The sequence below is a fragment of the Phenylobacterium sp. LjRoot97 genome (assembly GCF_964254345.1).
Classification (GTDB): Bacteria; Pseudomonadota; Alphaproteobacteria; order Caulobacterales; family Caulobacteraceae; genus Phenylobacterium.
Genome location: NZ_CAXUTH020000001.1, coordinates 4,141,054 through 4,195,178, shown reverse-complemented (window position 1 = coordinate 4,195,178; position 54,125 = coordinate 4,141,054). Strand labels below are relative to the sequence as shown.

Genomic DNA, 54,125 nt, shown 5'->3' with positions numbered 1-54,125 from the left:
CCAGGCGGTCGAGGACGTGGTCGATCAGCGGCTTGCCGGCGACGGTGACCAGGGCCTTGGGGCGATCATCGGTCAGCGGCCGCATGCGGGTGCCGAGACCCGCGGCCAGGACCATGGCGGTCTTGATCTGGCTCATCGGCGGGCCTGCGCTGGGACGTGGCGGTCGAACCAGGCCTGGAGGCCGGCCATCGACTGGTCGGTCAGGTTGCGTTCGAGGTAGCGCCAGGTGCGGGGCATGAAGGCCTCGTACTGGCTGCGGCCCAGCAGGGCCTGGCGGGCGAAGACGCGGCCGAGAATGCGGGCGGCGTTGGAGGCGGCCAGGGCGCGGTAGTCGTGGATGAAGGCCTCGCGGTCGAGCGCCGGGCGCGCGGCGAGGAAGCGGTCCAGCATGGCGGCTTCCAGCTCGGGCGAGACGTCGCGGCGGGCGTCCTGCAGCAGGTGGGTCAGGTCCCAGGCCGGGTGGGCGCGCAGGGCGTCCTGGAAGTCGAGCAGGCCGACGCGGGCCGCGCCGCTCCGCTGCGGCAGCCAGAGCAGGTTCTGGGCGTGGTAGTCGCGGTGGGTGAAGACGTTGGCGCCGGCCGCGCCGCGGGCGAACACCGGGGCCCAGAGGGCGTCCCACTCGGCGACCGCCTCGGCCGAGAAGGCCGCGATCTTCGCAAACTGCGGCCACCATTCGAGGAAGGTGTCGGTTCCGACCTTGAGCGCCAGGGCGTCGTAGGTCAGCAGCGGCCAATCGGCCCCGTCGGCGACGAGGACGTCAGGCGGCGTGGTTTCCTGCAGCTGGATCTGGACGTCGACGGCGGCTTCGTAGAGCGGGGTTTCGGGCTGGCCGTCGGCGATCAGGGTGGCGAACAGGCCATCGCCCAGGTCTTCCAGCACGGCCAGGCCGGCCTCGACGTCATGGGCGAGGATCTGCGGGGCCGACAGGCCGTGATCGCGCAGCCAGGCGGCGGTGGTGACGAAGGCGGCGACCGAGCCGGCGGCCAGGCGCGCGGCGGCGTTGTAGCCCATGGCCAGGCGCTCGGCCTCGCTGGCGCCGCGCGGGCAGACGGCGCTTTCGGCGGCCGGCGGCTGGTCCATGAAGATCACGGTCGAGCCGTCGGCGCGGTGTAGGCGCTCATAGGCGCGCGTCGAGGCGTCGCCGGCCAGCAGCTCGCGGCGGGCGTCAGCCAGACCCGCGGCCCTCAGGAACTCGGCCTTGCGGCCGTCACGGTCGGAATTCAAGTCCACGTCCTTCCCAGGCGCCCGCGGGAATCAGCCGCGCGCGCCGCGCCTCCCCGCCGTCCGGCGACTCATCGACGACGATCTCTACATCAAGTCGGTCGGGGGGGAGATGGCCCTCCAGGCGCTCGGGCCACTCGATCACCGCCGCGCCGTCCTCGAGCGCTTCGTCCAGGCCGATTTCATACGCCTCGTCGGCCGAGGTGAGACGGTAGAGATCGAAGTGAGCGACCTTCAGTCGCGCGCCTTCGTAGAACTGCACGATGGTGAAGGTCGGGCTCGGGACGTCCTCGGTCGGTGTGGTCAGGGTGCGGACCAGGGCGCGGGCCAGGGTCGATTTGCCGGCCCCCAGTGGACCGGTCAGGCAGATCGCCTCGCCGGGCTTCAGCTCGGCGGCGATGGCCGCGCCGAGCCGCCCGGTCGCGGCCTCGTCGTCGAGACGGAAGTCGCCTTCGGCCGGGGTGATCATGCGAACGGCCTTTCGGGATGCTGCGGCAGGGTGCGGACATAGGCCTTCAGGGCCTCGGTCGCGGCGACCGCGTCAGGATCGAGCGCCTCGGGCGCCACCGGCGGGGCGAGGATCAGCGAGAATTCCTGCCCACGCTTGTTCAGCAGCTCGTGGAACAGGGTGATGTCGCGCAGCTCGTTGGAGAAGCGGTTGAAGAAGTGGAACAGGGTCGAGGACGGGCCGTCGAGGTGCATAGGGATCACCGGCGCCTGGTACTTGCGGGCCAGCGAGATGGCGCTGGGCATCCATTCCGGATCGCTGAGCACGCCGCCGGGGCCGCGACGGGCCAGGCGCCCGGCCGGGAAAATCATCAGCGCGCGCTCGGCCTCCATCGCCTCGCGGGTCAGCTGCAGGGTCAGGCGGGTGCGCTCGCGCGTGCGCTTTTCCTCGACCCACTCGACCGGGATCAGCACCTCGTCGAAGTGCGGCGCGACGCGATGGGCGTCGGAGTTGGCGTAGAAGCAGATGTCCGGGCGCAGGCCCTTGAGCGCGTCGTACACCGCGACGCCGTCGGCGATGCCGGTCGGGTGGTTGCAGATGAAGATCGCCCGGCCCCTGGGCGGGACGTGCTCCAGGCCGCGGGCCTGAACCTTCACGCTGAGCAGGTCGGAGACGTAGTCGAGCGCGGCGCGGCCGGGCATCGGCGCGATGGCGTCGGCCATGGCCCGGGCCTTGCCGTAGTCGAGGATCCTGTAGAGCGCCGGCCGGAGCAGCGGCCACAGCGGGCCCCCCGACAGCCGCGGCGCCCGTTCGGCGATCAGGGTGTCGACGATATGGTCGTGATAGGCGCTGCGCGCGGGCAGGGCGGTCGCGGTGGGCGAAAGGCTCGTCATCGGACGCGCAGAATGCGACGGCCCGCCGCACCGGAGCAAGCGGAGGGCGAAAAACACCGACCTGCTCACGTTGGGTGACGTCTACCCAGGCCCGTTCGGAGGGCATACAACGCCGGTATGCGTGACATCCAACACTTCATCTCCGGTGCGGCTCAGCCTGGCGTGTCCGGGCGGTTCGGCGAGGTTTTCGACCCCAACACCGGCGAGGTGCAGGCAAAAGTCGCCCTGGCGACCGCCGCCGAGCTCGACGCCGCGGTGCAGGCCGCGCTGAAGGCGCAGCCGGCCTGGGCGGCGACCAATCCGCAGCGCCGCGCGCGGGTGATGTTCGAGTTCAAGCGCCTGGTCGAGGCGCGGATGGACGAGATGGCCGGCCTGCTGTCGTCCGAGCACGGCAAGGTGATCGCCGACTCCAAGGGCGACATCCAGCGGGGGCTGGAGGTGATCGAGTTCGCCTGCGGCATCCCGCATGTGCTGAAGGGCGAGTACACCGAGGGCGCGGGGCCCGGCATCGACGTCTATTCGATGCGCCAGCCGCTGGGCGTAGCGGCGGGGATCACTCCGTTCAACTTCCCGGCCATGATCCCGATGTGGATGTTCGGGATCGCCGTCGCGGTGGGCAACACCTTCATCCTCAAGCCGTCGGAGAAGGACCCGAGCGTGCCGGTGCGGCTGGCCGAGCTGTTCATGGAGGCCGGGGCCAACCTGGGCATGGACCTGGCCGGGGTGTTGAACGTGGTGCACGGCGACAAGGTCGCGGTCGACGCGATCCTGACCCACCCGGCGATCGCCGCGGTCAGCTTCGTCGGCTCGTCGGACATCGCCTCCTACGTCTATTCGACCGGCACCGCGCACGGGAAGCGCGTGCAGGCGATGGGCGGCGCCAAGAACCACGGCATCGTCATGCCCGACGCCGACCTCGATCAGACGGTCAAGGACCTGGTCGGCGCGGCCTATGGCTCGGCCGGCGAGCGCTGCATGGCGCTGCCGGTGGTGGTCCCGGTCGGAGCCAAGACCGCCGATGCGATCCGCGAGCGGGTGCTGGCCGAGCTGGAGACGCTGAAGGTCGGGGTCTCGAGCGACGCGGCGGCCCAGTACGGGCCGGTGGTCAGCGCCGCGCACCGCCAGAAGATCTCCGACTACATCCAGATCGGGGTCGACGAGGGCGCCGAGCTGGTGGTCGACGGCCGTGGGTTCGCGCTGCAGGGCTTCGAGAAGGGCTTCTTCATCGGGCCGAGCCTGTTCGACCAGGTCAAGCCGACCATGAAGACCTATCAGGAGGAGATCTTCGGCCCGGTGCTGCAGATCGTCCGCGCCGAGAGCTTCGAGGAGGCGCTGGCCCTGCCCAGCGCGCACCAGTACGGCAACGGGGTGGCGATCTTCACCCGCAACGGCCGCGCCGCGCGCGAGTTCGCGGCCCGGGTCAACGTCGGGATGGTTGGGATCAACGTGCCGATCCCGGTGCCGGTCGCCTATCACACCTTCGGCGGCTGGAAGCGCAGCGCGTTCGGCGACGTGAACCAGCACGGCGTCGAGGGCGTGAAGTTCTACACCAAGATCAAGACGATCACCGCCCGCTGGCCCGAGGGCATGACCGAGGACAGCGCCTTCGTCATTCCCACCATGCGGTGATGGAACTACTCTGCCGCGAGTGTGCGGTGGAGGTTCGATGAAGCGGTTCCAGCTGTGGGCGATCCTCGTCCTGGTCCTCGCCCTGGCGGGGGCCGGCGGCTTTGCGTGGTGGAACTACGACCTGCGCTGGCGGCCGCACACGATCACCAAGCATCAGGACGAGATCGCCAGGATCCTCGAGACCTCGGGCTGGGTGTCGCCGGGCAAGACCGGGCCGAAGCTCTACATGGTGTCGTTCCGCACCTGCCCCGACTGCGTGCGCTTCAAGGCCGAGGAGTTTCCGCTGCTGCAGGCGGCGGGCGTCGACACCCGGGTGATCGAGATCGCGCGGCGCGACGTCAACGGCGTGGCCAAGTCGACGCCGGCCGAGCGGGCGACGATCGCCGAGCTGTGGCTGAACCGCTCGTGGCCGCTGATGGAGCAGTGGGAGGACGTGCCCGCCGAGGCGTGGACCGCTCAGGGCATCGCGCCGGCCGACGGCGACATGGCGCGCACGGCGGTGGTCGAGGCCGGCCGCAAGCTGGTCGACGACCTGACCCCGCTGCTGCGGGCGAACGGCGTCAAGTTCGCCTATCCGACCCTGGTCTGGTGGACCAAGGACGGCAAGATGCGGGCCTGCGCCTGCGAGCGGCGCGAGACCTACCGCTTCGTGCGCAAGGAACTGGGCCTGGCCAGCTAGCTGGCGTAGGGGCGGCCGCTGACGATCTGCTTGCTGCGCACGCGGGTCTTCATGCCGTGCTCGCGGTCGGCGGGATGGCCGTCGGCGCGCCGTCCGAAGCTCTGGCGGCTGGCCTCTTCCTCCAGCTCGTCGGCGCTGTCGAGCTCGAGCTGCGGATCGGTCTCGCCGTCGATGACGGGGTCGGGCGTGGCGTCGCGGGTCTTTCCGGCCATGGCAGGCTCCTCATCTTGGGTGCGACTAGATCAACCGCTCAGGGGCCGGGCCGTTCCGTGCTTGAGGCGCGGGCTGCGACGGGCTAGGCGAAAGCCATGCCCTCGAAGCTGCAAGCCGCCTACGACGCCCGCCTGGCGCAGGGCGATATCCGTCCCGACGCGGCCCAGGCCGCCGCGCTGGCGGCGCTCGTGCGTCTGGAAGGCGACCTGGCGCGGGCCGAGCCGAGCGGCTTCGCCTCGTTCTTCAAGAAGGCCGAGAGCCAAAAGGGCGTCTACCTGATCGGGCCGGTGGGGCGCGGCAAGTCCATGCTGATGGACCTGTTCTTCGCCAACGCGCCGGTCGAGAAGAAGCGGCGCGTCCACTTCCACGTCTTCATGGGCGAGATCCACCGGCTGATCGACGCCTGGCGCAAGGGCGACCCGGCCGCGCGCAAGGCGAAGTTCGGCCAGCACAAGGGCGATGATCCGATCCCGCCGGTCGCCGACGTCGTGGCCGGCCAGGCGCGGCTGCTGTGCTTCGACGAGTTCCAGGTCACCGACATCGCCGACGCGATGATCCTGGGCCGGCTGTTCGAGGCGCTGTTCGCGCGCGGCGTGACCCTGGTGGCGACCTCCAACCGGCTGCCCGACCAGCTCTACAAGGACGGCATCAACCGCCAGCTGTTCCTGCCGTTCATCGAGCTCCTGAAGAGCAAGGTCGCGGTGGTCAGCGTCGCCGGGCCGCACGACTACCGGCTGGACCGCCTGCGCGCGGCGGGCACCTGGTTCAGCCCCAACGATCCCGACAACGCCCGCAGCTTCGACGCCTTGTGGAAGGACGTGCTGGGCGGCGAGGTTGAGGTCGGTGAGACGCTGGAGGTGCTGGGCCGCAAGGTGCACCTGCCGCACGCCCAGGGCGGCATGGTGCGGGCGACCTTCGCCAGCCTGTGCTCGGTGGCGCTGGGGCCGAACGACTACATCGCCATCGCCGACCGCTTCCACACCCTGTTCCTCGAAGACGTGCCGCAGCTGACGCCGAACCGGCGCGAGGAGGCGCGGCGGTTCGTGATCCTGATCGACGCGCTCTACGAGGCGCACGCCAAGCTGATCGTGTTGGCGCAGAGCGAGCCGACCAAGCTCTATCCCGAGGGCGACGGGGCGTTCGAGTTCGAGCGCACGGCTTCGCGGCTGCAGGAAATGCGTTCGGCCGACTGGCTGGCCGAGGACGCCGGCTAGCCGGACTTCAGGCTCTCGACGAGGTCGCGGGCGTAGGGGGCCAGGCCTTCCAGGCTGCGTACGCAGATGGTCAGCTCGCGCTGGGCCCAGTCGTCGGTCAGGTCGACGATGCCGAGCGACATGGTGCGCGCCGCGCGGCGGGCGGTGGTCTCCGGCACGATGCCGACGCCGACGCCGCATTCGACCAGCCGGCAGACCGCATCGAAGCTGCGCAGCTGCACGCGCAGCCGCAGAGGGCGCCCCTCTCGCGCCGCCTTGGCCGACAGGAACCGCTGCAGCGAGGAGGCGCGGTCGAGTCCGACCAGGTCGCAGCCGAGCACGTCGGCGAAGGTCATCGATTTGCGCTGGGCCAGCGGATGGATGGCGCTGGTCACCACCACGAAACGGTCCGAGCGGAACGGGAAGGTCTCCAGGCTGCCCATGTCGACGGTGCCGGCGACGATGCCGATGTCGCCGACGCCCTCGGCCACCAGCCCGACGATCTCGTCGGAGAGCCGCTCTTCGAGATTGATGCTGACGTGCGGGTGCTCGGCCAGGAAGCGGCTGAGCGCCTCGGGGATGAACTCGGTCAGGGCGTTGGTGTTGGCCAGCAGCCGCACCTCGCCGGACAGGCCGCCGGCATAGGCGCCGAGGTCTTCGCGCAGCCGCGCGGTCTGCCCGAGGATGGTGCGGGCGTGCTTGATCAGGGTGCGGCCGGCCGGCGTCGGGGTGACCCCTTGTCGCGACCGCTCGAGCAGCGGCGCGCCGAGCGCGTCCTCCATGTTGCGGATGCGGGTCGAGGCGGCGGCCAGCGCCAGGGCGCAACGTTCGGCCCCGCGGGTGATAGATCCGGCGTCCGCCACCTCGCAGAACAGCCTCAGATCGACCAGGTCAAACCGCATCCTTCGTCTCCCGCGAAGGATGCATACGGGAAAGACGCATTGCATCAAAAGAAAAAGCTCGGAAACTTCGGCTTTGGCGAAGGGGAGGTCGCTGCTCTGTAGAGAGCGGGACTGCGCCTTCGTTGACACTCGAAGGCTGCGGCTTAAAAGCGGAGCCGCCTCTTCCTATTCAGGAAATACGACCCGTCATGTCCGACGCACCTCGCCCACGCCCGCTCTCACCGCACCTGATGACCGGGGGCCTCGGCTCGCCGCTGCTCTGGCGCTGGCACATCACCATGGCGACCTCGATCTTCCATCGGGTGAGCATCTTCGGGCTGTACCTGTCGGCCCTGCTGCTGGCGGGCTGGCTGCTGGCCCTGGCCGGCGGGCCGCAGAGCTATGACGCCTACACCGGCGCGCTCAGCTCGCCGCTCGGGCTGCTGGTGCTGTTCGGCCTGTCCTTCACGCTGTTCTACAACCTGGCCTACAACGTGCGTCAGGCCTTCTGGGATATGGGCAAGGGCTTCAAGATTGCGGAAGCCAACGCCGGCTCGATCGCGATCATCGCCTTCGCCGTCGCGACCACCCTGGCCTTCTGGGCCGTCCTCTTCATCCTGGGAGTGCTGTGATGAACACGGGTCCGACCCTTCGCACCCCCCGTTCGCGCGCCCTGGGCCTCGGCTCGGCGCACCACGGCGTGGGCCATTTCATCGTCGAACACGTCAGCGCCGTGATGCTGGTGCCGCTCGGTCTCTGGGGCGCCTGGGTGGCGATCCAGCTCGCCGGTCAGGGCTATGACGCGGCCGCCTACTGGATCTCCAAGCCGGTCAACGCCGTGCTGCTGGCGGTGCTGCTGGTCTGCACCCTGGTGCACGTCAAGAACGCCATGCAGGTGGTCATCGAAGACTACATCGGCCGCTTCGTCACCAAGGCGGCCCTGCTGCTGCTCAATTATTCTATCTGCGTCCTCGCCGGCGCCCTGGGCGTCTTCGCGATCCTCAAGGCCGCCTTCTCCGGAGCCTTCTGATGGCCGAGTATAATTTCATCGACCACAAGTTCGACGTCGTCGTCGTCGGCGCCGGCGGCTCGGGCCTGCGCGCCGCGCTCGGCTGCGCCCAAGCTGGTCTGAAGACCGCCTGCATCACCAAGGTGTTCCCGACCCGCTCGCACACCGTGGCGGCGCAGGGCGGCATCTCGGCCAGCCTCGGCAACATGGGCCAGGACGACTGGCGCTGGCACATGTACGACACCGTCAAGGGGTCGGACTGGCTGGGCGACCAGGACGCCATCGAATACCTCTGCCGCAACGCGCCGGCCGCGGTCTATGAGCTGGAGCACTGGGGCGTGCCGTTCTCGCGCACGGCCGAGGGCAAGATCTACCAGCGCGCCTTCGGCGGCATGACCAAGAACTTCGGCGAGGCCCCGATCCAGCGCACCTGCGCGGCGGCCGACCGCACCGGCCACGCCATGCTGCACACGATGTACGGCCAGAGCCTGGCCCACGACACCGAGTTCTTCATCGAGTACTTCGCCCTCGACCTGATCATGGACGAAGGCGTCTGCCGCGGCGTGACCGCGTGGAAGCTCGACGACGGCACCCTGCACCGCTTCCAGGCCCAGCAGGTGATCCTGGCCACCGGCGGCTACGGCCGCGCCTACTTCTCGGCCACCAGCGCCCACACCTGCACCGGCGACGGCGGCGGGATGGCCCTGCGCGCCGGCCTGCCGCTGCAGGACATGGAGTTCGTGCAGTTCCACCCGACCGGCATCTACGGCGCCGGCTGCCTGATCACCGAGGGCGCCCGCGGCGAAGGCGGCTACCTGACCAACTCCGAAGGCGAGCGCTTCATGGAGCGCTATGCGCCGTCCGTGAAGGACCTGGCGCCGCGCGACATGGTCAGCCGCGCCATGACCATCGAGATCCGTGAAGGCCGCGGCGTGGGTCCGAAGAAGGACCACATCTTCCTGCACCTCGATCACCTGGATCCGAAGATGCTGGCCGAACGCCTGCCGGGCATCTCGGAAAGCGCCAAGATCTTCGCCGGCGTCGACGTGACCAAGGAGCCGATCCCGGTTCTGCCGACCGTGCACTACAATATGGGCGGCATCCCCACGAACTTCTTCTCGGAAGTCGTGACCCGCGAGGGCGACAACCCCGACAAGGTGGTTCCGGGCCTGATGGCCGTGGGCGAAGCGGCCTGCGTGTCCGTGCACGGCGCCAACCGCCTGGGCTCCAACTCGCTGATTGACCTGGTGGTGTTCGGCCGCTCGGCCGCGCTGCGCTGCGCCGACACGATCAAGGCCGGGGCGACCCAGCCGGAGCTGAAGGCCTCGATGACCGACGGCCACCTGGCCCGCTTCGACAAGTTCCGTAACGCCAACGGCGGCACCTCGACGGCGCATCTGCGCCTGGAGATGCAGCAGGCGATGCAGGAAGACGCCGCGGTGTTCCGCACCACCGAGGCGCTGTCCTCGGGCGTCAAGCGCCTGGAAGCCGTGCACGCCAAGCGCCCGGACCTGAAGGTCACCGACCGCGGCCTGATCTGGAACACCGACCTGCTTGAGACCCTCGAGCTGGACAACCTGATCGGCCAGGCGACCGTCACCGTGGTCGGCGCGCACAACCGCACCGAAAGCCGCGGCGCCCATGCGCACGAGGACTATCCGGACCGCAACGACCAGGACTGGATGAAGCACACCCTGACCTGGTTTGACGACGTCACCGGCAAGGTGCGCATCGATGACCGGCCGGTGCACAGCTACACCATGACCAACGACATCGCCTACATCCCGCCGAAGGCGCGGGTTTACTAGGCCCTGTCGATGATCGCCCTCCACACTCTGCTCAACGCGTCCGCCGTCAAGGAAAGCGTCTGATGGTTCAGCTCGCCCTGCCCAAGAACTCCCGCGTCCAGAAGGGCCGGCACCATCCGGCCCCGGCCGGCGCCAAGAACGTCAAGACGTTCCGGATCTATCGCTACGACCCGGAAGGCAACGAGAACCCGCGTTGGGACACCTATGACGTCGACGTCGACGCCTGCGGTCCGATGGTCCTCGACGTTCTGATCCACATCAAGAACGAGATCGACCCGACGCTGGCGTTCCGCCGCTCGTGCCGCGAAGGCGTGTGCGGTTCCTGCGCGATGAACATCGGCGGCCGCAACACCCTGGCCTGCACCCATGGCCACGACGAGACGCACGGGTCCTCGTGCCAGATCAGCCCGCTGCCGCACATGCCGGTGGTCAAGGACCTGATCCCGGACCTGACGATGTTCTATGCGCAGTACGCCTCGATCGAGCCGTGGCTGCACACCGAGACGCCGGAGCCGCAGAAGGAATGGCGCCAGACGCCGGAGGACCGTGAGAAGCTCGACGGCCTCTACGAATGCATCCTCTGCGCCTGCTGCTCGACCTCGTGCCCGAGCTACTGGTGGAACGGCGACAAGTATCTCGGCCCGGCCGCGCTGCTGCACGCCTACCGCTGGCTGATCGACAGCCGCGACGAGGCCACCGGCGAGCGCCTGGACGAGCTGGAAGACCCCTTCAAGCTCTACCGCTGCCACACGATCATGAACTGCGCCCAGGTCTGCCCGAAGGGTTTGAACCCCGCCAAGGCGATCGGCGAGATCAAGAAGATGCTGGTGGATCGCGTCGTCTGACGCTTCTCTAGGAAAGGGCGAACGATCCGAACTGTGTTTGGAAAGTTGACGCCGTCGTCACTTTTCTGCATGGGGCTTATATGAGCCAGTCGGACGCGCATGTTGTGATCCTGGGAGCGGGCCACGCCGGTGGCACCGCCGCCGCGTTGCTTCGCCAATATGGGCACGCGGGCCCTATCACCATGGTCGGCGACGAGCCGATTCCGCCCTATCAGCGCCCGCCGTTGAGCAAGGCCTGGCTGAAGGGCGAGGCCGACGCCGATTCCCTGGCGCTCAAGCCGCTCGAGTTCTACGCCGAGCAGAACATCGACTTCCGGCCGAACCTGCAGGCCGTGAAGCTGGCCCGCTCCGACAAGGTCGTGACCCTGTCGGACGGGTCGACGGTTCCCTACGACATCCTGATCATCGCCACCGGCATGCGGGCCATCCGCCTGCCGATCGAGGGCGTCGATCTGGCCGGGGTCCTGACCTTGCGCACGGCGGCCGACGCCGAGGCCATCAAGGCCGCGCTCGGCCCGGGCAAGCGCCTGGCCATCGTCGGCGGCGGTTATATCGGGCTCGAGGTCGCCGCTTCGGCCCGCGCCCTCGGCGCCGAGGCGGTGGTCATCGAGCGCGAGGCCCGCATCCTGGCGCGCAGCGCCTGCGAGCCGCTGTCCAACTTCTTCCACGGCTATCACCTGGCGCGCGGCGTGCAGTTCCTGCTCGGGGCCAGCGTCGCCGGCTTCGTCGGCGAGAACGGCAAGGTCGCCGGCGTGCGGCTGGCCGACGGCCGTGTCGAGCCCTGCGACCTCGTGCTGCTGGGCGTCGGGGCCATCCCGAACGACGAGCTCGCGCGTGACGCCGGCCTGGAGTGCGCCCGCGGCATCGTCGTCGATCTGGAGGCCCGCACGGCCGATCCCAGCGTGTTCGCGATCGGCGACGTCACCCACCGCCCGATGCCGCACTACGGCCGCATGTTCGGTCCCGAGAGCGTGCCCAGCGCCCTGGAGCAGGCCAAGCAGGCCGCCAGCGCCATCACCGGCCGCGCGGCGCCGTCGCCCGAAGTGCCGTGGAACTGGTCCGACCAGTATGACCTGAAGCTGCAGATCGCCGGCCTGCCGTTCGACGCCGACCGCGTGCTGCTGCGCGGCGACCCGGCGAGCGGCAAGTTCGCAGTGTTCCACCTGAAGGGAGATCAGGTGCAGTCCGTGGAGGCGATCAACTCGCCCCCGGAATTCATGATGGGCAAGCAACTCATTGCCAACCGCAAGCCGGTGAACATTGATAAGCTTGCCGATCCAACGGTTTCCATGAAAGAGGTCGCCGCTTAACAGGCGACGAAGGGGAGTAAATGGCCAAGATCACCTACATCGAGCATGACGGCACCGAACACGTCGTCGACGTGAAGAATGGCCTGACGGTCATGGAAGGCGCGGTGAAGAACAACATCCCGGGCATCGACGCCGACTGCGGCGGCGCCTGCGCCTGCGCCACCTGCCACGTCTATGTGGACGAAGCCTGGCAGGACAAGACCGGCTCCACCTCGGCCATGGAAGACTCGATGCTCGACTTCGCCGAGAACGTCGAGCCGAACAGCCGCCTGTCCTGCCAGATCAAGGTCAGCGACGCGCTCGACGGCCTGGTCGTGCGGATGCCGGAAAGCCAGCACTAAGCGCCTACAAAAAGGCGAGCGCGACGGACGCCGACACCGGCGTCCCGCGCCACGCTTCCCCTTCGGGAAGCGATTATGAAACGAGACGAGCGCGACGGACGCCTTCGGCTGTCGCGCTCGGGCGTGCTATAGCCCGGTCCGGATGCGCGGGGGCGCGCCGGACCGGAGGCACTTCCCAGGTGGATGCAGATTTGAACGCGCCTGATCTTTCGTTCGATCGGGTCGATCCCGTCTATCGCGGCTTCATCGACGACTATCTGCGCCTCCACGACCTGGACCCGGCAAGGCTCTGCAAGCCGCTGCCCGGCCAGGACGAGATGTTCTTCAACGCCATCCTGCCCAACTACGAGTTCGACGCCTCGATCTCGGCGTTCAAGTTCGTCGAGTCGACGATCCGGCTGGGCGAAGCCTATCGCCAGCTGGTCGAAGGCGTGTTCGGCGGCTTCGACAAGGTCGGGCCGGTGCTCGATTTCGCGTCCGGCTGGGGGCGGCTGACCCGCTACCTGGAGCAGCGGCTGCCGACGAGCCAGATCAGCGTCGCCGACATCTACCACCAGGCCATCGACTGGCAGGTTGCGACCTTCGGGGTTGCAGGAATCCACTCGGAAAAGGACCCGGCGCGGCTGACCTACGCTGGAAAGCACGACGTCGTGCTGGCCGGCTCGATGTTCTCGCACCTGCCTGAGGGCCTGTTCCACGCCTGGCTGGCCAAGCTCTACAGCCTGGTCTCGGCCCGCGGCGTGCTGGCGTTCAGCGTGCATGACGAGGCGATCATGCCGGCCGGCGAGACGATGGACGCCGGCGGCATCCACTTCATGCGGTTCTCGGAGAGCGGCTCGCTGGAGCTCGACATCTACGGCATGTCGTACGTGACCGAGGCCTTCGTCGGCCGGGCGATCGCGCGGCTGGGGCCGGGCCTGTCGTGGCGCCGGTTCCCCAAGGGGCTCTACGAGAACCAGGACCTCTACGTCGTCGGCGCGCCGGGCGTCGATCTGTCGGGCCTGACGCTCGGCTCGGTCCCGATGGGCGGCTTCGAGACGGTCGCGACGCTGTCGACCGGCGAGGTCGAGTATGCGGGGTGGGCGATCGAGCGCACGCCGGGCGCGGCGATCGAGGCGGTCGCGGTGTTCGTCGACGGCCAGGAGGTGCAAGTCGCTCTCCCGGCCGGCGAGCGCGGCGACGTGCAGAAGCATTTCCCCGGCTCGGCCAACCCCCCGGTCGGCTGGCGGTTCCGGCTGGCGGCCCCGGCCGGGGCGAGCGTGCGAGCCGAGCTGCGCAGCAGCAGCGGCCTCAAGGGGCACTGCTATGCCCAGGCGCCGCAGCCGGCGCGCTTCACCTATTCCGGATGGTCGCGTCGCGGGCTGCGCGCATAAAAAACGCCGCGCCAGGCGGGACCTGGCGCGGCGCTCTGCTTCCTGGGGTCGATCTAGATCAGGCGACCTGACGCAGCCCGTCGAGTTCGGCGATGATGGTGGCCATGGCGCTCGAGGGCCGGACGTCGTCCTGGCCGTAGGAGCCGTCCTCGATGATCGCCGCCAGGCGGTCACGGGCGCGGCTCACGCGGCTCTTGATGGTGCCAATGGCGCAGCCGCAGATCTCGGAGACTTCCTCGTAGGAGAGGCCGCCGGCGCCGATCAGGATCAGCGCTTCACGCTGGTCTTCGGGCAGGCACGCCAGCGCGCGGCGCACTTCGTCGAGCTCCAGGCTGGCCATAGGATTGGATGCGGCCTCCAAGGTGCGCTCGGCGACTTCCGGGTCCAGCTGGCTGGAGCGCCACGAGCGGCGCTTGTCCGAGTAGAACTGGTTGCGCAGGATCATGAAGGTCCAGGCCTTCATGTTGGTGCCGGGTTCGTAGCTGGCCCGGTTGTTCCAGGCCTTGAGGAGAGCATCTTGCGCCAGGTCGTCGGCGGCGGTCGCGTCGCGGCAGAGCGAGCGGGCGAAGGCGCGCATCTGCGGGATCAAAGCCGTGAGCTCAGTCTTGAACTCGTGGTCCGCTTGAGCCTGTTCGGTCATTAGGTCACCTCCGTTCACTAGGGACCTTAGACGCCCCTTGAGGCGTAAACGCGGCGGGTTCCAAAAGGCTCCGCTTGGCGTCACCATTGCCGATCACAAAACCTTGTAAGGCAAGGGGTGAAGCTGCACCGCAACCAGCGCCGCAATATGGCGCGAATGCGACGAAACGCGCCTCTAGAAGCTCAGTTCCGGATGACCGGCCGCGCCCTGGGCCGCCTCGGGCAGATGGCAGGTGAAGGTCGCGCCGGCGCCCGGTTCGCTTTCCAGGGCCACCCAGCCGCCGTGCAGCTCGACCAGCGCCTTGACGAGCGCCAGGCCGAGGCCCGGGCCGCCGCGCTCGCGGCCGATGAAGCGGTCGAAGATGTGCGCCTGGACGTGGAACGGGATGCCGCGGCCGGTGTCGGTGACCTGCAGCTGCACTTCGCCCAGGCCGCGGCGGGCGGCGATGGTGACGATCCCGCCCGGCGGGGTCTGGCGCACCGCGTTCTCGGCCAGGTGGTCGAGGGTCTGGGCCAGGCGGCGGACGTCGCCGCGCAGCAGGCCGATGTCGTCCGGATGCTCGACTTTGATGATCACCTGGGCGGCCTCGGCCTCCTTCTCCCAGCGGGCGGCGGCCTCGCCGAGCAGGTCGGCGACGCGGACGTCCTCGAGGTCCAGCGCCATCTCGTCGGCGTCGATCTGGGCCATGTCGAGCACGTCGTCGATCGAGCGGGCCAGCTGGGTGGCGGCGGTGCGCACGGCGGCGGCGTGGCCGCGGCCGCGCTCCGACAGGTTCTCGCCCGAGCGCTCCAGCAGTTCGGAGTAGCCGATGATGGTGGTGAGCGGGGTGCGCAGCTCGTAGGAGACGTTGCCGACGAAGTCGCGCTTCAGGCGCTCGGCCTCGGCCAGGGCGGCCGAGCGGTCGGCGAGCGCGCTCTCCAGCTTGCGGGCGTCGGTGACGTCGGCGAAGGCGATCAGGGTCGCGCCGTCCGGCAGCGGACGGCTCTGGTAGACGACGATGCGCGAGTCCGAGGTCTTCACCTCGCCGGAGATGGGCGCGCGGGCCTGCGGATCGGGGTCGGCGACGCGGCCCTTGAGTTCACGCCAGAAGTTCATGTCATGCAGGCGGCGCACGCAGAGCTCGACCACGCCCTCGAAGTCATGGGCGACTTCCAGCTGGTCGCCGGTGACGTTCCAGAACAGCTCGAAGGCCTCGTTGTGCAGCCGCAGGCGGCCGTCCGCGCCGAACACCGCGACGGCGTCGTTGAGCTTGTCGAGGGTGGCCTGCTGGACCTGGATCTGGCCGTTGTACTGGGCCTTCAGGCGCAGCTCGCCGGTGATGTCCGAGAACAGCAGCACCACGCCGCCCATCGGATGCGGCTGGCGGCCGACCTTCAGCGTGCGGCCGTCGGGCAGGCTCCAGAGGTCGTCGGGGCCGGTGGCGGTGTCTTCGTAGCGGTCGAGCTCGGCGGCCTTCCACTTGGCGTAGTCGACGGTCTCGGGCAGGCGGCGGCGCTGGCGCAGGCGGTCGAGCACCTCGCCGTGGGTCGGGCGGTCGGCGAGCCAGGCCGGCTCCAGGCCCCAGAGCTCGGCGAAGGCGGTGTTGTGGAAGATCAGCCGCTTGCCCTCGCCGAAGATCGCGACGGCGTCGGCGATGTGGTTCAGCGTCTCGTCGTGGGCCTCGACGTGGCGCTTGAGGGCCTCGCGCAGCTCCTCGGTCTCGGTGACGTCGTCGGTCCAGACCCCGACCCCGCCGCCCTCGAGCGGCTGGGCGACGACCTGGAAGGCGCGGCGGCGGCCGCCCAGGCTGGTCCAGCGCAGGGCCTGGCGCTTGGAGCCGAGATTGGCCGCCTCGCTGGCCAGGCTCTCGGCGCCCTTGTCGAACGAGGCGCCGCGCTCGGCGGCTTCGTCCAGGCTGGCGGCGCCGGCGGCGGCCAGCCAGGCGGCGTTGACCCACACCGGGGCGCCGTCGGCCGCCGCGATCCAGGCGGGCGCGGCGCGGGCGGCCAGGAAGGCGGCGAAGCGCGGGGCGGTGGGCAGGCCGGCGTCCTCGCCGATCACCGCCGACAGCCGCAGCCAGGCCAGCGCCCCGGCGGCGCGGCCCTCGACGGACACGACCCCGGCCGGGCCCTGGACCTCGAAGGCGCAGGCCTCGCCGCGCTCGAACAGGGCGCGCAGGCGGCGGGCGTGATCGGGGTCGGCGCGCATCAGGGCCGAGACCACGGCCTGCGGATCGGAGCTCTGGACGGCGAGCGCCTCGGCGCAGACCGCCAGGCTCTCCTCGCCGGAGGTCAGGCGGGCCTGGCCGTCTTCGACCGACAGCAGGGCGGAATCGAAGGCCTCGACCGAGGCCTGGGCCGCTTCGGCCCCGGCTTCCAGCTCGGCGATGCGGGCGTGCAGCACGCCGAGCCTGGCGTCGTTGCGGCGGCGCTGGTCCACCAGCCAGAACATGGCGCAGAGGGCGAGCAGCACCGCGCCGGCGGCGGCCCCCAGGATCAGATCTTGCTCGCTCATCGGCGCTCCGTCGCCGCAGGTCGTCGAAGACGGCGAATCATCTCAAGCGACCATAGTTTGGTCCGCGCATTTCGGCGATGATCGGGAGGTTATGACCGCGATCCTCTATCCCGTGGCCGCCGATGCGGGCCAAGCCTTCGCCGCGCCCAAGGGACGGGCCGCGCGCGAGCGCGACGCCGCGGCGCTGGCGGGCGAGCAGGTCGCCTTCCTGACCGAACCGGTGGGGCCGGTCTACGCCACCCGCGAGGCGGCGCTGGACGCTCTTGCCGGCCGGGTCGAGGACGACCGTCCGGGCCGCGCAGCGAGCCTGCCGCCCGAGGACCGGGTGGTGCAGCTGGTCGAGCAGGTCGCGCCGAAGGCCGGCAAGCGGGCCGCCCGCGCGCCGGCCCCGGTCAAGCCGACCTTCGAGGACGGCCATCGCTGGCCGGCCCCCGCGCCGCCGCCGGCGACGGTCTGGCGGGCGATGATCTCGTACTGGCGGATCGGGGCGGCGCCGCTGCGCCACGCCGGCGACGCCCAGGCCCGGCAGGCCCGCCGCAAGGGCGGCGAGGACATGGACCGCGACACCCTGCGCGCCCTGACCCGCCAGCCGCTGTTGGCGGTGAAGCCGCAGCAGCCGCTCGATATCGGACTTTTCGAGACGCGCCTGCCCGAGGCTCCCCATATAGTCGTGCCTGATGAGTGATCCTTACGCGGGCCGTGCGCCCTCCCTCGACGACCTCGCCGCGTTGGCCGAGGTCGCCTTCGCCGCCCTGCCGGCCGATTTTCGCAAGCTGACCGGAGACGTGATCTTCCGGGTCGACGACTTCGCCAGCGACGAGGTGCTGGACGAACTGGGCATCGAGAACCCGTTCGAGCTGTCGGGGCTCTACAGCGGCGTGCACATCGGCCACCGTTCGGTGCTGGATCCCTCGCCAGGCCCGAGCCGGATCTTCCTCTATCGCCGGGCGATCCTCGACGAGTGGGCCGAGCGCGGCGACGTCACCCTGGCCGAGCTGGTCAGCCACGTGCTGGTCCACGAGATCGGCCACCACTTCGGGCTCAGCGACGACGACATCGACGCCATCGAGGACGCGGCGGAGTAGAGGCCGAAGCCCCGCTCTCTGGCGCCCGCGTCAGCTCGTCTGGTGCGGATCGGTCAGGGGCTCGGAAAGCGGACCCGGCTCATCGCGGATGGCGCGCGCAGGACTTTCCAGCCAGCGCCTGACCTTGGGCCGGTCGGGGCCGCGATGCAGCGCGATCAAGCCTTCGGCGATCTTCCGGTCGGCCTGGGTGACGCGCTGATTGTGCCGCAGATAGTCGAGCCAGGTCGGGCTCTGATAGCGTTCGATCCAGATCTCCGGTTCGCCCAGATCCCTCAGCAGGGTCCAGCCGCGGGCTCCGTCCCGACGCCGCGCGATGCGGCGCTCGGCCATGAGGCGCAGGAACGCGCCGGTGTGCTGCTCAGGAATGTCGTACTCGATCGTGATCGCCACCGGCCCGCTGCGAGGCGTGATCTGAGCGGGCAGGCTCGGCTCGGTCCAGCCGCCGGCCGGATCGAGGTTGAGGCCGTGCGTCGAGGGCAGCGGGAAGCGCAGGCCGAGCGCCGCACAGGCCAGCTGGAGGAGGCCTGCGCCGGCCAGGGCCAGGGTCAGTCCCTGGTGCTCGGCCGTGACGCCCCATAGCCAGCTCCCCAGGGCCATGCCGCCGAACGCCGCGAGCTGATAGAGGGCCAGGGCCCGGGCCACGACCCAGCGCGGCGCCGACATCTGCACCGTGACGTTCAAGGTGGAGAGGCCAAGCACCCAGGCCGCGCCGCCGAGCGCCAGTGCGGCCATGCTCAGGGCCAGCCAGCTGCTGAAGCCCAGCGCGATCGCGGCCAGCCCGAAGGCGACGCACGATCCCATGATGATGTGTTCGTTTGCGACCAGACTGCGCAGTCTGGTCGTGGCCAGGCCGCCGCCGACGGCGCCGACGCCGAACGCCCCGAGCAGCAGTCCATAGGTCTGGGGACCGCCTCCCAGGGTGTCGCGCGCCACGAGCGGCATGAGCGCCAGGACCGCGCTGCCGGCGACGCCGAAGATCAGAGCGCGCGCCATCACCAGTTTGAGGGGGCCCGACATCGCCCCGTAGCGAAGGCCCGCACCCATCGCCGACCAGAGGGTCTCGCGGGGAAGGTGCTCGACCTTCGGCTCAGGCTTCCATCTGGCCAGCACCAGCAGGATGCCGATGTAGCTGAAGGTGTTGACGAAGATCGCCGCGGCGGCGCCGGCGGCCGCCACGATGACACCGCCGATCGCCGGGCCCACGCTGCGGGCGAGGTTGAAGCCCATCGAGTTCAGCGCGATCGCGCCGGCGAGGTCGCGCCGGGGCACCATGTCGCCGACCGAGGCCTGCCAGGCCGGAGCGTTCATCGAGGCCCCGCAGCCGATCATGAACGTGAAGAAGAGCAGGCTCCACGGCGTTATCCAGCCGAGGGCGGCGCAGGCCGCCAGCCCCATCGACATGGCCAGCATGAAGCCTTGCGCGGCGAGCAGCATCTTGCGGCGATCGACGGTGTCGGCGAGCGCGCCGGCCGGAAGCGAGAGAAACATGATCGGCAGCGTGATGGCGGCCTGGACCAGCGCGACCATGCTGTCCGAACCGATGGACGTCATCAGCCATGACGCGCCCACCGACTGGATCATGCCCCCGAAGTTGGAGACCAGGCTCGCGAGCCAGATGGCGCGAAAAATGGGACTGGCGAATGGCGACAGGAGCGTAGGCGCAGGCTCGGGACGTTCATCGCTCGCTGAGGAGGAAATGTTGTCCGGTCCGAGGGGCCTGTTCATGCCAAAGCGTACTCGCTACTGGAAGCCAGCCGCCCCCTGAAGCGACCATAGGCCTGCGCGGCCCTGTCCGGCCAGCGCCTCAAGCCAGAATCGTCAATCCCAACAAGCTAGGCGTTTGGCGCGGCGCGCTCTGATCGCTGCGGCGAGCGCCCCGGCCTCAGCGCCGCCACCATGGCGCAGGCAAGAATTTTAGCCGTCGCGCCGCCCGGCGTCGTCGCGCCAGCCCTGCCGCCCCAGGGGCCGCACGTGTGAGGGCTGAGGCTTCGGTCAAGCCCCGCCGGTCCCCCCAGCTGACAGTCGCTCGCAAAGGTGACGCTGCCGTCATTTTTCTTGACGGATCGACGTTCTCGGGGGAGGCTTTTTCCAACGAGGAAACAGCGGGCGCCTTTACGCGCCTTGTCAGGAGGAAGAGCCGATGGCCGCCGACGGCAACATCACCAAGGACGTCATCTACGATGCGGTCGCCCCGGACGACTTCGAGTCGATGCTGGAGCTGGATCGCTACAACGCCCGCTCGACGGCCTTCGACAAGATCATCTCGGCGACGCACGACCACTTCTGGGATCCGCTCGACAAGAAGTACATCGACTTCGACGAGCCGTTCGACATGGAGAATGAGCCGCTCCTGCCGGAGGACATGATCATCTCGCTGTCGACCGACTACGTGTCGAACCACCTCAGCGATCCGAAGACCCGCACCCGCTTCATCAACCAGTCGACGCTGCGGTCGTTCTCGTCGATCCTGCATGGCGAGCAGGGCGCGCTGAACCTGTCGGCCAGCCTCTGCCACGTGCTGAAGGATCAGGGCGCGCAGGAATACGCCGCCAACCAGACCCGCGAAGAGGCGCGCCACGTCACCGCCTTCGCCAAGTACATCAAGGCCCGCTGGGGCCGTCCGGTCGAGTGCGGCCCGACCCTGAAGACCCTGCTGGTCGACATCATCGGCAGCCCCGAGGTCTACAAGAAGATCATCGGCATGCAGATGCTGGTCGAGGGCCTGGCCATGGGCGCCTTCGCCACCTTCTTCAACAACATCCGCGACCCGATGGGGAAGAAGCTGCTGCAGCTGGTGATGACCGACGAGGCCTTCCACCACAAGTTCGGGAAGATCTGGGCCGACCGCACCATCCCGCACCTGACCGAGGCCGAGCACGAGATCATCGAGACCTGGGCGGCGCACTGCTTCCAGACCCTGCTGTTCAACCTGGTTTCGCCCAGCCAGCAGCGCGACCTCTATGAGGAGTTCGGCCTCGATCCGGACCGGGTGATCGCCGAGATGGCCGAGATGGTCACCGACGAGACCCGCCGCGAGAACATGAAGGAGCAGACCAACATCTTCCGGGTGCTGGTGAAGACCCTGCTCAACGCCGGCATCATCACCGACCGCACCAAGGCCTTCTACGCGATGTACGTCGACATCGAGGAGCTGAAGGGCGAGGGCGACCGCATGGTCGGCGACGACATCGCTGAAGAGGGCATCAAGTACCTCCAGGAGATCAACTTCAAGGACCGCCTGGCGAGCTCGATCTCGATCGCGGCCGAATAACCAGCGACCCGCACAGTCGCGCGTGAGAGCGGCGCTCCGGCCCAGGGCTGGGGCGCCGTTTTTCGTTGAGGATCCTCCCCCGTTTGGGGGAGGTGGATCGCTGCGCAGCACCGAGACGGAGGGGGACTGCTCTCAAAGGGCGGCGTCAAAGTCCCCCTCAGTCAGCCATGCGGCTGACAGCTCCCCCAGCGGGGGAGCATCTATTGCATAGCGAGCTGAGCTGCGGCTTGGTGGCCCCATGACCGCGCTCGTCTACATCGCCGCCGCCGCCGCCGAGATCGCCGGGTGCTTTTCGTTCTGGATGTGGCTGCGCGAGGGCAAGCCGGTCTGGTGGATCGTGCCCGGGATCGCCAGCCTGATCGCGTTCGCCTGGCTGCTGACCCTGGTCGACGCCGCCGCCGCGGGCCGCGCCTATGCCGCCTATGGCGGGATCTATGTCGCCGCCTCGCTGGTCTGGCTGCTGACGGTCGAGGGGGTGCGGCCCGACCGCTGGGACCTGATCGGAGCGGCGGTGTGCATCGCCGGGGCCGGGATCATCCTGCTGGGACCGCGCGCGGCCTAGCTTATCGCCGTTCATTACAAATTTGACGGGTGCGTCATTTTCCTTTGACGCTCCGGAACATCGGTGTTGGAGTTTCGCCCAAAGGCCCGGCAAAGGGGCTCAGGGAGAGACGTCATGGCCGCTGACGGCAACATCACCAAGGACATCATCTACGACGCAGTGGCGCCGGACGACTTCGAGTCGATGCTCGACCTCGACCGCTACAACAACCGCTCGACGGCGTTCGACAAGATCATCTCGGCCACCCACGACCACTTCTGGGACCCGCTCGATCCCAAATACATCGACTTCTCGGCCCCCTGGGACATGCAGAGCCAGCCGCTGATCAGCGAGGACCTGAACGTCGCGCTGCACACCGACTATGTGAAGGCCAAGCTGAACACCCCCGAGCTGCGGGCGCAGTTCGTCAACAAGTCGCTGCTCTATTCGTTCTCCTCGATCCTGCACGGCGAGCAGGGCGCGCTTAACCTGTCGGCCAGCCTCTGCCACGTGCTGCTGGACCAGGGCGCTCAGGAGTACGCGGCCAACCAGACCCGCGAAGAGGCGCGCCACGTCACCGCCTTCGCCAAGTACATCAAGGCCCGCTGGGGCCGGCCGATCCAGTGCAGCAAGGTGCTGCAGGACCTGCTGGTCGACATCATCGGCAGCCCGGAGGTCTACAAGAAGATCATCGGCATGCAGATGCTGGTCGAGGGTCTGGCCATGGGCGCCTTCGCGACCTTCTACCAGAAGCTCAACGACCCGCTCGGCCGCCAGCTGATGCAGCTGGTGATGACCGACGAGGCCTTCCACCACAAGTTCGGGAAGATCTGGGCCGACCGCACCATTCCGAAGCTCTCGGAAGCCGAGCACAACATCGTCGAGGACTGGGCGGCGCACTGCTTCCAGATCCTGCTGTTCAACCTGGTTTCGCCCAGCGAGCAGACCGCGCTCTACGAGGAGTTCGGGCTCGACCCGGCCAAGGTGCTCGAGGAAATCCAGCTGATCGCCACCGACGAGGTGCGGCGCGAGGACATGAAGGAAAGCACCAACATCTTCCGGGTGCTGATCAAGACCCTGCTGAACGCCGGCATCATCACCGACCGGACCCGCGCCTTCTACGGCATGTATGTCGACATGGAGGAGCTGAAGGCCGAAGGCGACCGCATGGTCGGCGACGACATCGCCGAAGAAGGCATCAAGTATCTCCAGAAGATCAACTTCAAGGACCGCATCGCCGCCAACGTGACCTTGGCGGCGGAGTAGACGCGGCGCCGCGGAAGCGCCAAATTCTGCGTTGATATTGCATGGAGGCCCGCGGGTGATTCCGCGGGCCTTACCAATTCAACCGAGACCCACGTCTGCTATGCGCGCACTCGCCACCCTGGTCCTCGCCTTCGCCCTCGTCGGGGGCTCAGCCCTGGCTGCGCCGCCGGCGCCGACCCAGAAGATCGAGCTGACCAAGATGATGGGCCGCTGGTACGAGGTCGCGCGGCTGCCCAACAAGATCCAGACCGGCTGCCAGGGCGGGACGTCCGACTGGCAGCGGGTCGCCGATGGCTTCGCCGTGGTGCAGGCCTGTCACAAGGGCTCGCTGTCGGCGCCGGTCACCGAGTGGAAGGCAAGGGCCAAGGTCCTCGACCCCTCGACCAACGCCAAGCTGCAGATGACCTTCTTCAACGGCCTGGTGCGCCAGGAGTACTGGGTGCTCGACCACCGCAGCGACCAGGGATGGCTGATCCTCGGCACGCCTGGCGGCCGCTCGGTGTGGCTGATGTCGCAGCGACCGACCCTGCCGGCGGCGGTGAAGGGCCAGGCGCTCGCCCGCCTCAAGCAGCTCGGCTACGACGTGGGCCGCCTGGAGTTCCCGCAGCCGGCCCGCAACTGACGGCTCTTGCGCCCCGAACGAAACCGGAACATGGTTTCGGCATGGACGTCACCATCGTCACCGTCACCCGGCCGGAGATCACCGCCAACGTCACCCGTGGCGCCGCGCGGCTGCTGGTCGACCTCGGCTATGCGCCGCTGGCGGAGGTGACCTTGCCGAACGGCCGCCGAGCCGACCTGATGGCGGTGTCGCGCAAGGGCGAACTGGCGATCGTCGAGGTGAAGTCGGGGCTCGAGGACTATCGCGTCGACCGCAAATGGCACGAGTACCTGCCCTACTGCGACCGCTTCGCCTTCGCTGTGGCGCCGGAGTTTCCGCAGCATATCCTGCCTGAGGAGCCAGGGCTGATCGTCTGCGACGGGTTTGGCGGGGCGGTGCTGCGCGAGGCGCCGGCCACGCCGCTGGCTCCGGCCCGGCGCAAAGCGCTGACCATCGGCTTCGCGCGGCTGGCGGCGATGCGGGCGATGGGTGTGGCTGCGGTGCAGCTGGAGGCTTAGCGCGGCGCGCGCTTGGCCAGGATCCGCTGCAGGGTGCGGCGGTGCATGTTCAGCCGCCGGGCGGTTTCCGAGACATTGTGGCCGCAGAGCTCGTAGACCCGCTGGATGTGCTCCCAGCGGACGCGGTCGGCGCTCATCGGGTTTTCCGGCGGCGCGGGCGACTCATCCTTGCGGGCCAGCAGGGCCCGGGCGACGTCGTCGGCGTCGGCCGGCTTGGAGAGATAGTCGATGGCGCCGGACTTCACCGCCGCGACCGCGGTGGCGATGTTGCCGTAGCCGGTCAGCATGACGACCTTGGCGTCGGGCCGCGCCTCGCGCACCGCTTCCACCACCTTCAGTCCGGTGCCGTCTTCCAGCCGCATGTCGAGCACGGCGTAGGCGGGGGGGCTGGACTTCACCGCGGCCAGGGCCTCGGCGACGCTGCCGACCAGCACGATCTCAAATCCGCGTTGCTCGAGCGCGCGGCCAAGGCGTGTGCGCAGGGGCGCGTCGTCGTCCAGGACAAGAAGGCTCCTGTCCGGCAGGGCGGCGATATCGGCGGAGAGATCGGTCATGCGCAACCTCCGATAGGGGCGTTCTGATCAGCCGCCCCCTGCGGCATCATGTCGCTGCTTGTCGCAGCTTCGCAAGTGTCTTCACGCAGACGACGGCTTCACTTCGATACGGGCGCGAGGCCACCGCGCCGCCACGACGGCCCCGCGCGGTCTGCCGTTCTGAAAAGTCACTGTGGCCCCGGTTCGTTCCAGCAACGTCTTGGCGATGAAGAAACCAAGGCCCATGCCGACGTGGCCGGTGCGGCCGCCCGCCACGCCCGGACGGCTGGTGACATAGGGCTCGCCGAGCTTGGCGAGCACCTCGGGCGCGAAGCCGGGACCGTCGTCGCGAACCTGGACGCTGATGGTGTCGGCGTCGAAGCGGACGGTGACCAGCACCTCGGAGGCGGCGAAATCGACGGCGTTCTCGACGAACGAGGTCATCGCGTGCAGCACCTCGGGCATGCGCCAGATATCGGGGGCGGCCACGCCCGGCGCGCCGGTGACGATCGCCTCGACCCGCACGCCCTTCACCTCGGCGTGCGGCTCGATGACCTCGTGAACCAGCTGCAGCAGGCTCATCCGCTCGTGGACCTCGTCGGAGGCCGCGGCGGGAGCGTCGGTCAGGCGCCTGAGGATCTCGCCGCAGCGCTCGGCCTGCGCGATCAGCAGCTCGGCGTCTTCCTTGACGCTGGGGGTCGGGGCCTCGCGGGCCAGTTCCTTGGAGACGATGGAGATGGTCGCCAACGGGGTGCCGAGCTCGTGCGCGGCGGCCGCGGCCAGCGCGCCGAGCGCCGAGAGCCGCTGCTCGCGCGCCAGCACCGCCTGGGTGACGTCGAGGGCCAGGGCCATGCGCGAGGACTCCTCGGCCGCCTGGCGCACGGTGCCGGCGATGACCACGACCCCGGCGATGTTGGCGATGGCGCAGCCGATCATGAAGGCGGTCGGCAGCTCGGTGAACGCGCCGTTCAGCGACGGCAGCGGCGCATGCACGAAGGCCAGCAGCAGCGAGGCGGCGATCGCCATCCCGCCCAGCAGGTTGACCCAGCGCGGGGCCAGCGTCGCCGCCCCGAGGGTGACCGGGGCCAGCAGCATCAGGATGAACGGATTGGCCGTGCCGCCGGTCAGGAACAGCAGCAGCGAGATCTGGCCGATGTCGAAGCCCAGCTGGGCCACCGCTTCCCAGCCGCCGATCAGCCTTTGCCCCGGCGAGGCGACGCCGGTCAGCAGGTTGACCCACGCCGAGGCCCCGATGACCGTGAAGCACAGCGTGTAAGGGGCGTCGAAACCGAGCACGAGCCCGACCAGGGCGAAGATCAGCAGCTCGCCGGCGATGATCATCCAGCGCAGGGTGACGAGGGTGCGCATGCGCAGCCGCCCGCCATGCGTGCCGGCCGGGTTCCAGCCCTCGACCCCCCAGCCGGCCCCGCCGAGGTCGGCGACGCCTTGCGCGGGGTCGGCGCTTTGCCTATCGAGACCGGGCGACGGCTGCGACGGCGACGGGTTCCGGATGGACGCCATCATGCCGCGAGCATCGCCCCTAACGCCGCGCCTGACGAGCCCCAAAGGTCAACCATGTCCCGCCGCAATCTCATCCTTGTCGCCGCCTGCCTGGTCGGCCTGGTCCTGATGGGCGCGCTCGCCTGGCGCGCCGGGGTCTTCGACGGCCAGCGCGCAGGCAGTTCGGCTTCCGGAACGGCCCTGGTCGGCGGCCCGTTCCAACTGGTCGACCAGAACGGCAAGCCTGTCGACGAGAAGATCCTGAAGGGCAAGTGGACGGCGGTGTTCTTCGGCTTCACCTACTGCCCCGACGTCTGCCCGACGACCATGCAGGTGCTGGGCGCGGCCCAGCGGGATCTGGGCCCCAAGGCCGACAAGTTCCAGGTGGTGTTCATCTCGGTCGATCCGGAGCGCGACACGCCCGAGCAGATCAAGACCTACCTCTCCAACGAGGTGTTCCCGAAGGGCACGATCGGCCTGACCGGCACGCCCGAGCAGGTCGCCGCGGCGGCCAAGGCCTATCGGGTCTATTACAAGAAGAACGGCGAAGGTTCGGACTACCTGGTCGACCATTCGACCCCGGCCTACCTGATGAACCCCAAGGGCCAGTTCGACCGCGTGCTGCCCTATGGCATCTCGCCCGAGGAGACGACACGCCAGATCGCCGACGCGATGCGCTAGGCGCCGGCGCGCGCTAGGCTGAGGCGATGAGCGTCGCGCTGACCCGCCAGCAACTCTATGACCGCGTCTGGGCCGCGCCGATGCGCGAGGTGGCGGCCGAGCTCGGGCTGTCGGGCGGCGGCCTCGCCAAGATCTGCGACCGGCTGCTGATCCCCTATCCGCCTCGCGGCCACTGGGCCCGGGCCAAGGCTGGCCGCGCCGCCGAACCTCCGCCGCTGCCGGCCAGCGCAGAGCCGGCCGACGCGGCGGTGCTGACCGCCGGCGAGCGTTCACGCGCGCGGCGGCGCCAGACCCGCGCGCCGGCCGGGGTGCGGCGGGCGCAACTGCTCGACGCCGCCGCGCAGATCATCGTCGCCGAAGGGCTACCGGCCGCGACCCTGAAGTCCGCGGCGCGGCGGGTGGGGCTAAGCGAGGCCCAGGCCCACAACCACTTCCCGCGCCGCGCCGACCTGCTGGTCGCGCTCGCCCGGCGCGAGCTCGAGGCGATGGAGGTCCGCCGCCGGGCCGAGCTGGACCAAGGCCACGACCGGCAGGATCGCGTGCGGCGCTCGACCCTGGCCTATCTGCGTGAGGTCGCCGAGCGCGGCGCCCTGATCCAGTTGCTGACCGCCAGCGCCGAGGTGCGCGGGGGCTTGCGGGCCGAGCGCGAGGCGGTGCGGACCAGCGAGAGCCGCCGGGTGTCGGAGGGCCTGGAGGCGGCTTACGGCCTGCCGCCCGAACTGGCGGTCGGCGCCACGCGGGTGCTGACCGCGGTGACGCTGCGGGCCGGACGGCTGGTGGCGAGCGGACGGCTGCCGTTGGAGGCCGCCGAGCGGCTAACCTTGGCCATGGTCGAGGCCGGCAACCGGGCGCTGGTGCGCGCCTATCGTCCGTCTGTCGACTGAAGGCTTTGGACGGCCGCAGCGGTCAGCCGGCGGCAGAGCTCCAGCCCGGCGTCAGGCGACAACTCTCCCTGCCAGACCAGGCGGCCAGCCTCCTCCGGAATCGCCAGGACGAGGCTGAACGCGCCGACGGCCTCGGCGGCCGGCAACGCCAGGGCCTTCGCCGAGAGTCGGACGAGGGGCCGGGCGGCGCGGTCTCGGGCGGCGGCGACGGCGGGAGCCAGCCGGCCGCGCATGAACGGGTCGCGCAGGATCACGTGCAGCGCCGGGCCGTGCGCGCACACGTGCCGGAAGTAGAGCTCGGCGCTGGCGACCGCAGCGGCCTCAAGATCGTCGAAGTCCGCGCCGAGCCCATCCGCGGCCAGACGCGCAAAGTCCTCGGCGGCGATGGCGTTGGCGAGGTCGGCCTGGTCGGGGAAGTAGGCGTAGATCAGCGCCTTGCTGATCCCGATCTCGGCGGCGAGGCGCTCGGGCGCCAGCGGCAGGTGACCCTGGGCCACGAGCGCGGCGCGCGCGGCCTGCAGGATCTGGCGACGCCGCTCTTCCGCCGATAGTCGTCCGCCCGCCGCCAAATCGCGCCTCCCGCCCGGGAGGTCATAGGACCAAGGGGGCCTCAAGGCGAGGCCCCCAGGTCAGGTCACTCGGCGGCGACGAGCGCCTCCATGCCCATCATTTCCTCGTAGTTGCGGCGGTAGAAGCGGTCCTTGGCCATCTCGTCGACGCCTTCCATGGTCCGTTCGAACCGGCCGAGCGGATCGTTGGTGCCCTCCGGGTGCGGGTAGTCGCTGGAGAACAGGAAAAGCTCGGCCCCGCCGTCGGCGATCATCCGGCCGATGTCCTCGCCGGGGAACGGCGTGAACTTCACCGCCCGGCGCAGATACTCCGAGGGCTTCAGGCTCATCGCCTTCAGGTGCGGATCGGTGCGCTGGAAGCTGCGGTGGGCGAGATCCAGCTGGCGCAGGAACTCCGGCGCCCAGCCCGCGCCGGACTCGATCACCCCGCCCTTCAAGTTCGGGAAGCGCTCGAAGACGCCGTCATAGACCATGGCGGTCAGGAACACCTGGGGCGCGAAGGACAGCATCACATAGTCGGCGAAGCGCAGGTTCTCCCCGCCGCCATGCAGATCGGGAGCGCGCTCGCGGCCATTGTTCTGGAAGGCCTTGGGCTGGGTCTTGGTGCCAGGGCCGATGTGCAGCACGAACGGAACGCGCTCGCGCTCCAGCAGCGCCCAGATCGGATGGTAGTCCGGGTGGCCGGGCGACTTTTCGCCGGCCGGGCCGGCCGAGACCCAGACCGCGCCGTTGCCGACCTCCAGCGCGATGCGGGTTTCCTCCAGCGCCCGCTTGGCGTCGTCGAGCGGCACGTAGGCGACGCCGACCAGCCGAGGGTCGGCCTTGCAGAACGCGGCCATAGCCAGGTTGTGGGCGCGCGCGCCGGCATAGAGGCCGTCAGCCGAGCCGGCCGAGAGCGCCGGACGCAGCGAGGAGGTGGCGAACACCAGCTGGCTGGAGAAGCCGAACTGGTCGAGCACCTGCGCGCGCTCGGCCGGATCGAAGGCGCCGGCCGCGACCCAGCCCTTCGGGCCGGCGATCGGGTTCTCCATGGCCTTCTGCATCGCAGCGGCGTCGCCCCGCCGGGCCTTGGCGCCGTCGAGCAGGTCGTCGATGCGGTTGCGATCGCGGCCATAGAGCGGCTTCAGCGCTCCGCGCACGGCGTCCTCAATGAACGGTTCCAGCCACTCTCGGGTCTCCATGACGTGGCTGTCGGCGTCGTGAATCACGCGCCCGGCGGCATAAGTCATCACCATCTCCCCAATGTTTTGACTATTGCACCAATAAGGCGCCAGCCGCACGGCCGCAAGCGTGGCCGGGCACGGCGACGTCAGGAGGCGGCGGCTTCGTCGGCGCGGCGGCGCAGCAGGTCGCGCTCGCGGCGGTTCTCGGCCAGGGCCAGGGCGGCCTCGAAGGCGGCGCGGGCCTCGTCGCGTCGGCCGAGCTTGAGCAGCAGGTCGCCGCGGACGCTGGGCAGCAGGTGGTAGCCGGCCAGCGCAGGCTCGCCCACGAGCTTCTCGACCAGCGCCAGGCCCGCCGCAGGGCCTTCCGCCATGCCGACGGCGATGGCGCGGTTCAACTCGACGATCGGCGAGGGCAGGACCTGCGCCAGCCGCCCATAGAGCGCCGCGATGATCGCCCAGTCCGTGTCCGCCGCCGCTTGCGCCTGGGCGTGGCAGGCGGCGATGGCGGCCTGCAGGGCGTAGGGGCCGCCGACCGGGTCGAGCTCGTGGGCGCGGGCCAGGGCGCGAAGGCCGCGGCGGATCTGCAACTGGTCCCAGCGGCGACGGTCCTGGTCGAGCAAAAGGATCGGGTCGCCTTTCGCGTCGACGCGGGCGTTGGCGCGCGAGGCGTTGAGTTCCATCAGCGCCAGCAGGCCATGGGCCTCGGCCTCCTGAGGCGCCACGGCGATCAGCACGCGGGCCAGGCGCAGCGCCTCGTTGCAGAGCTGTGGGCGCATCCAGTCGTCGCCGCGGGCGGCGGTGAAACCCTCGTTGAAGATCAGGTAGACGACCTCCAGCACCGAGGCGAGGCGCTCCGACAACGCCTCGCCGCGCGGGGTCTCATAGGTCAGACCCGACTCCGTGAGCGTGCGCTTGGCGCGCAGGATCCGCTGGCCGATCGTCGCCTCTGGCAGCAGGAAGGCGCGGGCGATCTCGGCGGTGGTCAGGCCGCAGACCATGCGCAGCGCCAGCGCCGCCCGCGCCTCGCGCGCCAGCCGCGGATGGCAGGCGGTGAACACCAGGCGCAGCATCTCGTCGCCGATGTCGTCGTCGAGGGGGGCGTCCAGGTCCGGCATGGCCTGCTGCTCGCTCTCCAGCTCGTGGGCGACCATGGCGTGCTTGCGGGCCAGCATCGGCCTGCGTCTTAGGTGATCGAGGGCGCGGCGCTTGGCGGTCGCCATCAGCCAGGCGCCGGGGCGCTCGGGCACGCCGGTCTGCGGCCAGCGTTCGAGCGCGGCGACGAGGGCTTCCTGAGTCAGCTCCTCGGCCAGCGGCACGTCGCGCAGCATCCTCGCCAGCCCGGTGATCAGGCGTGGCTGTTCGATCCGCCAAGCGGCGAGGATCGCGCGATGGGTGTCGGCGAGGCTCATCGCCGCCGGCCGGCCTGCGGCGTCAAGCGTCCGCCGCGGTGGCGACCGACACCGGACAGCCGGCCTCGAAGTCTTCGCTGGCCATGGCGCGGATTTCGCAGACGCCTTCCCAGCCGGGCATGTGGTCGGCGTGCATCTGCATGAAGTTCATGGCCGAGGCGACCGCCTCTTCCTTGTTCTGCATTTCGAAGATCGCGTAGCCGCCGATCATTTCCTTGGCCTCGATGAACGGGCCGTCGATCAGCGAAACCTTGCCGCTTTCGAGCCGCACGCGGGCGCCGGTGACCAGCGGCATCAGTCCGCCGGTGTCGATCATCCGGCCGGCCTTGATCTCCTCGTTGGCCAGCTTGTCCATCGCCTCGATCAGCTCTGGCGTCGGCGGGGTGGTGTGTGCGGATGTGATGAAGAACATGAAACGCATGGAATTCCTCCTCGGCGGGCCGGGGCGAAGGGCGCCCGCGAGTCCTCCCGCTACATGGATCGACGAACCAGGCGCCGCCAGACCGACAGGCGAGCTCGAAAAAGTCGCAAATTAGGGCAGGCGAAGCGAGCTTGAGCGTGAATTCCCTGCTGGGCTGCGGCATCAGCGCTGGACTCGCTTAACCACCGCCGTGTTATGCTGCGCCGCAGCAAAGAGGACTCGGCGATGCTCTACACGCTCTATGAGGCCGGCTATTACGCCTCCACCCCGCTGCGCTGGGCCGCGCGGGCCACGCGCGACTTCTGGTCGTCGCCGCTGAATCCGGCCAAGGACAGCGAGCTCGGCCGACGGCTGTTCGCCGGCTCGGACCTGTTCGCCAACCTGACGCGTCGCTATGGGCGGCCAGCCTGGAACATCGACTCCGTCCAGATCGAGGGCGAGACCGTGCGGGTGCGGCCGACCGAGGTCTGGTCGACGCCTTGGGTGAAACTCGTCCACTTCACGCGCGACATGGCCGACATGCGCAAGGCCAGCCGCCGCGAGCTGGAGCCGGCGGTGCTGATCGTCGCGCCGTTGTCGGGCCACTACGCCACCCTGCTGCGCGGCACGGTCGAAGCCTTCCTGCAGGACCACGAGGTGTTCATCACCGACTGGTCGAACGCCCGCGACGTGCCGGTGATGGAAGGCCGCTTCGACTTCCACGACTATGTCGACCATGTCCGCGACATGCTGCGCCAGCTGGGGCCGCGGCCGCACGTGGTCGCCGTCTGCCAGCCGGGGCCGGCGGTTCTGGCCGCGGCCGCGCTGATGGCCGAGGACGGCGAGGAGTGCCGCCCGGGGACCATGACCATCATGGGCTCGCCGATTGACGCGCGCCTGTCGCCGACGGTGACCAACAAGCTGGCCGAGGAAAAGCCGTTCGCCTGGTTCAAGTCGACGATGATCGACACGGTGCCCGCGCCCTATCCAGGCATGGGCCGGCGGGTCTATCCGGGCTTCGTGCAGCTCTACTCGTTCATGTCGATGAACGCCGAAAAGCACCAGGACGCGCACCTGCGCTACCTGGAGGACCTGATGAAGGGCGACGGCGACGCGGCCGAGAAGCACCTGGAGTTCTACGACGAGTATCTGTCGGTGCTCGACCTGCCGGAAGAATTCTACCTGCAGACCATCGACTACGTGTTCCAGCAGTACCTGCTGCCGAAGGGCGAGCTGATCCATCGCGGCCGGCCGATCCAGCCGGGATCGATCAACGACATCGGCCTGCTGACCGTCGAAGGCGAAAACGACGACATCTCCGGCATCGGCCAGACCCAGGCGGCGCACGCGCTGTGCACCGGGCTCTCGGACGACTTCAAGGAGGACTACGTGCAGCCGCACGTCGGTCACTACGGGGTGTTCAACGGCCGTCGCTTCCGCGAGGAGATCTATCCGCGGGTGCGGGCGTTCATCCGTCGCATGGAAGGCGCACTCGAAAAGGCCCGCGACGCAGCTTAAGTCTGACGTCATGAGTATCTTCGGCCGTTCGCTTGCGGACGGCGACCGGCTCGACGTCGCCGGCGCCACGGTTCGCCTGAAGGTTCACGCGCGCGCGCGGCGCATCTCGCTGCGGCTCGACCGGACCAAGCGCGAGATCATCGCCACCGCCCCCAGCCAGCGGCGCCTGCCCGAGGCCGCCGCGTTCGCGCGCGACCGCGCCTCGTGGATCGCCGAGCGGCTGGCCGAACTGCCGCAGAGCCAGGCGATCGCGCCGGGCATGACCATCAGCCTATTCGGCGAGTCCTGCCGGCTCGAGGCCAGCGACAAGCCGGCCCGGCTGCATCCGGCGACGGAAGAGACGCCGCTGCGGATCAGCGCCCGCGGCGAGGGCGAGGCCTACGCCAACGCCGTGATCCGGATCATCAAGCGCCAGGCGCTGGAGCTGTTCACCGAGCGTACCGCGTTCCATTGCGCCCGGCTGGGGGCCAAGCTGCCGAGCGTCACCATGATGGATGCGCGCGCCCGCTGGGGTTCCTGCCGGCCGGGTCTGCCCGGCAAGCCCGCGGCGATCCGCTATTCCTGGCGGTTGGCGCTGGCTCCCTACGACGTCGCCGACTACGTCGCCGCCCACGAGTGCGCACACTTGCTGGAGCTGAACCACGGGCCGAAGTTCTGGGCCCATGTCAGCGCCCTGGTCGGCGATGAGCGTCCGCATCGCGCGTGGCTGCGCGCCGAGGGCGCCCGGCTGCACGCGTTCGGGCGGTGAGCGACGCAAGTTGATCCCCCAGCAGGGGAGGAACTTGGAGTCGCAGCTGGCGACCATTACCGCGAATTATCTTGGCTCGGCTGCGGACCGGAGGGAGAAGGAGCCGTAAGCCGCGCGTGCGGTCGTTGGAGCCTTAAGACTTGATCTCCCTCGCGCTCGCCGCGTCGCTGTCGCTGACCGCGCCGGAACTTCCGCCCCTGCCGCCGATCAAGCGAGAGGCGCAGGTGGTCTATGTCGATCGCGCCGGCGCGGTGCTGGGCGTGCGCGGCGGCCGCTATGGCCCGCCGGTCGACATCGCCAAGCTGCCGCCTCACGTCCCGGCCGCCTTCGTCGCCATCGAGGACCGGCGTTTCTACGAGCACACCGGGTTCGACGCGATCGGCATCGCCCGCGCCATCGTCGCCAACGCCGAGCAAGGGCGGGCGGCGCAGGGCGCCTCGACCATTACCCAGCAGCTGGCCCGCAACCTCTTCCTCAGCGCCGACCAGACCATGGAGCGCAAGGCCAAGGAGGTGGTGTACGCCGTCCAGCTGGAGCGCACCTATTCGAAGAAGCAGATCCTCGGCCTCTATCTCAGCCGCGTCTATTTCGGCTCGGGCGCCTATGGGATCGAGCAGGCCTCGCGCCGCTACTTCGGCAAGAGCGCGGCCAAGCTGAGCCTGCGCGAGGCCGCGACCCTGGCCGGCGTGCTGAAGTCGCCGACCAAGTACAATCCGATCGAGGAGCCGGCCAACGCCGCGGCCCGCGCCGACCTGGTGCTGGCGGCCATGGTGGAGACCGGCGCCATCACGCCGGCGCAGCGCAAGCAGGCCATGGCCCAGCCGTTGAAGCTGGCTGGCGGCAGCTACAGCGCCTCAGCGAACTACTTCATCGACTGGCTGGACGGCCAGCGCCGCCAGCTGGTCGGCGCGCCCAAGCAGGACGTCATCGTCGAGACCACCCTGGACGCCGGCCTTGAGGCTGCGGCCGCGACCCAGACGCGGACCGTGGTCGAGCGCTACAAGACCCAGGATGTCAGCCAGGCGGCGCTGGTGGCGCTGGACGGGCAGGGCCGCGTGCGGGCCATGGTCGGCGGCGTCGACTATGCGAGCGCGCCGTACAACCGCGCAGTCACCGCCAAGCGGCAGGCCGGCTCGGCCTGGAAACCGTTCGTCTATCTGACCGCGTTGGAGGCGGGCCGCACGCCGGACATGGCGGTGGTGGACGAGCCGATCACCATCGGGACCTGGTCGCCGCAGAACTACAGCAACAACTTCGCCGGAGCCCTGACCCTGGAGCAGGCGGTGGCGCAGTCGACCAACACGGTGGCGGTGCGGCTGGCCGACGAGGTCGGGCGCGGGGCCGTGGCGGCCACCGCCAAGCGGCTGGGCGTGGTCTCGGCGGTGAACACCGACCCGGCCATGGCGCTGGGGACCAGCCTGGTCTCGCCGCTGGAGATGGCTCAGGCCTATGGCGCGTTCTCGAACGGCGGCAATCGGGTGCAGGCCTACGGCATCGAGCGCATCCGCACGGTCGGCGGCCAGGTGCTCTATCAGCGCAAGGCGGCCTCGGCGGCGAACGTGATCGGCAATCCGGCGCTGAGCGACCTCAACCGCATGCTGCGCGGCGTGGTCGCGGCCGGCACCGGGACGCGCGCGAAGATCGCGGGCTACGACATCGCCGGCAAGACCGGCACCACCAGCGACTACAAGGACGCCTGGTTCGCCGGCTACAGCGGCGGCTTCACGACCGTGGTCTGGATGGGCAACGACAGCGGCGCGCCGATGAAGCGGGTGACGGGCGGCGGCGCGCCGGCCGAGCTGTGGCGTGGGTTCATGACCACGGCGCTGAAGCGTGGTCCGGCCGTGGCCATCCCCTACGGCCCGCCGGCGGCCGCGCCGCCGCCGCCTCCGCCGGAGACGATCGAGACGCTGCTGGAGGAGGCGCCTGAACCGGCGCCGACCACGACCACGGCCGAGGTGGTCGACGAGCCGCCGATCTAGAAGCGCCTAGAACGGGATATCGTCGACCGGCGCGGTCTTCTGCTGCGGGGCCTGCGGCTGGGCCGCGGGCTGGCCGCCGACCCCGATGGCGTCGGCGATGCCGTCGACCAGGTCGCCGATCGGATCGCTGGGCGCAGGCGGCTCATAGGTGCCGCCGGGAATGGCCTGGACCTTCAGCCGTGGCAGGGCCTGGCCCATGAAGTCGCGCCAGATGCCGGCCGGGGCGCCGCCGCCGCTGACCCGCTTCATCGGCTTGTTGTCGTCCTTGCCGACCCAGACCGCGGCGACGAAGCCGCCGGTGTAGCCGACGAACCAGGCGTCGCGATAATCGCTGGTGGTGCCGGTCTTGCCGGCCAAGTCGTAGCCGGGGACCTTGGCGCGGGTTCCGGTGCCGCTGGAGACCACCTGGCGCATCATCTGGTTCATGTACTGCAGGGCAGGGGTGCCGATGACCTGGGTGCGGGCGGTCTTCTCGACGCTGTGGTCGTAGAGGATCCTGCCGCTGGCGGTGCGTATCCGCTGGATTCCGTAGCCCTTGGCCAGGAACCCGCCGTTGGCGAACGGGGCGTAGGCCTGGGCCATCTCCATCGGGCTGACCTCGACCGCGCCGAGCGCCATCGAGGGGTCGAGCTGGATGTGCGAATTGATGCCGAGCCGGCGGGCGGCCGCGGCGACATTGCCGGTGCCGACCTCGTTGGCCAGCCGCGCGGCGACGGTGTTGATCGACTGGGCCAGCGCCGTCTGCAGCGTCATCGGGCCGCGAAAGTCGTTCGTATAGTTCCGCGGCGCCCAGTTGCCGATCTTGATCGGCTCGTCGACGACCATGTCGGCGGGCGTGCGCCCCGCCTCCATCGCCGCCAGATAGACGAAGGGCTTGAACGCCGAGCCCGCCTGGCGGCGGGCGGTGGTGGCGCGGTCGAACTGGCTGTCATTGTAGTTGGCGCCGCCGACATAGGCGCGGATGCGGCCCTCGCCGTCGATGGCGACCAGCGCCCCCTGGCCGATGCCCTGGCTCTTGCCGGCCTCGACCCCCTTGCGGATCGCCTGCTCGGCGGCGGTCTGGATCGGCAGGTCGAGCGTGGTCTCGACCACCAGGTCCTCGGTCGGCTCGCCGACCAGGCTGCGGACCTGGTCGTCGACCCAGTCGGTGAAATACTGCGCGCGCTGATTGGCGAGCGTCGGGTTGACCCGCACCGGGGTCTTGAAGGCCGCGTCGCGCTCGGCCGGGGTGATGGCGCCGGTGCGGACCATCTCGTCCAGCACGATGGTGGCGCGGCGCTCGGCGCGGTCGGTGGCCGAGACCGGCGAGTAGCGGCTGGGCCCCTTCATCATGCCGGCCAGCAGGGCGCTTTCGCCGAGCGTCAGCTGGCTGGCGGGCTTGCCGAAATAGCGCTGCGAGGCGGCCTCGATGCCATAGGCCCCGCCGCCGAAATAGACCCGGTTCAGATAGAGAGAGAGGATCTCCTTCTTGGAGAACTTGGCTTCCAGCCACATGGCCAGGATCAGCTCCTGGGCCTTGCGGCGATAGTTCTGGCTGGGCGTCAGGAACAGGTTCCGCGCCAGCTGCTGGGTGATGGTCGAGCCGCCGCGCAGCGGCCCGCCCTTGTTCTGCATGTTGTAGATCTGCGAGCGCAGAATGCCCCACGGGTTGAAGCCGGGGTGCCAGTAGAACCAGCGGTCCTCGATGGCGATGAACGCCTTCGGGACATAGTCCGGCAGCGAATCGAGATCGACCGGCGGGGTGTTCTGGCTGCCGCGCACGGCGACGAGCGCGCCCGACTGGTCGAGATACGACACCGACGGCGCGCGGGTGACGTCGTTGAGCTTGGAGGTGTCGGGCAGGTCGACCGCGAACACGGCGAAGAAGGCGACGACGAAGATCAGCCCCCACACGCCGAGGACTGCGGTCCAGTAAAGGAGCGCCTGCAACGGGGTACGCTGGGCCGGCCGGCGAGGGCCCGGTCCTGACTTGGCCATGTGTCGTCCTAAAGAGTTCGCCGAATACCCGCCCCGAGGCGGCTAGATAGCTGATGCGCACCAAACGCGCGACATGATTGACGAGCGATGAACAAGCGTGGCTTTAACGCCCGCTTGACCCGGCCCCTGGGGCCGCTCCCCTCAATGCGTCGGTCAACAGCGCAGCGAGGTGATTCGTGACCGGTTCCGTTCAATTCCTGAGCCCTTCGCAGGCCGCCCGGCGGCTGGGGGTCTCGGCCAAGGCGCTGCGTCTCTATGAAGAGCGCGGCCTGATCGCGCCGCTGCGCACCGCCGCCGGCTGGCGCGCCTATGGTCCCGAGCAGCTGGCGCGGGGCGGGGAGATCGCGACCCTGCGGGCGCTGGGGCTCAGCCTGGCGCAGGTCGAGCGGGTGCTCGGCGGCGACGCGAGCGTGCTGGAGCCGGCGCTGGCCGCGCATCAGGCGGCGCTGGAGGCGCAGGGCCGCAGCCTGGCGCTGACCATCGAGCGGGTAAGCCGGATGCGCGAGGCGCTGGCGGCGGGCGCGGCGCCGAGCGCGGCCGAGCTCGCGGCGCTGCTGGCGGCCCCGGCGATCGCCTTCGACCTGCCCTGGCCGTGGGGCGGCGAGCGCTTCGAGCTGGGGGAGCTTGCGCCGCTGACCTACCTGGTCGGGCCGCTCGGCAGCGGCAAGACGCGGCTGGCGATGCGGCTGGCGCAGGAACTGCCCGGCGCGCGCTTCGTCGGGCTCGAGCGCCTGGAGGCGGAGGTCGTCGCGGACGCGCGCATCGAGGCCGCCGCGGCCTGGCTGGTCGAGGACGGCGCGACGCGCAGCCCGGCGCTGCTGTCGCTGCTCGCCGAGCTGGAAGCGGACGGCGAGGGGGCGCTGGTGGTCGACATGGTCGAGGACGGTCTGGATGAGGCGACCCAGGCGGCGCTGATCGCGCGCCTGCGGCGACGTGGGCGCCCGGCGCGGCCGCTGGTGCTGATGACGCGGTCGGACGCGATCCTCGACCTGGCCGCTGTCGGCCCGGGAGAAGCGGCGATCTATTGCCCGGCCAACCACAGCCCGCCGATCGGCGTGGCGTTGCGTCCCGGCGCGGCTGGCTACGAAGCGCTGGCCATGTGCCTCGCGCCGCCGCAGGTGCGGGCCCGCACCCATGGCATGATCGCCTGGAGGCCGGACGGCGCGCACCCGGCGTCGTGAGCCCAGCTCACGGAGCATCCGGCGAAAGCATCGTTTGATCGGCGCGCGGCGGCGTGGCGCAATCGCGGGCGAAAGGAGGGCGTGCAACGCGGCCCCGGCGCTCGCAGAAGGCGAGCCCGCCTACATGGGAACGCTGCTATCGGTTCGCAATCCCATCATTTTCGCATAACCGCGTTGCGAAAAAAGCGGTTGCTGATGATCTTAACACCGTTATCTTAGCGATGCTTAGTTCAACTCGCACAGCCGGTGGGGATACCGGTTGTGATCCCCGGATTGGTCCGAGCCGTGTCCCTGAACCGGACTCGCACATTCTCCCCGAACGCTGGAGGGCTTTCGATGAAGCTCCGTACGCTCGCGGCCGCCTGCGCCGCCATGATGTCCGTCTCCTTCGCCGCTGGCGCGGCCCTGGCTGACGATCCGATCACCGCCAAGCTGCAGGCCCCGGTCGCGGAAAAGACCAAGTTCATCGCCGGCGGCGCCGTCTTCACCTGCGAAGGCGACACCTGCCTGGCGTCGGCTCCGTCCTCGCGCACCTACGGCGCGGCGACCTGTAAAGAAGTGGCCAAGAACGTCGGTGCGGTCGCCTCGTTCGGCGGCGCGCGCAAGCAGCTGGAAGCGGCCAAGCTCGAGCAGTGCAACACCGCTGCCCTGCCGGCCCAACAAGTGGCCAACCGCTAAGGCTGAAGGATCCAGGTTCGCGCATATCTAGGCGCGCCTCCCAGCCGCTAGTCTAGTCGAGCCTGTAACTCGGGCGCCGGGCCCTCCGGCGCCCGTCTTTCTATGTGTGCGGCGGCGGATCGGCTTGGCCGCGGCGCAAGCGCCGCTTATGAACCCGCCGCGATGACCCAAGACCCCATTTCCATAGAGACCGCATTTCCCGCTGGCCCGGCCCCGGCCGCCAGTCTGCTCGAGCCGGCCCTGACGCAGGTCGCCGGCGAGGGCGCTGAACCCGTTTCGCTGACTATCGATTATGGCAGCGCCGCCGCGGCGGGCGCCGTGGTGAACGTGGAGGCCGGCGTCGAGCGGGCCACCCGCACCCTGGTGTTCGCCTATGGCCGAGTGCTCGCTCAGGACGGCGCCGTGCTGGCTACGGGGGCGGCAGTATTTCGTAGGATCAACACCAGATAATACAAGGTGTCGCGGCTGGTTTGGTTGCGACGCTGAAAATCGCGTGCTATCAGGCGCGCGGCTTCGGGCCAGGGGCTTTTCCAGTCTCGATGGCCAATGTGCTTTTCCAAGCGCTTTCAAGCCTTTAGGGTCGCAGTGGAGATTTCTTCGCCGCGGCCTTTTGCGCGCACCGGGCGGACAAAATAAGTGGCGGACGATTCCAAGGCTTCGAATGTGGGCAGCAGATATGCTCAAGCCCTGTTCGATCTCGCGAACGATGAAAAGAAATTGGCGGCCGTTGAGGCCGACCTTAAGGCGCTGAAAAAGATGAGCGCCGACAGCAAGGATCTGCGGACCTTGCTGGCTTCGCCGGCGTTCAGCGCCGACGTCAAGGGCAAGGCGTTGGCCTCCCTTGGCGCAAAGGCGAAGCTCAATCCCACAACCAGGAAGTTCCTGGGGTTGCTGGCCGCCAACGGCCGCGCCTCGGCGCTTCCCTCAGTGATCACGGCCTTCGAGGCCCTGGCGGCGGACGCGCGCGGCGCGATCTCGGCCCAGGTGACCACGGCTATGCCGCTTACTGCAGCCCAATCCAAGGGTGTCGCCGCCGCGTTGCGAACCGCGCTCGGCAAGGACCCCGAAATCGAGACCCGCGTTGATCCGGCCCTTCTGGGCGGGATCAAGGTGCAGGTCGGTTCCCGTCTGTTCGATGCTTCGCTGCGTTCGAAGCTCGACTCCCTCAAGTTCGCCCTGAAGAGAGCGTAAGCCCATGGACATCCGCGCCGCCGAAATTTCGGCCATCCTCAAGTCGCAGATCGCCAATTTCGGCGAAGAAGCTGACGTCTCGGACGTTGGTTCGGTTCTGTCCGTCGGTGACGGCATCGCCCGCGTCTTCGGCCTCGACAACGTCCAGTCGGGCGAAATGGTCGAGTTCCCCAAGGCCGGCGTGAAGGGCATGGCCCTGAACCTGGAAAAGGACAACGTCGGCGTCGTTATCTTCGGCGAAGACCGCGCCATCGCCGAGGGCGACGAAGTCCGCCGCCTGGCTGAAATCGTGGACGTGCCGGTCGGCAAGGGCCTGCTGGGCCGCGTCGTCAACCCGCTGGGCGAGCCGATCGACGGCAAGGGCCCGATCCAGAACGTGGCCGAGCGCCGCCGCGTGGACGTGAAGGCGCCGGGCATCATCCCGCGCAAGTCGGTGCACGAGCCGGTGCAGACCGGCCTGAAGGCCATCGACTCGCTGATCCCGGTCGGCCGCGGCCAGCGCGAACTGATCATTGGCGACCGGCAGACCGGCAAGACCGCCGTCGCGATCGACGCCATCCTGAACCAGAAGTCGATCAACGCCGGCGATGACGAGAGCGCCAAGCTCTACTGCATCTACGTCGCCATCGGCCAAAAGCGTTCGACCGTGGCCCAGATCGTCAAGACGCTCGAAGAGCGCGGCGCCCTGGAATACACCATCGTCGTTTCGGCGACCGCCTCGGAACCGGCTCCGCTGCAGTTCCTGGCTCCGTTCGCGGGCTGCGCCATGGGCGAGTGGTTCCGTGACAACGGCATGCACGCCGTCATCATCTACGACGACCTTTCCAAGCAGGCCGTCGCCTACCGCCAGATGTCGCTGCTGCTGCGCCGTCCGCCGGGCCGCGAAGCCTATCCGGGCGACGTCTTCTATCTGCATAGCCGCCTGCTGGAGCGCGCCGCGAAGCTGAACGAAGACAACGGTTCGGGCTCGCTGACCGCTCTGCCGGTCATCGAAACCCAGGCCAACGACGTGTCGGCCTACATCCCGACCAACGTGATTTCGATCACCGACGGCCAGATCTTCCTGGAAACCGACCTGTTCTTCCAGGGCATCCGCCCGGCCGTGAACGTCGGCATCTCCGTCAGCCGCGTGGGCTCCTCGGCCCAGATCAAGGCGATGAAGCAAGCCTCGGGTCCGATTAAGGGCGAACTGGCCCAGTATCGGGAAATGGCCGCCTTCGCGAAGTTCGGTTCGGACCTCGACGTCACCACCCAGCGCCAGCTGGCCCGCGGCGAACGCCTGACCGAGCTGCTGAAGCAGCCGCAGTACTCGCCGCTGAAGGTCGAAGAGCAGGTGGCGGTGATCTACGCCGGCACCCGCGGCTACCTCGACGGCATCGCGACCGCCGACGTCGGCCGCTACGAAGCCGAACTGCTGGGCCGCCTGCACTCCAAGCACCAGGACATCCTGGACACCATCCGCACCAGCAAGGAGCTGAAGGCGGACACTGAGGCCAAGCTGAAGGAAGCTCTCGAAGCCTTCACCAAGAGCTTCGCGTAAGTCAGCGGAGCTTTAGGAGATGGCCAGCCTCAAGGAGATGCGCAATCGGATCGGAAGCGTGAAAGCCACGCAGAAGATCACGAAGGCGATGCAGATGGTGGCGGCGGCGAAACTTCGCCGTTCGCAGGACGCTGCGCAAAACGCCCGCCCCTACGCCCAGCGCATGGCTTCGGTCATCGCGAACCTGGCGTCGGGCGTGTCGGGCGACGGCGCGCCGAAACTGCTGGTCGGCACGGGCCGGAACGATCGCCATCTGGTGGTCGTGACGTCCTCGGACCGCGGCATGGCCGGCGGCTTCAACACCTCGATCATTCGCGCCGCGCGCGAACGGATCAACGCGCTGGCCGCCCAAGGCAAGGATGTGAAAATCCTGGTCGTCGGCAAGAAGGCCCGCGACCAGCTGAAGCGTCAGTACGGCGACAAGATCGTGGCCTCCTTCGAGGCCGGGGTTCCGTCGATGGCGACCGCTCAGCCGGTGGCCGACAAGATCACCGAGCTGTTCGAGGCCGGTGAGATCGACGTCGTCACCCTGGCGTTCAGCCGCTTCAAGTCGGTGGTCACCCAGACCCCGACCTTGAGCCAGCTGATCCCTGCGCAGGTCGAGGACGGCGGCGCGACCGTCGACCTGAAGGGCGCGGCCTACGAGTACGAGCCGGGCGAAGAGGAAATCCTCGAAACCCTGCTGCCGCGGAACCTGACCGTTCAGGTGCTGTCGGCGATGCTCGAGAACCAGGCCGGGTTCTACGCCGCTCAGATGACCGCGATGGATAACGCCACTCGCAACGCCGGCGACATGATCGCCAGCATGACCCTGCAATATAACCGTTCACGCCAGGCGCAGATCACCAAGGAGCTGATCGAGATCATCTCCGGCGCCGAAGCGCTCTAACCCGAAAGAGTCCGAACCCATGGCTACGACCCCCAAGGCTCCCGCCAAGAAGCCCGCCGCCCCGAAGGCGGCCGCCGCGCCGAAGGCCGCCGCCGCCAAGGCCGCGCCGAAGGCTGCTGCTCCGAAGGCTCCCGCCGCCGCCAAGGCTGCTGCTCCGAAGGCCGCCGCCGTCGCCGGCGTCGCCAACGGCCGCATCTCGCAGATCATCGGCGCCGTCGTCGACGTCGAGTTCGATGGCCACCTGCCGGCGATCATGAACGCGCTGGAAACCACCAACACCGACCAACGGACCGGCGCGCCGTTCCGCCTGGTGCTGGAAGTCGCTCAGCACCTGGGCGAGAACACCGTCCGCACGATCGCCATGGACACCACCGAGGGTCTGACCCGCGGTCAGCCCGTGACCGACACCGGCCGCAGCATCACCGTGCCGGTCGGCCCGGCGACCCTGGGCCGCATCATGAACGTCATCGGCGACCCGATCGACGAAGCCGGCCCGATCGTCACCGAGCACTATTCGCCGATCCACCGGGAAGCCCCGAGCTTCGCCGAGCAGTCGACGGCGGCTGAAGTGCTCGTCACCGGCATCAAGGTCATCGACCTGCTCTGCCCCTACACCAAGGGCGGCAAGATCGGCCTGTTCGGCGGCGCCGGCGTGGGCAAGACCGTGACCATGCAGGAACTGATCAACAACATCGCCAAGGCGTACGGTGGTTACTCCGTGCTGGCCGGCGTTGGTGAGCGGACCCGCGAAGGCAACGACCTCTATCACGAGATGATCGAGTCGAACGTGAACCAGCCGGGCGGCGGCGGCGAGAGCCGTTGCACCCTGGTCTACGGCCAGATGAACGAGCCCCCCGGCGCCCGCGCCCGGGTCGCGCTGACCGGCCTGGCTCAGGCCGAGTACTTCCGCGACCAAGAGGGCAAGGATGTGCTCCTCTTCATCGACAACATCTTCCGCTTCACCCAAGCCGGCTCGGAAGTGTCGGCTCTGCTGGGCCGTATCCCGTCGGCCGTGGGCTATCAGCCCACCCTGGCCACCGAGATGGGCAACCTGCAGGAGCGCATCACCTCGACCTCCAAGGGTTCGATCACCTCGGTCCAGGCCATCTACGTTCCCGCCGACGACCTGACCGACCCGGCCCCGGCCGCTTCGTTCGCCCACTTGGACGCCACCACCGTTCTGTCGCGTGACATCGCGGCCCAGGCCATCTTCCCGGCCGTGGACCCGCTGGACTCGACCTCGCGGATCATGGACCCGCTGGTGATCGGCGACGAACACTACGCCGTGGCCCGCCGCGTCCAGGAAACCCTGCAGGCCTACAAGGCCCTGAAGGACATCATCGCCATCCTGGGCATGGACGAGCTGTCGGAAGAGGACAAGCTGACCGTGGCCCGCGCCCGGAAGATCCAGAAGTTCCTCAGCCAGCCGTTCCACGTGGCCGAGCAGTTCACCAACATGCCGGGCATCTTCGTGAGCCTGGAAGACACGATCCGCTCCTTCAAGGCGGTCGTGGACGGTGAATACGACCACCTGCCGGAAGCGGCCTTCTACAACGTCGGCACCATCGAAGACGCGGTGGTCAAGGCCGAAAAGCTGGCCGCGGAAGCCTAAGGATCATGGCTGGGAAGCTTCACTTCTCGCTGGTCTCGCCCGAGCGCGAACTGTTCTCGGGCGATGTCGACCAGGTCGACGCGCCGGGCACCGAAGGCGACTTCGGTGTGCTGGCCGACCATGCGCCCTTCATGACCACGCTGAAGGTCGGGCAGGTGAAGGTCTATAACGGCGGCGCCGTGAAGGTCTTCGAGATCGAAGGCGGTTTCGCCGACGTGACCCCTGAGGGCCTGACCATCCTCGCCGAACACGCGAAGGAAGTGGCCGCCTAACCGCCGGCCGCAGCCCAACGATCAGAGACCCCGACGCCCCCGGCGCCGGGGTCTTTTCGTATCTGACGGGCCAGTCACGTGATTTTGCCGACCCCAGGCGCCGCAATCGCCATCGATCAGTCCGATTGCTGCGCTAGAGGGGTTGCGAGGGACCGCCTGTTTCGAGTGTTATGCGGCACGCTTAAGTTAGGGGACTTCGCCATGCGCACCGCCTTCGTCAGTCTGATTGCTCTCGCTGGGCTCGCCACGGCGGCTCACGCCCAACCGGCGCCCGAAGCGGCCCCGCCGGCCGCCCCCGCCGCCGAGCCGGCCCCCGCCGCCGCGCCCGCGGCTGCGCCGGCCCCGGCCGCCGAAGAAAAGTCCTACGTGCTGCCGACCACCGGCGCCGAGGGCCAGATCATCGACGTCATCAACCGGGTCTGCAAACCGCTCGTGCAGGGCGGCGACTTCAAGGCCCTGGCCGGCGGCATGACCGGCTACAAGCTGAACAAGCGCGAAGGGACCTATGTCGGCACCCTGGTCGAGAAGCCCTACACCCTGACCATCTGGCCGCAGGGCTCGAACAAGGACGTTTGCCGCCTGACGCTCAGCTATCCGGTGGACGGCGAGAAGCCGATCATCGTCGGCCTGAACATCTTCTCGTTCCTGCACAAGCCCGAGCTGGTCCAGCAGCGGAACGACTTCGTTCCCGCGACCGACTTCAAGCGCATCACCAACTCGTGGGAATACTACACCGACAAGGAATCGATCGGCCTGGTGTTCCTGCAGCTGAAGAAGCCGGACGGCACGCCGGCCGGCAAGAACGCCGACCTGGCCGAAGTGCTCTACTCGGAACGCAAGTTCTAGGCCTTCGCCGCCGCCCGCCAAGGGCGCAGCAAAGCCGATGCGAAGGGCGTGGGACCGGCTCCCGCGCCCTTTGTCGTATCCGCCGCAGGGCGCTCGTCGATCGGGCGTTGACGCGCGGCGCCGGGCGCGGCCAGGGTCGCGCCAACCTCGACTGTTTGGAGCTCCCCCGATGACGACGCGCGCCCTGCTGCTTGGCACGGTCCTCGCCTTCGCCTGCGCCGCCGCCGCGCTGGCCGCCGACCTGCCCAAGCGCCAGTCCGGCCAGATCGTCTACGACAACGTGCCCGAGACGCCGGCCGCGCTGAAGGCCGCCATCGCGCCGTACTACAACGCCCGCTCTGCGGTGTTCGAGGACTGGCTGGACGACGGCTCGATCCTGATCGCCACCCGCTTCGGCGACGTGAACCAGATCCACCGCGTGGCCGCGCCGGGCGCCGCGCGTACTCAGCTGACCTTCTTTCCCGAGCCGGTGAACGCCGCCAAGGCCCAGCCGGGCCAGGCCCGCTTCGTCTATCCGCGCGACGTCGGCGGGGCCGAGTACTACCAGGGCTATGTGCGCGGCCTGACCGGCGCCGAGGTGCAGCTGACCGCGCCGAAGACCCGCAACTCCGACTTCACCTTTTCGGGCGACGGCAAGCTGGTGGCCTGGAGCCAGGTGACCCCGGGCGATCCGAACTACGACATCATGCTGGCCGACCCGGCCCAGCCCGAAGGCCGCCGCGTCGTCCATGAGGGCACGGGCGCGATGGCGGTGCTCGACTTCTCGCCGGATGGCAAGAGCCTGCTGCTCAGCCGCTACAACTCGGTCGCCTCGACCGAGCTGTTCGTGCTCGACATCGCCAGCGGGGCGGTGAAGCCGGTCGGGCCGACCGGCCGGCCGATCGCCTATGTCGGCGGCGCGTTCGCCGCCGACGGCGGCCACGTGGTCACGCTGTCCGACGACAAGTCCGACATGGCCCGCCCGGTCGTGATCGACCTGGCCAGCGGCGCGGTCCGCGACCTGGAGCCGGGCGCCAAGTGGCCGGCCGAGGGCTTCGACCTGTCGCCCGACGGCGCGCTGATCGCCTACCTCGTCAATGAGGAGGGCTATTCGAAGATCGTCGTGAAGGACGTCGCCAGCGGCAAGACCCTGCCGACCCCGGCGCTGCCGATGGGCGTGCTGACCGGTCTGGGCTTCTCGCCCGACGGCAAGCAGCTGGGCTTCAGCCTCTCGACCTCGACCTCGTCAGGCGACGTGTGGAGCTTCGCCCTGTCCGACCAGAAGCTGGTCCGCTGGACGCAGAGCGAGCTGGGCGGCCTGGATCCGGCCAAGCTGGTCGAGCCGACCCTGTTCCGCTACCCGACCTTCGACAAGCGCTCGATCCCGGCCTTCATCTACAAGCCGGCCGCCAAGCCGGGCGAGAAGCTGCCCGTGGTCATCCAGATCCACGGCGGCCCCGAGGGCCAGGAGCAGCCGAGCTTCAACCCACGGCGCCAGTCATGGGTCAACGAGGTCGGGGCCGCGGTGATCATCCCCAACGTCCGCGGCTCCAGCGGCTACGGCAAGACCTACATCGGGCTCGACAACGCCGAGAAGCGCGAGGATTCGGTCAAGGACATCGGGGCGCTGCTCGACTGGATCGCCAAGCAGCCGGACCTCGACGCCAGCCGCGTGGCGGTCGTCGGCCAGTCGTACGGCGGCTACATGTCGCTGGCGGTGGCCGCGCACTACAACGACCGCATCGCCGGGGCGATCGACCTCTACGGCATCTCCAACTGGAAGACCTTCCTGGCCAACACCGAGGGCTACCGCCGCGACCTGCGCCGGGCGGAGTACGGCGACGAACGCGATCCGAAGATGGCCGCCGTGTTCGACAAGATCTCGCCGCTCAACATGAGCGCCAAGATGAAGAAGCCGATGATGATCTACCAGGGCGCCAACGATCCGCGCGTGCCGCAGTCGGAGTCCGAACAGATGGTCGCCACGCTGCGCGGCCAGGGCACCGAGGTCTGGTACGTGCTGGCCCTCGACGAAGGCCACGGCGTCGCCAAGAAGGCCAACACCGAGGCGGTGCGCGCCAGCGAGATCGTGTTCCTGCAGAAGGTGCTGGGGACGAAGTAGGGCCAGTCGGCCTCAGGCCGGGACGCCCTCGAGCCAGCCGTGGGCGATCTCGGCGATCTCTCGCCAGCCGGGTTCGGCGACCAGCCAGTGGCTCATGCCGGGGGCCTCGATGAACTCGGCGCCGAAGCGGGCGGCGGTCTGGCGGACGGTGGCGGGGGGATGGACGACATCCCGCTCGCCGCCGATCACCAAGATCGGAAGGCGCAACGGCCCGACGCTGGTGGTCATGAACGGGTCGAGCCACCAGTTCAGCGTCTCCCAAAGCGCGCGGCCGCTCTCGGGGCGCATGCGGGCGACGACGGCTTCACGCTCGGCGCCGTCCATGCGGTCGAGGCTGTAGCGGCGCGCCAAGCTGCGGTCGGGGGACACGGACTGCGCCCAGAACGGCCCCAGCGCATGCAGGCCGAAGGCGGTGATCGCCTCTTCCATCGACGAGGCGGCCACGCCCCAGGGCGCGGTCGGGGCAAGCAGCACCATGGCGCGGACCGGCGTGCGGCTGGCGGCCAGGGCGCAGACCAGGCCGCCCATGGAGTGGCCGATCAGGATCGGGGCCTCGTCGAGCCCGGCGCAGAGACGCGCGACGTCGCGGGCGTAGTCGGCGACCGAGACGCCGAGCACGGCGTGGGCCGGTTCATCGGCGCCATGTCCGCGAAGGTCCGGGGTGAGGACGAAGTGGCCGGCGGCCTCGAACGGCTCGCGCAGGCGCTCGAACGCCCAACCGCCGGAGAAGGCGCCATGCACCATGACGATCGGCGGCGGAGCGGTGCTCATCGGTCGGTCAGGCCGCGCGGCCGGGCTGGCCCGTGAAGACCTGGAAGGCCCGGACCACGGTCTCGTAGATGGCCCGCTTGAACGGCACGACCAGGCCGGGCGCTTCGTCGAGGCTGCCCCAGCGCCAGGCGTCGAACTCGGGGTGGCCGTGGCCGCTGAGGTCGATCTCGCTTTCCTGGCCGTCGAAGCGCAGGGCGAACCAGACCTGGCGCTGACCCTTCCAGCCCTTGGCGATCTTCGAGCCGTTGTGGCCGGCTGGGAAGTCGTAGGCCAACCAGCCGTCGGTGCGGCCGAGCAGGGTGGTGGTGACGACCCCGGTCTCTTCGGCCAGCTCGCGACAGGCGGCGAGGTAGAGGTCCTCGCCTGCGTCGACGCCGCCCTGCGGGAACTGCCAATTGTAGGGCTCGGAGGTCTGGAACCGGCGACCCAGCCACACGCGTCCATCGGGGTGGAACAGCACCACTCCCACGTTCGGGCGGTAGGCGGACAGGTCGGTCATCTCAATCCATTTAGCGACGTGTGGCCAAAGCGGAAGCCGGAGCCAGCTGATAGCCCCTAGATTCTACCGATTCAGCCCATTTTGCGACCTGAGACAGCGTCACCGGATAGGCGAAGCCCGAGCCCAGCGCCTGGCCGTGCTGCAGGGCGCCGGCCTCGATCGCCAGCAATTGCTGGTCGATGGCCTGGCCGGACAGCTGCTCGTCGATGATGCGGGCCGCCGAGGCGCGCATCGGGCCGGTGCGGCCCGCCGCCTGGCCGTCGTCGATGAAGACCAGGCCGCGGCCGCGCAGGGCGGTCTGGAAGGCGTTCATGCCGGAGTCTGAGGTCATGAACCGCGAGCCGAGATAGTTGGTGACCCCGAAGTAGCCGGTGGCGCGCGACAGCACCCATTCCAGCTTCTTCACGGTCTCCGACCCCGGCGAGTCGGCCAGCAGGGTGTAGGGACCCGGATCGTTGTCGGGATAGTCGCTGGGCTCCATCGGAGTCTCCAGCAGCACTTCGTGCCCGGCGGCGCGGGCCAGGTCGATCCAGCCCTGCAGACCCTCGGCATAGGGCACGAAGGACAGGGTGATCTCCGGCGGCAGCGTGTCGATGGCCTGGCGGGTGGCCGAGGCGTTGAGGCCCAGGCCGCCGATCACCAGCGCCACCTTGGGGCGGCCGTTGGGCGCGAAGGGGCGGGCGTAGGCTTCAGCCGGGGTCTTGCCGTTGGCCGCGATGATCGGCAGCGGGCCGCTGGGGCCCTGCGAATGGAAGCCGGCCAGAGGGGCCTGGGGCAGTGGGTCGGCGGCATGGAAGGCGCCGCCGCCCTCCATAGTGATGGTCGCCTCGCCCATCGCGGCGTCGGCGCCGATCGGGGTCTCGGAAAGGCGGAAGATGTCCTCGGTCACGCTCGGCTGCCCGCCGCCGCGGGCCAGGGCCTCGCGCCAGCCGTCGGGCGCAGCTTCGCCGCCGATCTTGGCGAGCGACAGCCGCACGACCGGCGAACTGGCCTTGGGGTCGCCGATCAGGGCGACCAGGGTCAGCAGCACCAGGAGGAAAACGGCGCCGGCCGCGCTGGCCCCGACATACGGGTTGGCCAGCGCGCGCAGCGCGGTTTCGGAGAGCGGAGGGGCCGGCGCAGGGGCGGCGATCGCAGGGGCGAGGTGCTTCTTCGAAAACATCACATGATCACGGAACGTTCCGGCATTGGAGCGTCCGCGAATATGGTTAACAAACGACTTATACAGTGAACGCCGGCGCGATTTCCGTTAACTTTCAATTAACTCTCTGCGCCGGCGTTTTGGCCGCCTACTTCTTGTCGGGAGAGGCCTTTTCGAGGGCCGTCGCGCCCTTCGGCGAGACCACCGCAGCCATCTTCGGTTCGGGCTTCGGAAGCTTGGGCGTCGCGGCCACCGAACCGTACTTCAGCACGTCCATGGCGCGGGCCAGCTGGAAGTCGCCCTTGTCCTCGTCGAAGCCGCTCGGCGGGGCTTCGGCGGGAATGTGAGCGCCGCGGCGGGCCTTGCCTTCCTCGGCGTTCAGCGCGTTGCGGAACGAGGCTTCCGAGAACTGGAAGGCGCGATTGGCGATGCGCTGGGCCTGGTCGCGGGTCTCGGCCACCTCCAGGTCCGGTTCGATGCCGGTCTTCTGGATCGAGCGGCCCGAGGGGGTGTAGTAGCGCGCCGTGGTCAGCTTCAGCGCGCCGTCCATGCCGCCGCGCAGCGGGATCACGGTCTGCACCGAACCCTTGCCGAAGGTGGTCAGGCCGACCACCTCGGCGCGCTTGCGGTCCTGCAGCGCGCCGGCGACGATTTCCGCCGCCGAGGCCGAACCGGAGTTCACCAGCACGACCATGGGCAGGCCGCCGGTCACGTCGCCGGCGCGGGCGTTGTAGCGCTCGATGTCGCGCGGATCGCGGCCGCGCTGGGAGACGATCTCGCCGCCTTCCAGGAACATGTCCGAGATGCCGACCGCCTGGTCGAGCAGGCCGCCCGGATTGTTGCGCAGGTCGAGGATCAGACCCTTCATCTTCGGGTTCTTGGCCTTGAGCTCGGCCAGGGCCGCCTCGGCCTCGTCGGTGGTCTTCTCGTTGAAGCCCGAAACACGCAGGTAGCCGTAGTCGCCTTCCATCTTGGCGGTGGCGGACTTGGGCTTGATCACCTCGCGGACGATCTTGACGTCGAATGGGTCGGACTTCTCGCGGGCGATGGTCAGGGTGACCGCTTCGCCGGGCTTGCCGCGCATCTGCTTGACGGCCTCGTTGACCGACAGGCCGAGCACGCTCTCGCCGTTGACCGCGGTGATGAAGTCGCCGGGCTTCACGCCGGCCTTGAAGGCGGGGGTGCCGTCCATCGGCGAGATGACCTTGACCACGCCTTCTTCGCTGGTGACCTCGAGCCCGAGGCCGCCGTATTCGCCGCGCGTCTGATCGCGCATGTCGTCGAAGGAGTCGGGGTTCAGATAGCCCGAGTGCGGATCGAGCGAGGTCAGCATGCCGTCGATGGCCGCCTCGATCAGCTTCTGGTCGTCGACCTCGGTGACGTACTGGCGCTCGACGGTGTCGAGCACGTCGCCGAACAGCTCGAGCATCTTGTAGGTCTTCACCTTCGGCGCCTGGGCCGAGGCGAGGGCCTGCTGGCTCACATAGGCCATGGAGCCGGCGCCGAGCACGAAGGCCGAAGCCCCGATCAGAAGATACTTACGCATGTCAGGCCTTGAAGCCTCCCTTGGCGACGAAACGGCGCCGCACCGGAATTCCTGAACCGATGTTCCGCGACGAATCCGGCGGAATTGGTTCGTATTTTCAGCTCGACCCGTCCAGCCATCTGGCCGGGTCGACCGGGACCCCGCGTTCGCGGACCTCCAGATAGAGTTCAGATGGGGAGTTTCGTCCATCCGTCATCCACCCGACAGGCGCGCCCGCCGCGACCGATTGACCGACCCCGACCGTCGTTCGATCAAGGCCAGCCAACACCAGATGGTAGCCCCCGGCCAGCCGCAAGATCAAAATAGTCCCCCACCCCTTAACGGGGCCTACAAACTGAACCAGCCCGGCGTCGGGCGCCGCGACCGAGGCGCCGTGGTCGGCCGCCAGAGTGACGCCTGACGCCTCTCCGCCGCCGGTCAGCGGCGCGCCGTAGCGTTGGACCAGCTTGCCTTTCACGGGGGCCAGCAGGCGGATCGGCGGCGTGATCGGGCCACTTTCGACCGGCGCCGCGCCTGGCGGGGTGGCTTCCAGCCGCTCGCGGCGTTCGGCCAGCTCGGAGTCCGAGGTGAACAGCGCCTCGCTGGCCACCGCCGCGAGCCGACGCTGGCGGGCGATCTCGCCCGCTTCGGCGGCGTAGACCTTGGCGCGCTTCTGCAGTTCGGGGGTGATCGCCTTGACCAGGATGGCGGCGCGCACCGCGTCGGTGGCGTCGCCGGGGCTGACCAGCAGGGCCGGCGGCGGATCGCGGCGGAACTGGGCCAGGGCGGTCAGCAGCCGCGCCATCCGATTGAGGTTGCGACCCTGTTCGGCGCTCAGCACCGTCTCGCGGACGTTGAGCCGTTCCAGCCGGGCCTGGCTCTCGGTGGCCGCATAGGCGATCGCGCCGGCCGCCAGGGTCGCGGCGGCGGCGCAGGTGCTGGTCAGGAGGACGCCGCGGCGCATCATCGCATCAGGGATAGACTGAGCCCCGCGCGCCCTCAATCGCGATGATAGGGGCTGCCGGCCAGGATGGTGACGGCGCGGTAGACTTGCTCGGCCAGCATGGCGCGAGCCAGGGCGTGGGGCCAGGTCTGCGGCCCGAAGGCCAGCTTGCCGTGGGCGGCGGCGAGCAACGCCGGATCCAGACCGTCTGCGCCGCCGATCACGAACACCAGCCGTCGTGCGCCGTCATCGCGCAGGCGCGCGATCTCGCCGGCGAAGGCGCGTGAGGCCCGGGCCGTGCCATGCTCGTCGCAGGCGATGACGTGGGCGCCTTCCAGGTGCGGTCGCAGCACCTCGGCCTCCGGGCCCTTGCCCGGCTTGCGGGCCTCGACCTCGATCACCTCGACGGGACCGAGGCCCAGCGAACGACCGGCCGCGGAGGCACGATCGACATAGAGCTTCACCAACTCGACTTCCGGCGAGCGCGGCAGCCGGCCCACCGCAAGGATCGAGATCTTCAGGCGCTAGCTCGTCGGCGTGCGGTGCGCGGAGTCGACCGACCAGATCTTCTCGATGTTGTAGAACTGGCGCACTTCCGGGCGGAACAGGTGGACGATCACGTCGCCGGTGTCGATCAGCACCCAGTCGCAGTGCGGCAGGCCTTCGACCCGGGCTTTGCCCAGGCCTTCTTCCTTCAGCGCGCGCAGCAGGTGGTCGGCCATCGCGCCGACATGACGGTGCGAACGCCCGGACGCCACGATCAGGGCGTCGGCCACGGCGCTTTTGCCTTTCAGATCGATGAAGACGACGTCCTGCGCCTTATCATCGTCGAGGCGCTGCAGGATCATTTCGCCGAGGGCGACGATCTTCGCCTCGGGGTCGGAAGAAGCGCCGGAAACCGGGGCTTCGTGCGCTCTAGGCGCAGGGTCAGGGCTCAGCGGGGTCGCTCCTTTGTTGCCTCGCTGGGAGAGCCATAGCACGGATTGGGCGCGTTGGTCAGCCCAGCGTCTCGAGTCTTCAAGCCAACAGCGCCGCGAACGTTCCCGGCGGGGGCGGAACGTGACATGCGGCTATTTGGCCTGGCGCGCGCGCAGGGCTGTCGAGGACTGAAAATTCAGAGGCCCGGTAAGGAAAACCCAGCGCGGCGGACTGGCGCCCGGCAGCAGCTTGGCCTCCAGCAGCGACACCCGGGTGTGGGCGAAACGTCGCGCCGCCGGCGAGGAGCGGCTTTTCAGCGAAATCCAGGGTCGCGAGACCACGGCGACCGGCACCTCGGCCATGATCTGGGTCCAGCCGCGCCAGCGGTGGAACGTC

56 protein-coding genes (2 of these 56 only partly in view) are annotated in these 54,125 nt (G+C 69.1%); 32 read left to right on the top strand and 24 right to left on the bottom strand.

Features of this window, described 5'->3' with window-relative positions:
• The 4 genes in view from ACSQ2H_RS20855 to ACSQ2H_RS20840 are tightly spaced (each overlapping or abutting the next) and all read right to left on the bottom strand, a layout consistent with a single transcriptional unit that may run on beyond the window.
• Nucleotides 1–136, bottom strand: partial view of a nucleotidyltransferase family protein gene (locus tag ACSQ2H_RS20855; protein WP_436063279.1) — the beginning only. 575 nt of this gene lie to the left of the window's left edge; only the first 136 of its 711 coding nucleotides appear in the window; its start codon is at nt 134–136; the stop codon falls past the left edge of the window.
• Entirely contained in the window at nt 133–1,230 is a 1,098-nt protein-coding gene (gene amgK, locus ACSQ2H_RS20850) for an N-acetylmuramate/N-acetylglucosamine kinase AmgK (protein ID WP_436063278.1), read from the bottom strand. Before amgK ends, ACSQ2H_RS20855 begins: the two co-directional genes overlap by 4 nt.
• On the bottom strand, nt 1,208–1,690 hold the full coding sequence (tsaE, locus tag ACSQ2H_RS20845) for a tRNA (adenosine(37)-N6)-threonylcarbamoyltransferase complex ATPase subunit type 1 TsaE (protein WP_436063277.1): 483 nt from the start codon (nt 1,688–1,690) through the stop codon (nt 1,208–1,210). Before tsaE ends, amgK begins: the two co-directional genes overlap by 23 nt.
• Nucleotides 1,687–2,562 (bottom strand): 1-acyl-sn-glycerol-3-phosphate acyltransferase, encoded by an 876-nt coding sequence (locus ACSQ2H_RS20840; RefSeq protein WP_436063276.1) that lies wholly within the window; start codon nt 2,560–2,562, stop codon nt 1,687–1,689. The genes tsaE and ACSQ2H_RS20840 overlap by 4 nt, the downstream gene beginning before the upstream one ends.
• Nucleotides 2,563–2,679: 117 nt before the next feature.
• On the opposite strand from ACSQ2H_RS20840, the gene ACSQ2H_RS20835 reads away from it, so the two are divergent.
• Both ACSQ2H_RS20835 and ACSQ2H_RS20830 read left to right on the top strand, forming a co-directional pair.
• The gene (locus tag ACSQ2H_RS20835; RefSeq protein ID WP_436063275.1) at nt 2,680–4,191 is read left to right on the top strand and encodes a CoA-acylating methylmalonate-semialdehyde dehydrogenase; all 1,512 of its coding nucleotides are present in this window, start codon (nt 2,680–2,682) and stop codon (nt 4,189–4,191) included.
• A 37-nt stretch (nt 4,192–4,228) separates the two neighbouring features.
• On the top strand, nt 4,229–4,870 hold the full coding sequence (locus ACSQ2H_RS20830; RefSeq protein ID WP_436063274.1) for a hypothetical protein: 642 nt from the start codon (nt 4,229–4,231) through the stop codon (nt 4,868–4,870).
• Here ACSQ2H_RS20830 and ACSQ2H_RS20825 read toward each other — a convergent pair.
• Nucleotides 4,867–5,082 carry a hypothetical protein gene (locus tag ACSQ2H_RS20825; protein ID WP_436063273.1) on the bottom strand — a complete coding sequence of 72 codons (216 nt, stop codon included), beginning with the start codon at nt 5,080–5,082 and terminating at the stop codon, nt 4,867–4,869. The two genes, ACSQ2H_RS20830 and ACSQ2H_RS20825, sit on opposite strands and share 4 nt — an antisense overlap.
• Nucleotides 5,083–5,178: 96 nt before the next feature.
• Between ACSQ2H_RS20825 and zapE the strand changes: the two genes are divergently transcribed.
• Nucleotides 5,179–6,297, top strand: coding sequence for a cell division protein ZapE (gene zapE / locus ACSQ2H_RS20820; protein ID WP_436063272.1), 1,119 nt, complete (start codon nt 5,179–5,181; stop codon nt 6,295–6,297).
• Here the strand turns inward: zapE and ACSQ2H_RS20815 are convergent.
• Nucleotides 6,294–7,178 (bottom strand): LysR substrate-binding domain-containing protein, encoded by an 885-nt coding sequence (locus ACSQ2H_RS20815; protein WP_436063271.1) that lies wholly within the window; start codon nt 7,176–7,178, stop codon nt 6,294–6,296. The genes zapE and ACSQ2H_RS20815 overlap by 4 nt on opposite strands.
• 188 nt (nt 7,179–7,366) lie before the next feature.
• On the opposite strand from ACSQ2H_RS20815, the gene sdhC reads away from it, so the two are divergent.
• The 7 genes from sdhC to ACSQ2H_RS20780 all read left to right on the top strand — a co-directional run bounded on the left by sdhC (nt 7,367) and on the right by ACSQ2H_RS20780 (nt 13,843).
• The gene (gene sdhC / locus ACSQ2H_RS20810; protein WP_436063270.1) at nt 7,367–7,789 is read left to right on the top strand and encodes a succinate dehydrogenase, cytochrome b556 subunit; all 423 of its coding nucleotides are present in this window, start codon (nt 7,367–7,369) and stop codon (nt 7,787–7,789) included.
• A complete protein-coding gene (gene sdhD, locus ACSQ2H_RS20805) occupies nt 7,789–8,187 on the top strand; it encodes a succinate dehydrogenase, hydrophobic membrane anchor protein (RefSeq protein ID WP_436063269.1) in 399 nt (132 codons plus the stop codon). The genes sdhC and sdhD overlap by 1 nt, the downstream gene beginning before the upstream one ends.
• Nucleotides 8,187–9,974 (top strand): succinate dehydrogenase flavoprotein subunit, encoded by a 1,788-nt coding sequence (gene sdhA / locus ACSQ2H_RS20800; protein WP_436063268.1) that lies wholly within the window; start codon nt 8,187–8,189, stop codon nt 9,972–9,974. Before sdhD ends, sdhA begins: the two co-directional genes overlap by 1 nt.
• Before the next feature lie 62 nt (nt 9,975–10,036).
• Nucleotides 10,037–10,819, top strand: a complete 783-nt coding sequence (locus ACSQ2H_RS20795; protein ID WP_436063267.1) for a succinate dehydrogenase iron-sulfur subunit — start codon at nt 10,037–10,039, stop codon at nt 10,817–10,819.
• 80 nt (nt 10,820–10,899) lie between these two features.
• Nucleotides 10,900–12,129: an NAD(P)/FAD-dependent oxidoreductase gene (locus tag ACSQ2H_RS20790; RefSeq protein WP_436063266.1), complete on the top strand. Its 1,230-nt coding sequence runs from the start codon at nt 10,900–10,902 to the stop codon at nt 12,127–12,129.
• A 20-nt stretch (nt 12,130–12,149) separates the two neighbouring features.
• Nucleotides 12,150–12,470, top strand: a complete 321-nt coding sequence (locus ACSQ2H_RS20785; protein ID WP_267230849.1) for a 2Fe-2S iron-sulfur cluster-binding protein — start codon at nt 12,150–12,152, stop codon at nt 12,468–12,470.
• Nucleotides 12,471–12,661: 191 nt separating this feature from the next.
• Nucleotides 12,662–13,843 carry a class I SAM-dependent methyltransferase gene (locus tag ACSQ2H_RS20780; RefSeq protein WP_436063265.1) on the top strand — a complete coding sequence of 394 codons (1,182 nt, stop codon included), beginning with the start codon at nt 12,662–12,664 and terminating at the stop codon, nt 13,841–13,843.
• Nucleotides 13,844–13,901: 58 nt separating this feature from the next.
• On the opposite strand, the gene ACSQ2H_RS20775 is transcribed toward ACSQ2H_RS20780, so the two are convergent.
• Both ACSQ2H_RS20775 and divL read right to left on the bottom strand, forming a co-directional pair.
• Nucleotides 13,902–14,483, bottom strand: coding sequence for a sigma-70 family RNA polymerase sigma factor (locus tag ACSQ2H_RS20775; protein WP_436063264.1), 582 nt, complete (start codon nt 14,481–14,483; stop codon nt 13,902–13,904).
• 174 nt (nt 14,484–14,657) lie between these two features.
• On the bottom strand, nt 14,658–16,976 hold the full coding sequence (gene divL / locus ACSQ2H_RS20770; RefSeq protein ID WP_436063263.1) for a cell cycle protein kinase DivL: 2,319 nt from the start codon (nt 16,974–16,976) through the stop codon (nt 14,658–14,660).
• 91 nt (nt 16,977–17,067) lie between these two features.
• Between divL and ACSQ2H_RS20765 the strand changes: the two genes are divergently transcribed.
• Together ACSQ2H_RS20765 and ACSQ2H_RS20760 are read left to right on the top strand one after the other, a co-directional pair.
• Nucleotides 17,068–17,661, top strand: a complete 594-nt coding sequence (locus tag ACSQ2H_RS20765; protein WP_436063262.1) for a hypothetical protein — start codon at nt 17,068–17,070, stop codon at nt 17,659–17,661.
• Nucleotides 17,654–18,061 (top strand): metallopeptidase family protein, encoded by a 408-nt coding sequence (locus ACSQ2H_RS20760; protein WP_436063261.1) that lies wholly within the window; start codon nt 17,654–17,656, stop codon nt 18,059–18,061. The genes ACSQ2H_RS20765 and ACSQ2H_RS20760 overlap by 8 nt, the downstream gene beginning before the upstream one ends.
• Before the next feature lie 30 nt (nt 18,062–18,091).
• Here the strand turns inward: ACSQ2H_RS20760 and ACSQ2H_RS20755 are convergent, their stop codons facing one another.
• Entirely contained in the window at nt 18,092–19,786 is a 1,695-nt protein-coding gene (locus ACSQ2H_RS20755; protein WP_436063260.1) for an MFS transporter, read from the bottom strand.
• Nucleotides 19,787–20,201: 415 nt separating this feature from the next.
• Between ACSQ2H_RS20755 and ACSQ2H_RS20750 the strand changes: the two genes are divergently transcribed.
• From ACSQ2H_RS20750 to mmcB, 5 genes are all read left to right on the top strand, one after another.
• Nucleotides 20,202–21,332 carry a ferritin-like domain-containing protein gene (locus tag ACSQ2H_RS20750; protein WP_436063259.1) on the top strand — a complete coding sequence of 377 codons (1,131 nt, stop codon included), beginning with the start codon at nt 20,202–20,204 and terminating at the stop codon, nt 21,330–21,332.
• 238 nt (nt 21,333–21,570) lie between these two features.
• Nucleotides 21,571–21,894, top strand: a complete 324-nt coding sequence (locus ACSQ2H_RS20745; RefSeq protein WP_436063258.1) for a YnfA family protein — start codon at nt 21,571–21,573, stop codon at nt 21,892–21,894.
• 114 nt (nt 21,895–22,008) lie between these two features.
• Nucleotides 22,009–23,139 carry a ferritin-like domain-containing protein gene (locus ACSQ2H_RS20740; RefSeq protein ID WP_436063257.1) on the top strand — a complete coding sequence of 377 codons (1,131 nt, stop codon included), beginning with the start codon at nt 22,009–22,011 and terminating at the stop codon, nt 23,137–23,139.
• Nucleotides 23,140–23,239: 100 nt separating this feature from the next.
• Nucleotides 23,240–23,761, top strand: coding sequence for a lipocalin family protein (locus ACSQ2H_RS20735; RefSeq protein ID WP_436063256.1), 522 nt, complete (start codon nt 23,240–23,242; stop codon nt 23,759–23,761).
• 41 nt (nt 23,762–23,802) lie between these two features.
• Nucleotides 23,803–24,258, top strand: coding sequence for a DNA repair putative endonuclease MmcB (gene mmcB / locus ACSQ2H_RS20730; RefSeq protein WP_436063255.1), 456 nt, complete (start codon nt 23,803–23,805; stop codon nt 24,256–24,258).
• Here mmcB and ACSQ2H_RS20725 read toward each other — a convergent pair.
• Nucleotides 24,255–24,812: an ActR/PrrA/RegA family redox response regulator transcription factor gene (locus tag ACSQ2H_RS20725; RefSeq protein ID WP_436063254.1), complete on the bottom strand. Its 558-nt coding sequence runs from the start codon at nt 24,810–24,812 to the stop codon at nt 24,255–24,257. The genes mmcB and ACSQ2H_RS20725 overlap by 4 nt on opposite strands.
• A gap of 81 nt (nt 24,813–24,893) precedes the next feature.
• The gene (locus tag ACSQ2H_RS20720) at nt 24,894–26,315 is read right to left on the bottom strand and encodes an ActS/PrrB/RegB family redox-sensitive histidine kinase (protein ID WP_436063253.1); all 1,422 of its coding nucleotides are present in this window, start codon (nt 26,313–26,315) and stop codon (nt 24,894–24,896) included.
• A gap of 51 nt (nt 26,316–26,366) precedes the next feature.
• Between ACSQ2H_RS20720 and ACSQ2H_RS20715 the strand changes: the two genes are divergently transcribed.
• Together ACSQ2H_RS20715 and ACSQ2H_RS20710 are read left to right on the top strand one after the other, a co-directional pair.
• Nucleotides 26,367–26,972 carry an SCO family protein gene (locus ACSQ2H_RS20715; protein WP_436063252.1) on the top strand — a complete coding sequence of 202 codons (606 nt, stop codon included), beginning with the start codon at nt 26,367–26,369 and terminating at the stop codon, nt 26,970–26,972.
• 26 nt (nt 26,973–26,998) lie between these two features.
• The gene (locus ACSQ2H_RS20710; RefSeq protein WP_436063251.1) at nt 26,999–27,856 is read left to right on the top strand and encodes a TetR/AcrR family transcriptional regulator; all 858 of its coding nucleotides are present in this window, start codon (nt 26,999–27,001) and stop codon (nt 27,854–27,856) included.
• On the opposite strand, the gene ACSQ2H_RS20705 is transcribed toward ACSQ2H_RS20710, so the two are convergent.
• From ACSQ2H_RS20705 to ACSQ2H_RS20690, 4 genes are all read right to left on the bottom strand, one after another.
• Complete coding sequence (locus ACSQ2H_RS20705) at nt 27,835–28,425, bottom strand: TetR/AcrR family transcriptional regulator (protein WP_436063250.1); 591 nt, start codon at nt 28,423–28,425, stop codon at nt 27,835–27,837. The two genes, ACSQ2H_RS20710 and ACSQ2H_RS20705, sit on opposite strands and share 22 nt — an antisense overlap.
• Before the next feature lie 65 nt (nt 28,426–28,490).
• On the bottom strand, nt 28,491–29,654 hold the full coding sequence (locus ACSQ2H_RS20700; protein ID WP_436063249.1) for an amidohydrolase family protein: 1,164 nt from the start codon (nt 29,652–29,654) through the stop codon (nt 28,491–28,493).
• Nucleotides 29,655–29,734: 80 nt separating this feature from the next.
• Nucleotides 29,735–30,997: an RNA polymerase sigma factor gene (locus tag ACSQ2H_RS20695; RefSeq protein ID WP_436063248.1), complete on the bottom strand. Its 1,263-nt coding sequence runs from the start codon at nt 30,995–30,997 to the stop codon at nt 29,735–29,737.
• 22 nt (nt 30,998–31,019) lie between these two features.
• The gene (locus ACSQ2H_RS20690) at nt 31,020–31,418 is read right to left on the bottom strand and encodes a YciI family protein (protein ID WP_436063247.1); all 399 of its coding nucleotides are present in this window, start codon (nt 31,416–31,418) and stop codon (nt 31,020–31,022) included.
• Nucleotides 31,419–31,643: 225 nt separating this feature from the next.
• Between ACSQ2H_RS20690 and ACSQ2H_RS20685 the strand changes: the two genes are divergently transcribed.
• The 3 genes from ACSQ2H_RS20685 (at nt 31,644) to ACSQ2H_RS20675 (ending at nt 35,645) form a co-directional block, all read left to right on the top strand.
• Nucleotides 31,644–32,915: a polyhydroxyalkanoate depolymerase gene (locus ACSQ2H_RS20685; protein WP_436063246.1), complete on the top strand. Its 1,272-nt coding sequence runs from the start codon at nt 31,644–31,646 to the stop codon at nt 32,913–32,915.
• Nucleotides 32,916–32,925: 10 nt separating this feature from the next.
• Entirely contained in the window at nt 32,926–33,663 is a 738-nt protein-coding gene (locus ACSQ2H_RS20680; RefSeq protein WP_436063245.1) for a M48 family metallopeptidase, read from the top strand.
• A 140-nt stretch (nt 33,664–33,803) separates the two neighbouring features.
• On the top strand, nt 33,804–35,645 hold the full coding sequence (locus ACSQ2H_RS20675) for a transglycosylase domain-containing protein (RefSeq protein WP_436063244.1): 1,842 nt from the start codon (nt 33,804–33,806) through the stop codon (nt 35,643–35,645).
• A gap of 6 nt (nt 35,646–35,651) precedes the next feature.
• Here ACSQ2H_RS20675 and ACSQ2H_RS20670 read toward each other — a convergent pair whose 3' ends face one another.
• A complete protein-coding gene (locus ACSQ2H_RS20670; protein ID WP_436063243.1) occupies nt 35,652–37,622 on the bottom strand; it encodes a transglycosylase domain-containing protein in 1,971 nt (656 codons plus the stop codon).
• A 176-nt stretch (nt 37,623–37,798) separates the two neighbouring features.
• Here ACSQ2H_RS20670 and ACSQ2H_RS20665 point away from each other — a divergent pair, with 176 nt between their 5' ends.
• The 10 genes from ACSQ2H_RS20665 to ACSQ2H_RS20620 all read left to right on the top strand — a co-directional run bounded on the left by ACSQ2H_RS20665 (nt 37,799) and on the right by ACSQ2H_RS20620 (nt 47,932).
• Entirely contained in the window at nt 37,799–38,803 is a 1,005-nt protein-coding gene (locus ACSQ2H_RS20665) for a MerR family transcriptional regulator (protein WP_436063242.1), read from the top strand.
• 336 nt (nt 38,804–39,139) lie between these two features.
• Complete coding sequence (locus tag ACSQ2H_RS20660; protein WP_436063241.1) at nt 39,140–39,481, top strand: CC_3452 family protein; 342 nt, start codon at nt 39,140–39,142, stop codon at nt 39,479–39,481.
• Between the two features lie 162 nt (nt 39,482–39,643).
• Nucleotides 39,644–39,931, top strand: coding sequence for a hypothetical protein (locus ACSQ2H_RS20655; protein ID WP_436063240.1), 288 nt, complete (start codon nt 39,644–39,646; stop codon nt 39,929–39,931).
• A gap of 186 nt (nt 39,932–40,117) precedes the next feature.
• Nucleotides 40,118–40,672, top strand: a complete 555-nt coding sequence (locus tag ACSQ2H_RS20650) for a F0F1 ATP synthase subunit delta (RefSeq protein ID WP_436063239.1) — start codon at nt 40,118–40,120, stop codon at nt 40,670–40,672.
• A gap of 4 nt (nt 40,673–40,676) precedes the next feature.
• The gene (atpA, locus tag ACSQ2H_RS20645) at nt 40,677–42,212 is read left to right on the top strand and encodes a F0F1 ATP synthase subunit alpha (protein ID WP_056024907.1); all 1,536 of its coding nucleotides are present in this window, start codon (nt 40,677–40,679) and stop codon (nt 42,210–42,212) included.
• Between the two features lie 19 nt (nt 42,213–42,231).
• Nucleotides 42,232–43,101, top strand: a complete 870-nt coding sequence (locus ACSQ2H_RS20640; RefSeq protein ID WP_436063238.1) for a F0F1 ATP synthase subunit gamma — start codon at nt 42,232–42,234, stop codon at nt 43,099–43,101.
• A gap of 19 nt (nt 43,102–43,120) precedes the next feature.
• Nucleotides 43,121–44,713, top strand: a complete 1,593-nt coding sequence (gene atpD / locus ACSQ2H_RS20635) for a F0F1 ATP synthase subunit beta (protein WP_436063237.1) — start codon at nt 43,121–43,123, stop codon at nt 44,711–44,713.
• A gap of 5 nt (nt 44,714–44,718) precedes the next feature.
• The gene (locus tag ACSQ2H_RS20630) at nt 44,719–44,985 is read left to right on the top strand and encodes an ATP synthase F1 subunit epsilon (protein ID WP_436063236.1); all 267 of its coding nucleotides are present in this window, start codon (nt 44,719–44,721) and stop codon (nt 44,983–44,985) included.
• Nucleotides 44,986–45,186: 201 nt separating this feature from the next.
• Nucleotides 45,187–45,831 carry a hypothetical protein gene (locus ACSQ2H_RS20625; RefSeq protein WP_436063235.1) on the top strand — a complete coding sequence of 215 codons (645 nt, stop codon included), beginning with the start codon at nt 45,187–45,189 and terminating at the stop codon, nt 45,829–45,831.
• A gap of 169 nt (nt 45,832–46,000) precedes the next feature.
• Complete coding sequence (locus tag ACSQ2H_RS20620) at nt 46,001–47,932, top strand: alpha/beta fold hydrolase (RefSeq protein WP_436063234.1); 1,932 nt, start codon at nt 46,001–46,003, stop codon at nt 47,930–47,932.
• A gap of 12 nt (nt 47,933–47,944) precedes the next feature.
• On the opposite strand, the gene ACSQ2H_RS20615 is transcribed toward ACSQ2H_RS20620, so the two are convergent.
• From ACSQ2H_RS20615 to ACSQ2H_RS20580, 8 genes are all read right to left on the bottom strand, one after another.
• Nucleotides 47,945–48,703 (bottom strand): alpha/beta fold hydrolase, encoded by a 759-nt coding sequence (locus ACSQ2H_RS20615; protein ID WP_436063233.1) that lies wholly within the window; start codon nt 48,701–48,703, stop codon nt 47,945–47,947.
• Between the two features lie 7 nt (nt 48,704–48,710).
• Nucleotides 48,711–49,202: an RNA pyrophosphohydrolase gene (locus ACSQ2H_RS20610; RefSeq protein WP_436063232.1), complete on the bottom strand. Its 492-nt coding sequence runs from the start codon at nt 49,200–49,202 to the stop codon at nt 48,711–48,713.
• Nucleotides 49,203–49,212: 10 nt separating this feature from the next.
• The gene (locus ACSQ2H_RS20605; RefSeq protein ID WP_436063231.1) at nt 49,213–50,364 is read right to left on the bottom strand and encodes a divergent polysaccharide deacetylase family protein; all 1,152 of its coding nucleotides are present in this window, start codon (nt 50,362–50,364) and stop codon (nt 49,213–49,215) included.
• 127 nt (nt 50,365–50,491) lie between these two features.
• Nucleotides 50,492–51,889 (bottom strand): S41 family peptidase, encoded by a 1,398-nt coding sequence (locus ACSQ2H_RS20600; protein WP_436063230.1) that lies wholly within the window; start codon nt 51,887–51,889, stop codon nt 50,492–50,494.
• A 97-nt stretch (nt 51,890–51,986) separates the two neighbouring features.
• On the bottom strand, nt 51,987–52,832 hold the full coding sequence (locus ACSQ2H_RS20595) for a murein hydrolase activator EnvC family protein (protein ID WP_436063229.1): 846 nt from the start codon (nt 52,830–52,832) through the stop codon (nt 51,987–51,989).
• 35 nt (nt 52,833–52,867) lie between these two features.
• Nucleotides 52,868–53,332, bottom strand: a complete 465-nt coding sequence (gene rlmH, locus ACSQ2H_RS20590) for a 23S rRNA (pseudouridine(1915)-N(3))-methyltransferase RlmH (protein ID WP_436063597.1) — start codon at nt 53,330–53,332, stop codon at nt 52,868–52,870.
• A 3-nt stretch (nt 53,333–53,335) separates the two neighbouring features.
• Nucleotides 53,336–53,749, bottom strand: coding sequence for a ribosome silencing factor (gene rsfS / locus ACSQ2H_RS20585; RefSeq protein WP_436063596.1), 414 nt, complete (start codon nt 53,747–53,749; stop codon nt 53,336–53,338).
• A 132-nt stretch (nt 53,750–53,881) separates the two neighbouring features.
• Nucleotides 53,882–54,125, bottom strand: partial view of a nicotinate-nucleotide adenylyltransferase gene (locus ACSQ2H_RS20580; RefSeq protein ID WP_436063228.1) — the 3' end only. The gene runs 407 nt beyond the window's last position; only the last 244 of its 651 coding nucleotides appear in the window; its start codon lies off the right edge, out of view; the stop codon is at nt 53,882–53,884.

What these genes read in the sequence shown, in the direction of transcription:
- ACSQ2H_RS20840 (WP_436063276.1), bottom strand. Translation starts at nt 2,562, where the DNA reads ATGACGAGCCTTTCGCCCACCGCGACCGCCCTGCCCGCGCGCAGCGCC.
- tsaE (WP_436063277.1), bottom strand. Translation starts at nt 1,690, where the DNA reads ATGATCACCCCGGCCGAAGGCGACTTCCGTCTCGACGACGAGGCCGCG.
- sdhA (WP_436063268.1), top strand. Translation starts at nt 8,187, where the DNA reads ATGGCCGAGTATAATTTCATCGACCACAAGTTCGACGTCGTCGTCGTC.
- ACSQ2H_RS20790 (WP_436063266.1), top strand. Translation starts at nt 10,900, where the DNA reads ATGAGCCAGTCGGACGCGCATGTTGTGATCCTGGGAGCGGGCCACGCC.
- ACSQ2H_RS20615 (WP_436063233.1), bottom strand. Translation starts at nt 48,703, where the DNA reads ATGAGCACCGCTCCGCCGCCGATCGTCATGGTGCATGGCGCCTTCTCC.
- ACSQ2H_RS20765 (WP_436063262.1), top strand. Translation starts at nt 17,068, where the DNA reads ATGACCGCGATCCTCTATCCCGTGGCCGCCGATGCGGGCCAAGCCTTC.
- ACSQ2H_RS20825 (WP_436063273.1), bottom strand. Translation starts at nt 5,082, where the DNA reads ATGGCCGGAAAGACCCGCGACGCCACGCCCGACCCCGTCATCGACGGC.
- ACSQ2H_RS20625 (WP_436063235.1), top strand. Translation starts at nt 45,187, where the DNA reads ATGCGCACCGCCTTCGTCAGTCTGATTGCTCTCGCTGGGCTCGCCACG.
- ACSQ2H_RS20815 (WP_436063271.1), bottom strand. Translation starts at nt 7,178, where the DNA reads ATGCGGTTTGACCTGGTCGATCTGAGGCTGTTCTGCGAGGTGGCGGAC.
- ACSQ2H_RS20595 (WP_436063229.1), bottom strand. Translation starts at nt 52,832, where the DNA reads ATGCGCCGCGGCGTCCTCCTGACCAGCACCTGCGCCGCCGCCGCGACC.
- ACSQ2H_RS20700 (WP_436063249.1), bottom strand. Translation starts at nt 29,654, where the DNA reads ATGACTTATGCCGCCGGGCGCGTGATTCACGACGCCGACAGCCACGTC.
- zapE (WP_436063272.1), top strand. Translation starts at nt 5,179, where the DNA reads ATGCCCTCGAAGCTGCAAGCCGCCTACGACGCCCGCCTGGCGCAGGGC.
- ACSQ2H_RS20735 (WP_436063256.1), top strand. Translation starts at nt 23,240, where the DNA reads ATGCGCGCACTCGCCACCCTGGTCCTCGCCTTCGCCCTCGTCGGGGGC.
- ACSQ2H_RS20745 (WP_436063258.1), top strand. Translation starts at nt 21,571, where the DNA reads ATGACCGCGCTCGTCTACATCGCCGCCGCCGCCGCCGAGATCGCCGGG.
- ACSQ2H_RS20610 (WP_436063232.1), bottom strand. Translation starts at nt 49,202, where the DNA reads ATGACCGACCTGTCCGCCTACCGCCCGAACGTGGGAGTGGTGCTGTTC.
- divL (WP_436063263.1), bottom strand. Translation starts at nt 16,976, where the DNA reads ATGAGCGAGCAAGATCTGATCCTGGGGGCCGCCGCCGGCGCGGTGCTG.
- ACSQ2H_RS20680 (WP_436063245.1), top strand. Translation starts at nt 32,926, where the DNA reads ATGAGTATCTTCGGCCGTTCGCTTGCGGACGGCGACCGGCTCGACGTC.
- ACSQ2H_RS20605 (WP_436063231.1), bottom strand. Translation starts at nt 50,364, where the DNA reads ATGTTTTCGAAGAAGCACCTCGCCCCTGCGATCGCCGCCCCTGCGCCG.
- ACSQ2H_RS20725 (WP_436063254.1), bottom strand. Translation starts at nt 24,812, where the DNA reads ATGACCGATCTCTCCGCCGATATCGCCGCCCTGCCGGACAGGAGCCTT.
- ACSQ2H_RS20670 (WP_436063243.1), bottom strand. Translation starts at nt 37,622, where the DNA reads ATGGCCAAGTCAGGACCGGGCCCTCGCCGGCCGGCCCAGCGTACCCCG.
- atpD (WP_436063237.1), top strand. Translation starts at nt 43,121, where the DNA reads ATGGCTACGACCCCCAAGGCTCCCGCCAAGAAGCCCGCCGCCCCGAAG.
- ACSQ2H_RS20760 (WP_436063261.1), top strand. Translation starts at nt 17,654, where the DNA reads ATGAGTGATCCTTACGCGGGCCGTGCGCCCTCCCTCGACGACCTCGCC.
- ACSQ2H_RS20660 (WP_436063241.1), top strand. Translation starts at nt 39,140, where the DNA reads ATGAAGCTCCGTACGCTCGCGGCCGCCTGCGCCGCCATGATGTCCGTC.
- ACSQ2H_RS20640 (WP_436063238.1), top strand. Translation starts at nt 42,232, where the DNA reads ATGGCCAGCCTCAAGGAGATGCGCAATCGGATCGGAAGCGTGAAAGCC.
- ACSQ2H_RS20740 (WP_436063257.1), top strand. Translation starts at nt 22,009, where the DNA reads ATGGCCGCTGACGGCAACATCACCAAGGACATCATCTACGACGCAGTG.
- ACSQ2H_RS20630 (WP_436063236.1), top strand. Translation starts at nt 44,719, where the DNA reads ATGGCTGGGAAGCTTCACTTCTCGCTGGTCTCGCCCGAGCGCGAACTG.
- ACSQ2H_RS20620 (WP_436063234.1), top strand. Translation starts at nt 46,001, where the DNA reads ATGACGACGCGCGCCCTGCTGCTTGGCACGGTCCTCGCCTTCGCCTGC.
- ACSQ2H_RS20830 (WP_436063274.1), top strand. Translation starts at nt 4,229, where the DNA reads ATGAAGCGGTTCCAGCTGTGGGCGATCCTCGTCCTGGTCCTCGCCCTG.
- ACSQ2H_RS20835 (WP_436063275.1), top strand. Translation starts at nt 2,680, where the DNA reads ATGCGTGACATCCAACACTTCATCTCCGGTGCGGCTCAGCCTGGCGTG.
- atpA (WP_056024907.1), top strand. Translation starts at nt 40,677, where the DNA reads ATGGACATCCGCGCCGCCGAAATTTCGGCCATCCTCAAGTCGCAGATC.
- ACSQ2H_RS20755 (WP_436063260.1), bottom strand. Translation starts at nt 19,786, where the DNA reads ATGAACAGGCCCCTCGGACCGGACAACATTTCCTCCTCAGCGAGCGAT.
- ACSQ2H_RS20710 (WP_436063251.1), top strand. Translation starts at nt 26,999, where the DNA reads ATGAGCGTCGCGCTGACCCGCCAGCAACTCTATGACCGCGTCTGGGCC.
- ACSQ2H_RS20775 (WP_436063264.1), bottom strand. Translation starts at nt 14,483, where the DNA reads ATGACCGAACAGGCTCAAGCGGACCACGAGTTCAAGACTGAGCTCACG.
- mmcB (WP_436063255.1), top strand. Translation starts at nt 23,803, where the DNA reads ATGGACGTCACCATCGTCACCGTCACCCGGCCGGAGATCACCGCCAAC.
- ACSQ2H_RS20685 (WP_436063246.1), top strand. Translation starts at nt 31,644, where the DNA reads ATGCTCTACACGCTCTATGAGGCCGGCTATTACGCCTCCACCCCGCTG.
- ACSQ2H_RS20785 (WP_267230849.1), top strand. Translation starts at nt 12,150, where the DNA reads ATGGCCAAGATCACCTACATCGAGCATGACGGCACCGAACACGTCGTC.
- ACSQ2H_RS20695 (WP_436063248.1), bottom strand. Translation starts at nt 30,997, where the DNA reads ATGAGCCTCGCCGACACCCATCGCGCGATCCTCGCCGCTTGGCGGATC.
- ACSQ2H_RS20720 (WP_436063253.1), bottom strand. Translation starts at nt 26,315, where the DNA reads ATGATGGCGTCCATCCGGAACCCGTCGCCGTCGCAGCCGTCGCCCGGT.
- ACSQ2H_RS20715 (WP_436063252.1), top strand. Translation starts at nt 26,367, where the DNA reads ATGTCCCGCCGCAATCTCATCCTTGTCGCCGCCTGCCTGGTCGGCCTG.
- ACSQ2H_RS20750 (WP_436063259.1), top strand. Translation starts at nt 20,202, where the DNA reads ATGGCCGCCGACGGCAACATCACCAAGGACGTCATCTACGATGCGGTC.
- ACSQ2H_RS20795 (WP_436063267.1), top strand. Translation starts at nt 10,037, where the DNA reads ATGGTTCAGCTCGCCCTGCCCAAGAACTCCCGCGTCCAGAAGGGCCGG.
- sdhD (WP_436063269.1), top strand. Translation starts at nt 7,789, where the DNA reads ATGAACACGGGTCCGACCCTTCGCACCCCCCGTTCGCGCGCCCTGGGC.
- ACSQ2H_RS20600 (WP_436063230.1), bottom strand. Translation starts at nt 51,889, where the DNA reads ATGCGTAAGTATCTTCTGATCGGGGCTTCGGCCTTCGTGCTCGGCGCC.
- ACSQ2H_RS20690 (WP_436063247.1), bottom strand. Translation starts at nt 31,418, where the DNA reads ATGCGTTTCATGTTCTTCATCACATCCGCACACACCACCCCGCCGACG.
- sdhC (WP_436063270.1), top strand. Translation starts at nt 7,367, where the DNA reads ATGTCCGACGCACCTCGCCCACGCCCGCTCTCACCGCACCTGATGACC.
- ACSQ2H_RS20655 (WP_436063240.1), top strand. Translation starts at nt 39,644, where the DNA reads ATGACCCAAGACCCCATTTCCATAGAGACCGCATTTCCCGCTGGCCCG.